The sequence below is a fragment of the Desulfosporosinus sp. Sb-LF genome (assembly GCF_004766055.1).
GTDB lineage: Bacteria > Bacillota > Desulfitobacteriia > Desulfitobacteriales > Desulfitobacteriaceae > Desulfosporosinus.
In genome coordinates this window covers 57672-115342 of the sequence record NZ_SPQR01000004.1, presented here as the reverse complement: position 1 = coordinate 115342, position 57671 = coordinate 57672, and the positions used below count along the sequence as shown (strand labels likewise).

Sequence of the window (57671 nt, the reverse complement as noted above, 5' to 3'; positions counted from 1 at the left end):
CGTAAAATCCCCCGCCCAAGAAAAAATACTAAGAGAAGCCCTTAGTGATCTTCAGATCCCCGTCCTTGGAGTTCTTCCGAAAGAAGGGGCCCTCCATCTTCCGGAACGGCATTTGGGATTGGTTCCTGTGGGAGAGGGTGGACTATTGGAAGGCTTTATCGACACACTTTCGGAACTGATAACCAAACACGTCGATTTAGAGCAAGTTGAAACCATTATGCGTAACGCACCTAATCTTCTTGAATCTCTTTTTGAAGAAACAAAAACTAACTTGCATTCAATGACCGCTCAAACGTTAGCTCAAAGTGGTAAATTTCGCCTAGGCTTAGCGCACGATGAGGCCTTCCTTTTTTACTACCAAGATGCTTTAGACTTAGCAGAGCGCTTGAATTGTATAATTGTTCCGTTTAGCCCTTTGCACGACCGATTTCTACCCCAAAACCTTGACGGCATTTTTATAGGTGGTGGTTTTCCAGAGCTTCATTTAAACCATTTGAGTAACAACATTTCCTTTCTAGAATCACTTCGAGACTATGCGAAAAGTGGAAAGCCGATCTATGCAGAATGTGGAGGGTATATGTACCTTGGACAGTCTATAACGGACTTTGAGGGAAACGAAGTCCCCTTGGCAGGTCTCATTCCCATGAAAGCGGAAATGACAAAACGCTTACAAGGGATTGGGTATCGTGAAGGAGTCTTTTGCCAGGATAATTTCCTGGGTCCCCGTGGGACAACAGTTCAAGGGCATGAGTTTCACTATTCGCGTGTGACTTATAAAAAAGACTTTCCATCCGCTTATGAATTGTTCAAAGGAGGCAAAGCCGATCGTATGGAGGGTTATGCGCGAGAGAACATTGTCGCTTCGTACTTACACCTTCATTTTTCAGGACAGCCTGGACTACTTGAACATTGGTTTGCGTCACGTTCTCGGAGAAGCGAGGTATGATCACTGTTTATACTGGCCAAGGTAAAGGGAAAACGACGTCAGCCATCGGAGAAGCCCTTTTGGCTTATACTGAAGGGAAACGCGTTCTGATGGTACAATTTCTAAAAGGGAGCACCTACAGTGGTGAACTAACAGGTCTTTACCGTTTAGGGGTACCTCTCATTCAATTTGGCGTGGGTTGTCGTTGGGCGGGTATGATTAGAACGGGTCTGAAACACTGTACGGGCTGTGGGGAGTGTTTTCGGCAAAACCGGGATCCGGAGATCGCTTTGGACTTGGTTAACCAAGCGTATAATTTTGTGCTAGGTGAAGTCAGGGCGAAATCTTATGATGTTATAATTTTAGACGAAGTAAGTCATGCCCTGAATCGCGGTTTTTTAAGTTTGGATCTTGTACAAGAACTCTTGTCGACAAATACTTCTCTAGAATGGATTCTGACAGGGCGAGGGATGCCTGAATTTTTAGAATCTCTAGTAGACAATTGGTGGGACCTAAACTTGCTAAAGCATCCTTTTGCTAAGGGCGTTAGCAGTCGTAGGGGGATTGAATATTAATGGATTTCGCTGTCGGATTGGCCCGGTGTCCGGGGACGTGCGGAGAATGGGTGCAGGGAGCACGAAAAGGAGTTCCATTTCTTGTGGATTGTCCCATTGACCGTTTTTCGGAAGCAAGGGTGGCATTGAACGTGCATACACCAGGTTGGGATCTTCCGCTGCGTAAAACTAAAGCTCTCCAAGTATTAGAATTACTTAAAGAAGATCTGGATCTTCCCAGGTTGGGCGGTAAGGTGGAATTTTTACAGCAACTTCCTGAGGGAAAAGGAATGGCAAGCTCTACTGCTGACATTACTGCCGTAGCGGCAGCCACACTAACGGCCCTTGGAGAAGACCCTGCTCCCGAGCGATTGGCTCAGCTTGCTTTACAGATTGAACCGAGCGATAGCGTCATGTTTCCGGGTATCACCGAGATAGAACATGTTCAACGACATAACCATTTTGTACTCGGGCCTTCGCTCCCCGCCTTATTTCTTGCCCTAGATTGGGGTGGAACAATTGATACAAGAGTTTTCAATGCTCGGCCGGGGTTAGCTGAACACTACCGGCACTTTGAAATTGAAATTGAGAGGGCCTATTGTTTGGCCCGTGAAGGAATAGAACAAATCGATTTGGAAAAATTAGCGACGGCTGGAACAATCAGTGCTCGGTGTAATCTGGAAATAAATCCGAAATCCTCGTTTGAACTCTTCTTGGCATGGGTTCGTCAAAATGGGGGGCTAGGTGTTATTACTGCTCACAGCGGTACATTGCTTGCCGGGGTATTTCCGCAAGAAGGCTTTTTAAGTCGGGATTCACAGCTACATTTACGCCTTGAAGCAGAGCAACGGTTTAGCCCTACGTTCCTCGATCTCTTCAATAGTCACGGTGGCGGAGTTGTGGCAATAAAATCCAATTTTACAGAAAATGCGGGGTGAGACTATGCATGGTGGAAATTTGCGCAGAGCCCAAGAATTATATGGCTCCAGTTCGTTGATTGATCTTTCTGCAAATATCAATCCTTTTGGACCGCCACCGAAGGTTTGGGCTTCCTTGCAACAAGGCATGAAGGATATTGTAAATTATCCGGATCCCGAGAGTATGGACTTGAGGAAAGCGCTTTCTAATCATCTGGGGCTTCCTGCCGACTCAATTATGGTTGGTAACGGCGCTGGTGAATTAATATTCACAATCGTGCAAGCGTTAAAACCTAAAAAAGTAGCAATTCCTATTCCGACATTTAGTGAATACGAACGGGCTGCGCGTTCAACCGGTTCGGAAGTGAGCTATATTCCACTAGGACCTGAGGGCTGGGCCAAGTTTAATCGAAGGAATGGAGACCACGAAAACACCCGTGGTGAGGGTGGAGTGGACCGAGAGTGGAGGAGATACCTAGAAGGCTGTGACTTACTCTTTCTTTGCTCTCCCCATAATCCGACAGGCAGTGTCCTCCAAAAAGACACGTTTGAATACATTCTAACGCTTACCAAAGAATTAGGATGTCGCATCTTGTTTGATGAGTCCTTCGTTGACTTTCTTCCTGACGAGTCACGCGAATCTACTCGCGTATATCTTAAAAATAACGAACACCTCATCGTACTTTACTCGTTGACAAAGTTCTACAGTTTGCCAGGATTACGCTTAGGCACACTCTTTGCGCATCCGTCTCTACTTACTCTTTTTGAGCAATACAGAGATCCTTGGTCCGTAAATGTGCTTGCTCAACAAGCCGGAATCACATCCCTAGAAGATTTAAACTACCCGGATAGCGTTCGAGAAAAGCTGAGAGAGAGTCGCTCCTATTTCTACCGAGAATTTGAACTTGCTAATTTATTAGAGTTACGACTTTGGCCAAGTTCAGTTAATTTTGCCTTAATTGAGGTTTTGAACCCCACAACGGGTGCCTTGATCCAACATTTGGGTAAACAAGGGGTTCTAGTGCGGGATTGTGCCAGCTTTGCAGGTCTGTCAGGGAATTTCATCCGAGTTGCGATTAAAGATACTCCAGCCATGCAACGGCTCATTGATGGGCTAAAGGGATTCTACTCTAAGGTTGAAAGGGGGCGTGATTGATGCATATCGCTGAGGGAATGCTACCAGCTCCCTACGCCATTGCGTATTGGGTTGGCGCAAGTGCTTTTGTGGCCGCCGGAGCTAGAAGCCTTGCTAAAAAAAGCCGAGAACTCCCGATGATGAAGCAATTAACAGGGGTCATGACAGCAGGGATTTTCCTTGTCTCGCTTCTTCCGATTCCAGTCCCAATGACTGGTACCTGTTCCCATCCAGGTGGGACACCTTTGGGAGCCATTCTATTGGGGCCTGCTATCGCAACGTTAATGAGTCTTATCGCCCTTCTTTTTCAAGCCCTTTTCTTTTCTCATGGCGGATTGACAACGCTTGGAGCCAACACCCTCACCATGGGCGTTTTCGGGGGTTGGGTAGGGTGGGGACTCTTTTGGGGATTGCGTCGGATTAGGCTCAATCTCTTTTGGTCAGGATTTGTTGCTGGATTAATTGGGGATATAGCAATTTACGTTGGAACATCCACGCAATTGGCTTTGGCTATTCATGGGACTCATCCCTTTAGCGAAGTTTTCTTAGCTATTTTTACTGTGTTCATTCCCACCCAATGGCCCTTGGCTATTCTGGAAGGGATTTTTACAGGCTTGGTTCTGAAATATATCGCCGAACATCGACCAGACATTTTAATGTTGCTTCACGTCTTACCAGCATCCGACAACTATCAAAGGGCGAATTCAGAAACAGCTGCGAGCTCAGTTCTCTCTGAAAGGGGAGAAAAAGAGTGAAACAACAAGTATGGAAATCTGGGTTTTTGGTTTTGTTCCTTGGAATCATTATTTATCTCGGGGTACATGCTCCAGCTATGCCTGGAGCAGATACACATGTCAATGCAGTCGCAGAGAAATATGCGTCAGAAGTGGGTGCAGGAGAACGTCCGCCTCTCATAAATACTAATAAAGGAGATCTTTTACTTTTTATGTTTGCTATCGGGGGCGCGGTTGCGGGATTTGTGATTGGATATACTTGGCGAGACCTTTTCGGACGAACTGAAAGCCATAGTAATATTCAGAAACAATAATCAATATAACCAGGTAAGCCGCCGCGAGAACTTTATAATAACTAATGTCCACGGTAATAAGATATTCTAAGAAATTTCTATGTTAGTCACAGATACCTTGATAGATGAGGAGGGGAGATCCATGCTAGCGACGGGAATAAGAGATCCAAATCCGGTGACGAAATTATCTCACGTGGACGGACGTATCAAATTGTTTCTGACTGTCGCTGGTTTGCTTGCTGCTACAAGTACACGTTCTTGGCTTTTGCCATTTTGTTTTGGCATCTTAAGCATTCTGCTCTTGAACTTAGTCGGGGTAAGTGGGCATTTGTTATGGCGGCGATTACGCCCGATCCTCTTCCTCGCAATTTTTGTAGGGGCAACCCAAATCTTCATCAATGGGCACACCCCTTGGTTTGAATGGAATATCTTCTCTTTTCACTTAATTGGATATCATGAAGGATTAATGCGAGGGTCATTATTTGCAGCTCGAATTTTCGGCGGAATTAGTGTGATGTCTGTGTTAACATTTACAACAACCGTTCAGGAGTGGATTCAAGCCCTTGCTTGGTTTAGGGTGCCGCAATTAGTCATTGAAATCATGACCTTAGCCTATTCGTCATTGTTCACATTATTAGACGAATTGGAACGCCTGCAAAAGGCCCAACATATGCGGCTAGGATATGGTACATGGTGGCGAACCATCCAATCAATCGGTGCAATCGGTGGGATTTTGTTTATCCGAGTCTTTGATAAAAGTGTTCGGTTATGGCAAGCCATGAGATGCCGAGGATATAATGGAGAAATTTCCGTTCATCATGATCTTGTTCTAAGAAAACAAGACCTCTTGGTATCGGGTTTAGGATTAATAATTATCCTAGGGAGCTGGGTCATTGGAAGATAATGCACGAAAATAACCAATAGGAATTTGAGGGTGACATTGTGGTGATATTGGAGACACAAAATTTAGCATTTGCCTATCCGAACGGAACGGAAATTTTACATGGTGTGGATTTTTCCGTAAATTCAGGAGAATGTGTCGCGCTATTAGGAGCCAATGGCTGCGGTAAAACTACCCTTTTTCAGCATTTTAACGGGCTATTAAAACCACGTTCCGGAAGTGTTCTTTTAAAAGGAAAAAATTTATCCCAGTGGCATCAAAATGAGGTATTTACTCAGGTTGGTATGGTTTTTCAGGATCCCCATGACCAGCTATTTGCGGCTAGTGTCTATGAGGACGTTTCCTATGGCCCCAAAAATTTAGGATTGTCCGCCTCAGAGATTCAGGAACGGGTTGAATCTGCTTTGAAACAATGTAAAATGTGGGAACAACGGAATCATAGCATTCATCAGCTCAGTTATGGCCAGAAGAAGAGAGTCGCCATCGCGGGTGTGTTAGCCATGCACTGCGACATCATCGTACTTGACGAACCAACGGCCGGTCTTGATCCTCGAACTGCAGCAGACTTGATGCTTACGTTAAAAGGATTGCAAGTTAACAAGGGATTAACCACCATTATCTCTACTCACGAAGTCGATATTGTCCCGATTTATTGTGACCGCGCTTATGTTATGCAAGAAGGTCGAATAGTAATTGAAGGGACACCCGAACATATCTTTTCTGATCCAGTACTCATTCGCGGTGCATTTTTGCGCTTACCTCGCATTGCCCATCTATGGGAGATCCTAAAACATAAAGAGGGGGTCATTTCTTCTGCCAATCCCTTAACCATCAAAGAAGCGAGAGAAGCCTTTAGAAAGCTGTAATTACCCGATACCATATATCGGATCACTTTTCAGAGAGTTTTAAGCAGTCAAAATGTTAAGATAAATCAATATAAAGCAAAAAAATCCATATGAAACGATACAATATAAGACTAAAATGATAATATCGAAGAAATAAAATTCAAAAATGGATGGGTCAATGTAAATTTTTAGTTAAATAGAGGGAGGAAAAGACATGTTAGTTGTTGGAGAATTAATTAATGCAAGTCGTAAAGCCATTGGGGAAGCTATCAAAGCGCAAGATGTCGAATATATCCAAAAGGTGGCTAAGGATGAACTTGAAGCTGGCGCAGATTATATTGATGTTAACGCTGGTATCTTTGTTGGTAAGGAGCCAGAATATCTGCAATGGCTTGTGAAAACGGTTCAAGAGGTAGTTGATGCACCCTGCTGCATAGATAGCCCCGACCCAAAAGCAATCGAGGCTGCCCTGTCTGTACACAAAGGGATTGCAATGATTAACTCAATCTCACTGGAAAAAGAACGTTACGATGCGTTGATCCCTGTCGTTGCAGGAACTGACTTAAAAGTTGTAGCACTTTGTATGAGTGACGAGGGTATGCCTGAAACCATGGACGCTCGCCTAAAAATTGCCGAAAAACTCATTGAGGGGCTCGTCAAAAACAATGTACCGCTCAATAACATTTATGTAGATCCCTTGGTTCAACCAGTCTCTACAAACAACACCTTTGCTGTGGAATTTATAAATTCCGTTGAAGCTATCATGACGCGGTTTAAAGGGGTTCATACAATTTGCGGACTATCAAACGTGTCATATGGACTACCAGTACGGAAGTTCATGAACCATGCCTTTGCTATTATGGCTATTGGCAAAGGGTTGGATGCTCTCATCATTAACCCCTTGGACAAAATGATGATGGCAAGCTTGATTACGGCTGAGACATTAGCTGGCAGAGACGATTATTGTGTAAAATATCTCAAGGCATTTCGTAACAAGCAATTCGAGTTCTTAGGCTAGAGGCTAGACATGAATAATGATCCCCTTCTCAATTTAGGGAAGGGGATAATACTCTTTTAGGAGGTAATTATGGAAATAACGATACTCCCCAACCGTTCCATGACAATGGAAGAAAATGAAACTTTAATGCAAGCGCTTGTTCGACATCGATTACCCGTCCAAAATATTTGCAATGGCAAAGGAACTTGCGGCAAATGTAAAGTACGGATAAAAGGAAACCTCGTCTCTCTGCCAAGCGACCTCGATTTAAAGCATCTCAATGAAACTGAAATAATAGCTGGTGTACGTCTCGCTTGTTCAGTGATACCTGAAGAGGGCATGGTTATTGAACTTGATTTTTTAGAAAGTCAGGATCGCAAAGAAGGTGTCCTTCAGGATATGAAAGCGAATAGCTTAGATCCGGGTTTCGAAAAGGTGCATGTAAAAATCAGCGAGCCCACTCTAAACGATGAACGCGGAGACTGGGACCGTTTTGTAGATGCTCTTGACTCTGCCACAAATAGGAGCTATAACAAAACAAGTCTATATGCTCTTAATGCGATTTCAGACGTTCTAAGAGCAGATGCATTCGCCCTAACCGCAACCGTTACAAAAGATGAAGTAATAGATATTGAAGCAGGGGATACGACAAATAGGTTATACGGTGTCGCAGTCGATATTGGGACTACTAGTGTGGCGGTGGCCTTGATCGATCTGAACCAGGGAACAGTAATGAAAGTTGTTTCTGCTGAAAATGGACAAACCGTTTATGGTGCAGATGTAATTTCTCGTATTACCTTTGCTCGAGAAAGTCAAGAGAATACTTTGTCTCTAGGCAGCGCCATTAGGAGAACTATAAATCACTTGCTGGAAGAGCTTTTTGCCAAAACAGATGTGCGTAATAATGAGATCTTTAAGATGACGATTGTTGGCAACACGACAATGCATCATCTCTTTATTGGTTTAGAAGTCGCTCATCTAGCGGTATCACCGTTTGTTTCCGTTACTAACAAACCACTGGAATTTACAGCGAAAGAATTAGGAATTGAAATTAATTCGCAAGGGAAAGTATTCCTCTTACCGAATATAGGAGGTTTTGTTGGTGCAGACACTGTTGGGGCCATAGTCGGAGCCCCCTCGGTTCTTGGATCAGGTAATCATTTGCTAATTGACATCGGAACCAACTGCGAACTATTTTTAAAAACTAAACATAAGATGATGGCTTGTTCTACTGCGGCTGGACCAGCTTTTGAAGGTGCAGGCATTATCCATGGAATGAGAGCAAAACAGGGAGCCATTGAAGGGATTACCATCACCGAAAATGGAGTGAATTGTAAAGTAATCGGAGGTCAAGAACCAATCGGAATTTGTGGATCGGGTCTTATTGAGGGGATCGATGAAATGAGAAAGGCTGGGATCATTAACAAACAAGGGAAAATCGTTGACCCTGAGAGAGCGCAAGATCTTTCACCAGAGCTTGTTAAGCGAATTCGAATGGGTGAAAGAGGGCGTGAATTTGTCTTAACGTATGGCATTGACCAAGGATTTGATGTGACCTTAAATCAAAAAGACATCGGAGAATTACAGTTGGCTAAAGGTGCTGTCTGTGCAGGGATCAAAACCCTTGTTGAAATGGCAGGCATAACCGTCCCAGAGTTAGATTCGGTGACGTTATCCGGAACCTTTGCTACGTATCTCAAACCCCACAACATTTTGAATATTGGTCTTGTCCCAGATATCCCTTCTGAAAGAATAAAAATGGTTGGCAATGCCGCTCATGTAGGCGCAATACGGGCTTTACTAGATCACCATGAGCTGACTATGGCTGAAGAATTATATAGAAAGATTAGCCATGTTGAATTGGGCGGTAGTTCTACTTTCTCCAACTATTTCATGGACAGTATGTACTTAGAACGATTGAGTTAATGGACTCGCCAATTATATTGGCGCATTTTATATAGAAAAAGCCCACCCTAGGAAAACAGATTTCCGATGGGTGGGCTTAATGACGTGTTATTGTCCTTATATTCTTGCTCACTTATTGCTTCCTTACTGAAAGGCTGCAATAAGTGTTTCTTTTTCTAGATTCTTTCCTATAAAACTGACCATTTCTGAGATACCGGTTGATTCGGATATAGCATAATGTCCGTCTACATAATTAAACTCAAGGAAATTTTGCTCCGATTTAATGATTCCTTTGCCCCGAACTACATTGCCGTAAAAGCCATCTTTACACTTTTTAAGGATATTCTCCAATTCCTTAAAATACAGGTCTCTAGGTTTTTTAAGTCCCACTGACTCAAAACCATGCTTGGACACGTGTGCATCTTTATATTGAACATAGTCAAGATTATCAGTTACAATACTCGTAATTTCCTGATTAGATAAATTCACCCAGTTTTTTGAGATTATCTTCGCAGTCCCATTTAACCAGCGCAACTCCGCTTCAAGCTTGGAAAGTTCTTCAGCCTCAAAGGACTGTGATTTACTAACAACTAAAGTAGATGCACACGAAATTTGACTTTTAAAGAACCCAGTGTAGCTTTGTATATGCTTAGAAAAGTTTTGGGCATCCACAACAGTTGTCACAGAGTTGATAACACATTTGTTTGAAATCTCTGGATCCTTAAAAAGGTCCAATATCTCGCCTAATATGAATATTCCGGACGGTTCAAAGATTATTCTATCTACTTTTTGATTTAAGATTTGCTTCAGGGTAAGAAGAAAATCTCCCTTGAGTTTGCAACAGACACACCCATTGGATAATTCGTAAACCTCAAAGCCTTCTACATCTAGGACCTCACGATCGACATTGACATCACCAAACTCATTTTCTATTAATACAATCTTTTCATCACTATCAAGGGATTTAAGGATTTTTTTAATTAAGCTTGTTTTACCGGCACCTAAAAATCCCGAGACTATATCGAATTTTACCAAAAGCCCCATCCTCCCATGATCATGTACTCTAATTATCCTGCTTCCACCTTTTTAACTAAGCTTAATGATAATTGATTTAGATTACCATGGATTATCCTATGTTTATCGGGATTTTCGATCACTTATCACTAAACCGGCCAGTTACATAAAAGGTTGCCTAAGATTGAAATAGTTATTGAAAGCCTATAATTTATAATATTTTTACTTATCTTTACTCTCTACTATTAACCTTTTTTTATTTAGTGGAATGCAACAGGTTAAGATTTATCAAGATAAAACAAGAAATTCCATAGAGAATAAGGCTTTAAAAGACTAAACTATGATTAGTAAAACAAATCCAAACTTTTAGAACATTCAACTTAAAACAAGAAAATCACGAGAATTAGATCTAAACGAACAAAGTAAAGAAACAGGGGGGAAGTGATCTCTAAACAAAGTGTAATGATCCAAGGAATTTTGTGCAGGATACATTTTGATAAATGTAAATCTAAAAATAATTTTTAGGAGGATATATATGTTTGATTTAACATCATTGGGCAATTCTGTAATTGAGGGCGATGACGAACAAGTTCGAGTTCTGACAAATCAAGCGATTAGTGCAAATATCGAACCACTTGTGATTATCAATGAAGGACTTATTGGTGGAATGAATGTTGTCGGTCAACGTTTTAAGGTCAATGATATGTTTGTTCCGGAAGTGCTAATGTCCGCTCGTGCAATGAATGCAGGCATCGAGCTGGTTAAACCACTGCTAGCAGGCGGTGAGATGACCAATAAGGGTACGGTTGTTATTGGAACAGTTAAAGGTGACTTGCATGATATCGGAAAAAGCTTAGTTGGTATGATGCTTGAATGTTCAGGATATAAGGTCATTGACTTAGGTGTGGATATCTCTCCAGAAGAGTTTATTGCAGCAATCAAGGAAAACGATGGCAAAATATTAGCCCTATCAGCCTTGCTTACGACAACAATGCTAGCCATGAAATCAACTATTGATGAGTGTTTAGAACAAGGCATACGTGACAAAGTAAAGGTCGTTATTGGTGGTGCTCCAATATCTCAAGAATTCTCGGATCAAATTGGTGCTGATGGTTATGCAGGGGATGCTGCTGCAGCGGTAGAATTGGTTGCCAAGTTGTTACTAGATGCTACGATGGTGGCACGTTAAATTATAAATTGTTAGGAGGGACTATTGTGGCAAATCTTCAATTCAATGAACTCACTTACACTAATTTAGATGAATTCGTTTACGGCCAGGCTAAGAAACCTGTCGTATGTAAAAACGGAATGGTCATTGGTGGTGGAACTGTTTATCCGGAAATTAACCTTACTCTTCCTACTATGTTAATAAATGAAGAAACCATGCCGAAAGTTTTGTCCCAGTATGAAGAGATGATACACGGTATTTGTTCCAAAGCACATGAGCTTCTCTCACCAGGAATTATAATCGAAATTGAGCTTCTGCCTCCATGCACCTTTAATCCTCAATGGGGCATAGATGTTACCAAAGTTGTAAAAGGGGTCATGAACGAATACGAAACCAAGTTTGGCTTAAAAAGTCTATTAAGAATGACAGTTGTCGATGTTCGAGAAGGTAAGACTCTTAAACATATGTACCATGGTGAACATTGGGACAATGTGATTAACACGTTCAGAGGCTGCGCTAATGCAGGAGCAGACTTCTTGGCGATTGAATCAATTGGAGGAAAACATCTGCACGATGAGGCCGTTATGAATTGCGACTTACCTAAAGCTTTATTTTCCTTAGGAGTTGTAGGCTGTCGAGATATGGCTATTTTATGGGATGAAATTGTAAAAATTTCGACCGAAACAAATTGTATAGCTTCCGGAGACACAGCCTGTGGATTTGCCAACACCTCTATGGTAATGGCCCACAAGAATTTTATTCCGAAAGTTTTTGCTGCGATTGATAGAGTCATGTGTGCGGTTAGAACATTAGTGGCCGTGGAACGCGGTGCTGTTGGACCAGACAAAGATTGTGGTTACGAAGGAGTTTATCTTAAAGCGATCACAGGAACACCTATCTCCATGGAAGGAAGAACAGCTGCTTGTGCCCACTCCAGTTCCGTTGGAAATATCGCTGGCTGCTTGGCGGACTGCTGGAGTAACGAGTCCGTAGAAAACGTAAGATTGCTGGGTGGAATGGCACCTACCGTATACCTCGAGCAACTGGTCTATGATTGTAGAATGATGAACGTTGCTTCATCACGTGGATCGGCGCTTGAAATGCGAGATATTCTTTGCGAATCAGACAGCAAATATGATCCCCAGGCCTATGTCTTAGACCCTAGGGTCGTCCTAAAATTGAGTGCAGAGATTCTGAAGGGGAAAACTCACTTTGAACGCACAAAAATTGCCGCATCTGCAACGATTAAAGAATTGAGATCTGCTTTTCAAGATGGTTTAGTAGTGCTTGATGCTAAGGAGCTCAAATATCTTGACATTCTAGAAAAACAATTAAGATCAGTCCCTGATGACGAAGCTGAATTTATTCAAACTATGATAAGAAATAGTACAAAGGATAAGTTTGACCCGGAAAAATATGACATATCTATTGAATCTGCTGCTAAATAAGAACTTTCTTAATAAATAACTCCTGTAAAAACACCTATGACGCTCAAGTCTCCCTAGGCTTATTTTATAAAACCTGGCAGAGATTTGAGCGCTTTTTCCTTATTATAAGTTTTCTATACAGAACAAAAACAATCTATCCCTATGATATAATATAGAAAGTATGAATTTAATTACAATCGAAGTTTGTTTCTAACTCCGCATTTGCTCTTATAATCAGTGTCTGGAGTTTTATTCGTATATGCGCACTTGGCAAAGTGTGGCGCTAGCTTCGGAGGTGGTAAAATGCATGAAGGAAACGTTCCTCAAGAAACGGAATCCCAATGGCTCGAGAAACTAGTTGGTCGGAATCTCCTAGATAAAATGTTATGTTCGTTTTCGAAGTCAACTGGATTGAAAGCAATTCTCGTTGACAATAAGGGAAATACACTTATATCCACCGATCATGCGATTAAGGACTGTCGCTTTTGCGAAATGATAAGATCTGACATCAATGGGACAAAAAAATGTCAACGTTCATATGCACGTGCCTGCAACGAAGCTGCTAAATATGGTGAACCTTATATTTTCAGGTGTCATGCTGGCTTAATAATGTGGGCTGCACCAATTTTAATAGATCATCACATAGGCTCTATTATTTGTGGGCAGGTACTAATGTGGGAGCCAGAAGATTACTTTCTCGAAGAAATCGAGGAAATGGTAAAGGGACTTGATGTAGACGTTTCTGCAGTCAAATGGTCTGCCGCCCAATTAGAAGTAATGTCAAGCGATAAAGTCCAAGCAGCAGCTGATTTGTTGTTTATGGTCGCTAATCAAATCATGCAAAGTGGCCTGACTGTATTGGATCAAAGAAGACAAATTTCTGCCCAACAAGCCAGACTAGCTGAAGAAATACAGGCTCGCAAACGTGCTGAAATTGCCGTGAGCACGATTGAATCACGAGCAATAAGTATGAATTCCTTGGACAAGGAACATGAACTAAAGTCGATGGTGCGTAATGGGCAAAAACGAGAGGCCCAACGACTTCTTGAAAACTTATTGGTTGATATTATGGAGGTAAATTCGGATCATGTCGATACTGTAAAGACTAGAATAGTGGAACTAGTGGTCATCATCTCGAGGGCTGCCGTGGATGGAGGCGCTGAATTAAGTTCTATCCTACAGTTAAATGCTTCATTTTATCAAGACCTGCTTGAGATGTCGACTTCCGATGAACTATGTCTCTGGTCCAAAAATATGTTGGAAACATTTATGAACCATTTAGAAAATAATAAAGACCAAAAAAATCTGCAAGCAGTTCAAAGAGCAGCTGAATTCATTCGCCGAAATTACCGACATAAGCTAACCATTGACGATATCGCACAGGAAGTTTATCTCAGCCCTTGCTATGTAAGTCGAATTTTCAAACAGGGTCTGGGGTGCACTCTGATGGAATACCTCACTCAAGTAAGGGTGGAAGAAGCCAAGATAATGTTAAAGAACCCGAAGTATAACGTTATGCAGGTTGCTGAAGAGAGCGGTTTCGAGGATCCGGGCTACTTTACTAGGGTCTTCAAGAAACATGAGGGAATAACACCAAGTAGGTTCAAACAACATGCTCTATAAAGTATGCTTTTACTAAGGAGTGGGTTCTGTGTTAAGTTCAGAGTTGGAATTAATAACTAGGGCTCTATTAAAAGGGCAGGCAAACAGGGTTAAGACACTTACTTCACTGGCCATCGAGAACGGTATAAGTCCTCGAATGATCTTTGAAAAGGCACTATTGCCTGGCATGCAGGTTATTGGTGGGCAATTTCGTGATAATATTATTTATATTTCTGATGTATTAATTGCATCACGAGCCATGCATGCGGGATTGCACGTGTTAAAACCTCTTTTGTCAAATCCACAACAAGCTTCACTCGGTAAAGTGGTTGTTGGGACTGTGGCCGGTGATTTACATGATATTGGGAAAAATCTAATTGTCATGATGTTTCGCGGCGCAGGGTTAGAAGTCATCGATCTTGGAATTGATGTCCAAACTGAGGACTTCGTAGAAGCAATTATTGACCATCAACCAGATATTCTGGCCATGTCTGCCATGCTCACTACCACTTTAGTAATGATGTCTGAGACAATAAGAGAACTGGAACGTAGAGAACTACGAAATAATGTTAAGATAATTATTGGTGGAAATCCAGCCACCCAGGATTTTGCGCAAGCAATTAAGGCCGACGGATATGCGGTTGATGTATTTAATGCTGTCGATTTGGCGCTAAAACTTGTTAAGACTAATCAAGAATCTACTCACAGAAAGACAAATGGTTTATTTAAATTAAGTAGTTAATGCTTTTATAATGTAAATCCTCTGGGATGACATTTTGTCCTTATCGGCATAATGGCATCCTTTTTAATTATCTTAAAAATTTTTAATATTTTACAATTTAGAGGTTGGTAGCATCAGAAAACGCTTCTGAAATACGTCTATAGAAATAAATAGACATCTTTAATAACCAGAATGATTATTAAGTTGAGAAAGTAGGAGGCTGACGACTGAGTGGAGGCCGATTCATCCTTTGATGAAATCTATGAACGATTGTTTCCCTTAATCTTCCGTTATGTATCGATCCGCATACCTAAACCAGATGTAGAAGATGTTACCGCCGAAATCATCGTGAAAGTATGGCGAGGGTTAAAGGATATGGAAAAGGAAACTGCGCTAAAGTCATGGGCACTAACAATTGCTACTCATCAAATCGCTGATTATTATCGGACCCATAAACGTACTCCCGTAATGGCCTTAGACGAAATACCTAACCCCCTGCCTCAGGAATGCGATCAGAGTGAGACATGGGCTACTCTTCTAAGTGTAGGGGAAGCCTTGACAAAGCTCTCTCCACAACAGGTCAATGTTATACAACTCCGTCTGATAGAGGGGTTTAGCGCCGGAGAAGTTGCAGAGATCCTAGGGACAACTCATCAGGCAGTAGACAGCCTTTTATACCGGGCGAAGAAAGGGTTTCGTAAAATCTACCAGGGGAGCCCGGACAGAGGAGGTGTGGGCTGATGAAAAGGTTTATAAAGAGAACGGATTTGACGTCCCTCTGGGAAGAGGATGGTGATATCGAACGGATGAAGGCGTTCTTCCATACAATTAAAGTAGATTCAGAGTCGAACAAACAAGTTAAAGAAAGCATCAAGCAAAAGGCGCTAGAAAAAATCGCTTGTGACAAAGAATTGAATAGGGCGCCTGTAATGGGTAATGTAAGTATCACCCATCATATTTGCAGAAAGTTAGGTGCCCTAAGTGGAATTAGACACTTGAAACTTGGTTTTTTAGTCATTGGGTTAGTCATCTTGGTAACCATCGGCCAAGGTGCCATGAACGCTTCATGGCACCTTCCCCAGCAGGTGGGTAATTCTAACGAATCAACCCAATCTATAGAGATGACCCAACCTGTACCTGGTACGATAGAGACGAGTGGAACCCAGGCCAATGATGGAGCACATAACAAAATTTTAGCTGCTAAAGATGAAGTAACTCCCAAAAAAGCCTTTTCTAACATCACGCCAGACTCCTCAACCAAGGGTCAGGTAACGGAAACCCTTCCTGTTCCACCAAATCTAGTGGTAATTCCTCCGGCTGATAACGGGATTCCCCGGAAGATCACGCAAGATTTGAATTTAACGCTTGAAGTGGGAACTGTTAATGACGCTGTTAATCTGATTATCCGCGAAGTTCAACAACAAGGAGGGTATGTGGTTTCTTCTCAGCAAAGCGGGACGGATAATCATTCATCCGCTCAAATGACGGTTAAAATTCCAGTTGCCAAGTTTGACGAGTTACGTAATTCGCTTTCTACTTGGGGCAAAGTCCTCAATCAGCAACTGCTTGCCAATGACATTACCAACCAATACTACGATTCCCGCATCCGGCAGCAAACTCTAGAGGCCCAAGAGAAACGTCTTGTTGAAATCTTAAATCAAGCTAAGACCGTAGATGACGTTCTTAAAGTGGAAAACTCTCTAGGCAATATTCGTCAGCAAATTGAACAACTGAAAGGTCAGCTCAAACTTTGGAATAATCAAGTTGATTACTCAACTGTGAGCCTTCAACTTGTCACCCTCCAAAGTGCAAATGTCGATGTGAAGAACGCTTGGAAGCCTATCTCATGGATTAAAACTTGGAAAGCAACCGAGAATGCCGTGCTGAAAACAATTAGTAGCACTTGGAATGTTCTAAATTATTTAGTGGTTGGTATAGGGTATGCATTCCCCTACCTGATCATTGGTGTCCTAGGGTGGGGCGTTTACCGAGTGTGGAAGAAAAGGAAATCCAATTGAATAATCTGCAATAATAGTCAACTGGAATAAATGGAAGTAGGTAATAGGGTTTATAGAAAAACTTCAAAAGTAAAAACCAGGGATGCTTATCATATTGATAAGCATCCCTGGTTTTTGCAAATTGTTTTAGACAACACGGTTTCGACCTTCGTTTTTTGCCGTATAAAGCGCTCTATCAGCGTCTTGTATCCATTCCTCGGATGTTCGATAGTTTGGCTCCTCAGCTATAAACGTTGAAATACCTATGCTGATGGTGATAGATTCTCTTTTTCCATCAATCCACAATCTCTCATTTTCTATAGTAAGTCTTATACGTTCCGCCACAGAATGCGCTGTTATTCTAGTAGCCCCTGGCATAACCACAATAAATTCCTCTCCACCAAACCGACCAACAAAGTCGGAGTCTCTAACCGACTGTTTAATAAGCCTGGCAACACTTTTTAAGACAAAATCCCCCTGATCATGACCATAGGTGTCATTGATCCTTTTGAAATGATCCAAATCAAGCATTAACAATGACGATGTCGTTCGATTATCAATGTTGAATTCGTTTTTAAGTCGTTCATCTATATACCTGCGGTTATATAAACCAGTCAGGAAGTCAGTGTTAGCCCTCTGCTTGAAATTCATACTATCTTCTAGAATACGATTCTTTTCTTCGTTTTTATCAAGGTGAATTTGAATTCTGGCTAATAACTCCCGAAAGTCGAAAGGTTTGGTGATATAATCCACTGCCCCTAATGAAAGGCCTTCTAACTTGCTTTCAATTGAAGTCCTAGCTGATAAAAACACGATGGGGGTACCTACATATTGAGAATTACTCACTATTTTTTCAGCAACTTCAAATCCATCAATTTATGGCATCATTACATCAAGGAGAATTAGGTCGAATTTCTCTCTATCGACTAGATCTATGGCATCTAAGCCGTTTCTAGCCTGAAAAACTTCATAGCCTAACTTGGTTAATTTTCTGACTAGAAAATTAACATTGTTTTCTTCATCATCAACAACTAAAATCTTCAAACTATCCCCCCTCCTGTAATATATTCTATCTGCCTTCAAGATGTTCAAGCCCTTATGAATTCACCTTAATCGTAGAAAATCATACAATAACATTGGCGGGAGGTAGATAAATGAGGTTGCTTAAACGTCTTGGATTTCCTTTGATAATTTTATATACTTTAGTATATTATGGTTGGATTTACCACTGGCAACAGGATTCATGGCTTCTTACTCTAGGTGGAGATATAATTTGCTTAATTGGAGTTATAACTGCTACACTATTTACGATAGTTACGACCCTTAGGTCCAAAGATACACAAAAAGTCTTTTGGTCGTTATTATCTTTAGCTAATTTATGTTATTTAATATCGGAAATAATCTGGGATTACTATGAGTTGTTCTTAAAAGTGGACGTACCCTTTCCTGGCTGGGTAGATATCTTCTGCTACATGCAAGTTATATTGTTTATTGCCGCCATAACTTATTCCTACAAAAAAAGGCATGCTTTTCAGGTGGCAAAGTTTATTTTTGATACGGTTATTATAATGTCTGTTGTGACAACTCTGATTTGGCATTATATCGTTGGCCCACTTTTCAGCCAATCACAATCGACTTTATATATCATTGCTTCAGTAGGGTATCCAATTGGGGATTTAGGCCTTTTATTTGGTGCGATTAGTTTATTCATGAGTTCCACCTATATGTTTCCTAAAAGAGTGGCAATATTTATGAGCGTAGGTTTTGTAATACAGGCGATAGGGGATTTATGTTACGCGTATACGTTATTGACAAGCTCCTATGTATCATCTGGGAGCTATTTTGATCCACTTTGGACGTTGAGTATTTTGATAATAGCTTTCTCGGGCTTTATTTATGCGATTGAAGATCAAGAGACAATTAATTCCGAAGATACATTAGGTTACCAGAAAACAGATAAAATACGACTGGTACTCCCTTATTTTAGTTTAGTTTTTTTACTGACCATCATTCTAGGATCGAATGAAAAAATTGATATTCTATTAATAGGCTTCGCTATAACGATTTTCCTGACCGCCATACGTCAAGTATTTACATTATTAGAAAACATCACCTTAATAAGACGATTTCATGATTTGAATACTGATCTAGAGAATAAAGTAACTGAAAGAACCAAAGAACTTAGTGTCATGAATACAAAACTTATTCAAGCCAGCGAGTTTAAAGATGATATTATTACTTCAATGAGTCACGAGCTAAGAACACCTATGCACGCAATATTAAGTTATATCCAATTAATTGAAGACGGGGACGATGGCCCTGTTAATCAAGAGATTCTTGCCGATCTGGGAGTAATAAAAAGAAGTACTATGAGGTTACTGTGTCTCATAGACAATCTTATGAAACTATCAAAAATACACAGTGGCAAAGATAATTTAGAACTACAAGAAATATCCTTGGTTGAGATAGTTAATCAGACGTACGAAGAGCTGCGTCATCTAGCTCGCGAAAAAGGTGTCGAGCTTATTGTAGAACCCGATACTAAGGATGTTACAATAACTTCGGACTTAATGAAGATCCAACAGATCCTTATTAATCTTGTGATGAATTCCATAAAATTCACCACAAAAGGATACGTTAAGATATCGACTAAGATAAATGAAAAACAGTTTGAAATTTGCGTCGAAGATACAGGGGCTGGGATTGCGAAGGAATACCACAATTATATTTTCGATAGGTTTACGCAAATTGATCACGGAGTTAGAAGGAAATATGGAGGCGTAGGTATTGGCTTAGCAATTGTGAAAGAACTTGTAATGTTACTACAAGGAAATATTCTATTAGAATCAGAACCCGGGCATGGAAGTAAATTCACGTTAACGTTCCCTCGTCGCTTATTACAAGGGTCTAATATCTAGCCTTTGGATCTCCGAAGAGCGGGCTTTACGGAGATGGTAAATGTCTGTATAATGAATATATAGTTTGCATTGAAGCCATGAAATCTCCCGACACTCCATGTGAGGTGGGGGGCTTTTGTTGTGAGTAATTGGAGGGTATAACTTGAAACTTTCAAAGCGGTCAAGATTTATCGGAGGAATCCTCGGAATTGCTTTCGGCGCGATCATAGCCGCCTTTGGTGTTCAGGGATTTATAGTCCAGTCGGGGTTAAGCGGGGGAGGAATTGGCGGGATAACCTTACTCCTTTACTATACGTTGAAGTTGCCGATTGGACTTATGACATTTTTGCTAAATATCCCGTTATTTGTTTTGGGCTGGCGTGAGGTGAACAAACATTTTGTCTTTAAGACCATATGGGGATTGGCGATCTTTTCGTTATTTTTAGATCTTTTAAGTGGGGTACGGCCTTTGGAGAATATTGACATTTTCTTAGGGGCTCTTTATGGAGGGGTGATCTCAGGAATTTCCTCTGCGATTGTATTTCACTTTGGTGGAAGCCTAGGCGGTACTGACATCATCGCTAAAGTTATTCAACGCAAATATGGTGTTCCCATGGGAACATCATCCCTTGCTATTAACGGAGTCATTATTATGATTTCGGGAGCCATACTCGGTTCAAAAGTGGCGCTTTATACCCTAGTTACGATATTCGTCTATGGTCGCGTGCTAGACCTTATACAGAGCGGGGTTCCATCAAAATCGATCACAATTATTTCAGACCAATCAGAAGCTCTAGTTGACCGTATTATGATTGATTTGGGACGGGGTGCAACTTTTTTACATGGAAGAGGTGCTTATTCAAATGAGAAGAAGAATGTCATAATATGCGTCGTCAGTCTTCCTGAAATGGGCCGCTTAAAACAGGCCGTGCGTGAGGTAGACCCTTTTGCTTTTATGATTGTCCAAAATGCTGGTGAAGTACTAGGAAGGGGATTCATTTCAAACGAATAAATCAAACCCTCTACTTAGTTTCTGAATCCATGGTTTTAAGTTCGCTTAGTGTGGCCAAGCGATAACCACGATCTTTAAGGGCATCGATAATTGGACCCAACGCTTTAACAGTTTGAATACGATGGTAACCCCCATCATGCAGTAGGATAATGGAACCAGGAAAAACGTTCTTCATAACATTATCCACAATTTGTTTTACGCCTGGATTACGCCAGTCTTTGCTATCTACACTCCAAAGGGCTACAACACGGCCATTATTCTTAATGGTTTCCAGTTGGTATTTGGATAAAAAACCGCCTGGAGGGCGGTAGTAATGGGTATGCGTACCAGTTGCAGCGAAGACTTCCTTGTCTGTTTGATTGATTTGTTCTACAAGACGGCGCTGCTGATAATCATGGTCGAAACTATGATTGCCAATTTCATGTCCTTCCTTAACCAAACGCTTTAACAAATTAGGGTTCGATTGGGCTGCCTGCCCCAAAACAAAGAAGGTGGCTTTTACTTCCCTTTCTTTGAGGATATCTAGAACATCAGGAGTATCGATCGGATCAGGTCCATCATCAAAGGTCAGGGCAACGACTTTTTCCTGAGTATGAGCCATATAATAAGTTCCAGGTGCCCGAACCAAAGATGGGGTTATAAGTAAGCGCTCAGAAACGGTGAGAAGTCCTCCCACAATGATTACAACTAAAAACGCAAAGACCATCTTACTACGAGATAACACATAAATGCGCACTAATTCACCCCCAAATCGCTTCTATAATACCTATGGGTGAATGTTGGATTCCATGCATTATAATCCTTATTTAATCGCAAGATTTGGGGGGAGTTTCTTCATTATGCCATAGACGTAAAGAGGTTAATAAACGTTTAGACTACTTATAAATTATAACTATAGTTGGAATTGACTAACTGAATCATGAAGTTTTTGGGACATCAGGTGCAATTCATAAATCGATGCATTGACTTGTTCCATGGCAGTCGATTGTTCTTCTGCTGAAGAAGAAATGGTTTGCGTAGAATTCTCTTGACAATCTCCTCACTCCCTATTACCATTTCTTCGACCGAGGAGGCAACAGTTCCAACTTCTTTTGCAACTGTAACAATTTCGCGAAGAATTTCTTCGAATGCGGAACCCGCTTTACTCACAATCTGAGTGCCAGATTCCACTTTTTGTGTACTATGAGACATGGCCTCAACGGCTTCGGTTATTGTCGCGCGAATCCCAAAGATGAGCGTTTCAATCTCTTGCGTGGCCTGTCTTGATTGTTCAGCTAATTTACGAACTTCATCCGCTACCACTGCAAATCCTCGACCCTATTCACCTGCACGAGCTGCTTAGCGGCGTTGAGTGCTAATAAATTTGTTTGCTCCGCAATACTAGAAATAGTTTGTACAATTTGTCCTACTGCACTAGAACTTTCCTCTAGGCTGAATATTTTTTGGGACGTCAAGTACGTAGCCTGAGAGATCTCCGTCATCTGATGATAACAATGCCAAAAATGCGCAAAAGCTTTCCTTTGAGTCCCATTGTATCCCCTCTTTCTCCCAGAATATATATGTCCGTTCTCTAATAATCAGTGAAACCTGATATTTTGACATCCAAAGCTATTCGACAAATAAAGATAATTCCTACTGGGTCAGTCAATATAATTTGTTTCTTTTAGTATTTGTCAAGAGAATCTATTCCTCCTATCTAGTTAGCTTATGCTATACTTTAATAAGCAGTTTCAAATCAACGACATTGTTGCGAACAATACGACGCCAATTAGAATAAGCCTTTGTAAATTGTGAGTTTATCTTAATGGGCACTTAGAATATTAGGAGGATTTCTTCATGAAACCGGATCGGATTCTAGATTTTCATGCTCACTTTCCTGCAAAAACCAGCATGGCCAGGCGGGAACTTCACCCTTTAGTTAAAGCTTATGCTAAGGATTTAAAAGAACATTGGCGAGAAGTGTTCGACTTTCCTCAACCTGAGAAAAAGCAGCGTGGTATTCAAATACAAGGGGAGCGCTGGGCTGCGGAAGTTCACAATAATCGTTTGGAAAAGGTCGTTTTCATGACTGGTGGAGGGAACAAAGTTCTCTCTGATGTTGTGCGCCAATATCCGCAAGAATTTTTGGGCTTTGCTCATCACGACCTCTGTGCCCCAAATGCTGTTGAAGAGATGCGGTATGCGCTTGATGATCTCAGGTTGAGCGGGTATAAATGGTTCGGACCAATGACCACGCTTCCGTTTGAATCACCAGAGTTGAAGCCTTTTTGGCGCTTATTGGCTGACCGAAAAGTGCCTGTATTAATTCATTTTGGTGTGTTGGGTGGCCCTGGTGGAATCATCCGCCATCCGCGAATCAGCCCCATCACGTTGGCGGAGGTAGCACAGGAGTATACAGATATTCCGTTCGTCATCCCGCATTTCGGGGCAGGGTATTATCAAGATCTTCTGCACTTAGCCTGGTCGAGCCCGAATGTCTACATCGACACTTCAGGTTCAAACGATTGGATCCGCTGGATGCCCAATCCGCTATCCTTAAAAGACCTCTTTGCTAGGGCTTTGGACACGGTCGGATCAAAACGGATTATTTTCGGCACAGATTCAAGCTGGTTTCCCCGCGGTTGGGCGAAGAAATACTTTGATCTCCAAACTCAGGTGTGTACCGAACTGGGTGTGGTCAAAGAAGAGATGAATGCCATTTTCTATCGTAATGGAGCAACATTGTTGGGGCTTGAAAAATGAAACTAGTACTAACTAATGTAAGCTTAAGTGTCCGTCAAGACTCTCAAGATAAAGAGATTCTACAGGGTGTTTCCTTTGGAGTTCGCCTTGGTGTGATTCATACCCTACTTGGTCCTTCTGGCAGCGGAAAAAGCACGTTGCTATATGCTATCAATCGATTACGTGAGTTTCAACGGGGAGGAATCACCCTGGATGGGGAAGATATCCGTGGAATCAACGTTTATGAACTTCGTCGCCGAATTGGATTGGTGATGCAAAAACCCATATTTTTCCCCGGAACAGTTGGAGATAATATTTTGTATGGTCCTCATTTGTGGGGTAAGGATAACAGCTTAACCTTAGCTGACCCAAAACATTATCTAGAGATGGTTCAGCTGGATCCAGCTTGGGTATCACGCGACCCTAATACGCTATCTGGTGGGCAGCAACAGCGAGTATCTCTTGCCCGGACCTTGGCTAATAATTCAGAAGTTCTGTTGCTTGACGAACCAACATCTGCGCTGGACTCTCAGGCCTGTGTACACCTAGAAACTCTTATAACGAGCCTTTGCCAGGAACGTAAGCTAACAGTCATTTGGGTGACCCATGACGTTCATCAAGCTGAGCGCATTGCCCAAGACGTGACACTCCTATATCATGGGAAAGCTGTAGAACACGGAGAATCAAAGCATTTCTTCGCTGGGCCAACGACAGTTGAAGGAAAAGCCTATCTTGCTGGAAAATTAGGAGGAGAGTCATGAGTTGGCTGGCATTAAGTTTTTCTCTAGGATTTGTGGGATTGGCGGCGATAGTATCGCGTTATCAACAACTCGGCTTAGAAAAAGAGTTAGCCATTGCTGTTATTCGCACACTCATCCAACTAACAATCGCTGGCTATGTCTTATCCTATGTTTTTGCCTCCCAACACCTCATTTTCATGGGGCTAATGCTGGCACTTATGATGGGAATTGCCGCTCAAAATGCTGCGAAGCGAGGCAAAGGAATTCCAGGTGCTCTTCGCATCGTTCTCATAGGAATCGTGATCAGTGAAGCACTTACTCTCGCAATTTTGCTTCTCTTGGAAATTATTCCAGGGACACCCCAGTACGTTATTCCCATAAGCGGAATGATTATTGGAAACAGTATGGTCGCGAGTGGGGTAACTTTAAACCGTTTAAGTTCCGAGTTTACACTCAGAAGAGGGGAAGTAGAGTTAGCTCTTTCACTAGGTGCTACCCCAAAGAGGGCATCTCTATCTGTCGTCAAAGCTTCAGTTAAGGCTGGGATGATTCCTACCATTGATTCGATGAAGACAGTTGGCTTAGTCCAACTACCCGGTATGATGACAGGCCAGATTCTTGCTGGCGCGGATCCCGTTCAAGCTGTTCGTTATCAGATTTTAGTCATGTTCATGATTTCTGGTGCCACAGCCATTGCCAGCTTCATCGTAGTAGTACAAGGTTATCGCACCTATTTCACTTCAGCTGCCCAGCTTAAAAGTTCCTAGCCTTTATAGCTAGGAACTTTATCTTTTTTCCATGCTATAATAAACCAACATGTCCTTTGAATGGAGTGATTTATTTTGGGTTTCCGTTTCGTATTTGGCCGAGCCGGAAGTGGCAAAAGCACCCTATGTCTTGAAGAAATCCGTGCTGAATTGCGGATTGAGCCTTGGGGAGAGCCTCTAATCCTCCTCGTCCCTGAGCAATCAACTTACCAGATGGAAGTGGCCCTGGCCAACACACCCGATTTAGGTGGAAGTTTACGAGCCCAGGTTTTGAGCTTTCGGCGGCTAGGGTGGCGTATTTTTTCTGAAACCGGGGGAGGGCAAAAAGTTCTGATTGGTGTAACAGGCAAACGGATGCTCCTTCATCGAATTCTTTTGAAGCATCGTCTTCAATTTAAAGCATTTGCACGCTCTGCCACCCGGCCAGGCATGGCAGAGCTCCTTACTCAAGCGATTGGAGAATTCAAAACATACAGGATTACTTCGAACGATTTACGACACGTTAAAAATACGACTGAAATTTTAACCGATAAACTCCAAGACTTGGCTCTCATATATGAAGAATTCCAAGCAGCATTAGGTCAGGGAGTCCGTGACCCTGATGATGAATTGGCAGTTTTAGCAGAAAAGATTCCCTTTGCACCCCTTCTTAAGGAGGCACATGTGTGGGTTGATGGGTTTACAGGATTTACTCCTCAGGAATTAGAGGTTTTAAGAACCATTATGCTCACTGCCAAAGAAGTGGTTATGACATCCCCACTAGATCCTTCTTTGTTTGCCAAGGAACGTCAAATAGAAGCGGGAATCTTTAACGCGGGCGAGGAATTATTCACGGGACCTTGGCAAACTTATCAAGATCTACTTCGAATGGCATCGGAAGCTGATACCCTTTTACATTCTCCCACCGTTCTTCAAAGTTCGAAACGATATAAGCATCCCTGGCTTTGGCATTTGGAAAAGTACTTCTCTGTGTTTCCAACCGTTGCTTACGAAGAGGCTCTAACTCCGACCCCCTTTGGTACAGGTACAAGCCTTACTATAGATGAATCCGCTAATGCTGCTGGAAGTTCACTTGGCGTAGGAATCCAAATCTTGTCAGCCGTCAACCGGCGTGCAGAAGTGGAAGGAGTTGCGCGGGAACTACGGTCTTTGGCCAGGGACGAAGGATTAAGCTGGAATGAAATGGCGGTCATGACTCGCGACATCTCAGGTTATCATGAGCTGATATCCCAGATATTTACGTCCTATGAGATTCCGCATTTTTTAGATCATAAACGTTCTGTTCTTCATCATCCGTTGATTGAGTTGGTGCAATCCATCTCTGAAGTGGTGGAAAGCCATTGGGCTTATGAACCCCTTTTTCGGTGTTTGAAGACCGATTTTTTCCCACTTTCAAGGGATGCCATCGATCGTCTAGAAAACTACGTACTCGAACACGGGATACATGGAGAGGGCTGGAACAATAACATTGCCTGGCGATACCATCGTCAATGGTCTCTAGGACAAAGCGAGGATCAAAGGGCCTCTGAGCTCAAATTCCAATCTGAGCTGAATATCACTCGACAAATTGTTTATGACCTTATGGCCGAATTTGTTCAAGGGGTCTCACCACGCGGCAAAGCTGGGGTATTAACGGTACGGGAGATTACTGAAAATTTGTATGCTTTCTTAGAAAGGCTTGCTGTTCCAGCAACTTTGAAAAAGTGGTCGCAAAACGCCCAAGAGGAAGGAGTACTCAACGAAAGCAAACTACACGAACAAATTTGGGAAGCCGTGATCCAGGTTTTGGATGAAATTGTCTCAGGATTAGGAGACGAATGTTTGGAGCTTGAAGAGTATGCCTTAATTCTTGCATCTGGGCTTGAAGGGATCGAACTCGGGCTGATTCCCCCCGGGCTTGATCAAGTTTTGGTGGGCTCGTTGGAGCGTTCGCGAAACCCAGAAGTCCGGGTCCTCTATCTCCTTGGAGCTAATGAAGGAGTTCTTCCTGCCCGTCCTACCGTCGATGGCGTCCTCGACGCAGAAGAAAGGGAGCAATTAGAAAAGGGCGGAGTCGCACTTGCACCCAAAGGAAAAGCCCAAATGTACGAAGAACAATTCTTTATCTATACAGCTCTCACTCGGGCTACAGAAAAGCTTGTGGTTTGTTATCCACTAACCGATGAAGAAGGAAAAGGATTGACGGTTTCGCCTGTTGTTACACGACTTACCCACCTTTTCCCAACAATTTCTGAGTGTTTTCTGGGGAACCAAGAGGAGATCAATCGCATCAGTCAGCCGGATTACGCCCTTCAGATCTATGCCGAACAACTTTGCGCTCTGCGTCAAGGAGAACCTCTTTCCCCTCTTTGGGAAGCCACAGAAACGTGGCTTACCAAAGACCCCATACGACAAAATCAAACAAAGCAGTTGCGAGCCAGTCTTTTGACCCAAAATCAAGAAGACAGAATTCAACGCCCCCTGGCACGCCGTTTATACGGTAAACGCTTGAAGGCAAGTATTTCCCGTTTAGAACAATTTGCTAAGTGTCCTTTTGGACATTATGCTCGTTACGGTCTGAAGTTGCGCGAAAGACCAACCTACAAGCTATCAAGCCCAGATATGGGGGAATTCTTTCACGCCCTCTTGCATGATTTCGCCATTCAATTACAGGAACGGGGCTTGGCTTGGGGAAAATTGACGAAGGAAGAATCTTGGGCGCTCGTCGGTGAACTGGCGGATAAGTTAGCCCCAGGTCTTCAGCATGAAATCCTCCAGAGTAGCGCCCGCTATCGTTATTTAACTCATAAACTTAAACGAACCGTTCATCACGCTGTGCGAGTGCTTGCAGAGCATGCCCGCCAAGGGGTATTTATTCCGATTCAGCTGGAAGTGAGTTTTGGCCCAAATGAGACGCTCCCTGGAGTCGAGATTCCGTTAACAGAGGATGATTCCCTTCTTTTATGCGGTCAAATTGACCGTGTAGATGCTGCGTTCTTGGATGGTCAAGTGTATTTGCGCATTATCGACTACAAATCCCGCGAACTATCCTTAGCCTTAGATACAATTTATTATGGGCTAAATCTTCAATTGCTTACTTACCTAAATGTCGCATTACAGGGAGCAGAGGTCTTGATAAATACGACTTCGGCTATGCCTTCACTAGGCGAAACAAGTCCACCTACCCCTCATTACGAGGTTGCTACAGGAATAGACAATCCCTCACTTAAAAAAAATCCTGCGGGTTTTCTGTATTTTCCTGTACTAGAACCTCAGCTAGAAGAAAAAATACCTCTTAGTTCAGAAGAGCTGGAACAACGCCGCGTCAAAGCTGTCAAGGTCAGCGGATATTTTTTAGCTAATCCTAGGGTATTGGAAGCCATGGATTCTTCCTTTTCAACAGGGCAATCTGATTTACTTGGGCTCAAATTGAAAAAGGACGGTAATTTCAAAAAAGGATCAAATGTTCTGACCGAAGATCAATTTTCTCAGCTTAGTAACTATCTTCATCAGTGGTTTCGACGGACGGGCGAAGAAATATTAGACGGTGATATCTCCCTTTCTCCATACAGACAAGGGAAGAGAACAGGATGCCAGTATTGTTCGTATAAACCCGTATGCCACTTTGATCCCTTCTTACCAGAAAACCAATACCGAGACCTACCAGCGATAAAACAAGAGGAGGTGTGGAGACGCCTAGAAGGTATGGAGTTAAACGATTCATTGCCCACGCCAAATGCCGCCTCCTTAACTAAAACAAACGCATCCAACTTAAACTGGCTAGGGGAAGAGCAAGAGGAGTTCGCAGAAGAGAAGGAACCAACGTTGAAAGGAGATCTAGCGTGAGTAAACCGCAATGGACGCCTGGGCAACTCGCTGCCATGACGTTGCGAGGTAAACTCTTAGTAGCTGCTGCAGCTGGTTCGGGTAAGACGGCTGTACTTGTAGAACGGTTAATCCGTCGCATCACAGACCCTGATGAACCCATAGATGTCGATCGTTTTCTTGTGGTTACCTTCACTAAAGCAGCTGCGAATGAAATGAGGGAGAGAATCGGTAAAGCCTTAGACAATGCATTATTTTCCGAGCATGAAACTTGTGAAATCGAGCGTCTCCTTCACCAGCGCACCCTTCTTCAGAGGGCAAATATTACGACCTTGCATTCGTTCTGTTTAGAGCAAATCAGGAAGTATTTTTACCAGCTTGAACTTGATCCAGCGTTCCGGGTTGCGGATCAAGCAGAGGCAGATATTTTGCGCCAAGACGTGGTTGAAGAGCTCTTTGAAACCCTATATGAACAAGAAGAGCCCTCATTTTTGAAACTCGTCGATGCTTTCGGCTCGGATCGTGATGACCAACCATTGATGGAACATGTTATGCGCCTTTATACGTTTGCGTATAGTCAACCCCAGCCGGAAGTGTGGTTGAGTGAACTTGATAAGGCCTATGTTTGGAATGATATTGAATCTATGATGCAAAGCGAATGGGGCCAAGCCGTTCGTCAAGGACTAGTGGACCTTGTGTCAGAAAGTATAAGCTTACTCGAACGAGCTGAACAAATCGCTCAGCGTCCAGACGGACCAGCCCTCTACGCTGGAACATTACAAGACGATTTAGCTCGAGTCCGGTTGCTGAACCGCGCATTATTAGAAGGGAATTGGGCTCAAGTCGAGGCACAGTTTCAATCCGCAATTAATTACCCCAAACTCCCGTCTGCACGCTCCAAGGCAAAGAAGAATTCCATTGCTTTACCAGACTCATGTACCAACCATCAATCAGGTGCTGCCATTGAGCTACGGAAAATGGATGAGGTCTCGCAAAATGCGCTGCGAGAAGAGAGCAAAAAATTAAGAGATGAGGCTAAAAAGAAGCTCAATTCTTTGAAAGATGAAGTTTTTGCTTATCCCCTTGAACACCAGCTTCCTGCCTTACGAGACATAGGGACTATGGCACAGACACTCGGTCTTTTAGTTATTAAGTTTTCTCAGCTCTATGCGAAGGCAAAGGGACATCGAAACATCTTAGACTTTACGGATTTAGAGCATTTTGCACTTAGATTACTATTAGAAGAGAACGAAGCTTCTTTAATTGCTCAAGGGTTAAAAGAGTATTTTGAGGAAGTCCTTGTGGACGAATATCAGGACATCAACCCTGTACAGGAACGCATCTTGCAACTGGTATCGAGACAAGAAGAGTCCCCCAATCTCTTTATGGTTGGAGATGTAAAGCAGAGCATTTATCGTTTTCGAATGGCCGACCCCAGCTTATTTCTCGCCAAATACAGTACATTACCACATTGGTCCCCTGGTTCGCATGATGCTAAGTCTCATGCGGAAAGCGTGATTGATTTGAATCGAAACTTTCGAAGTCGTCTTGAAGTAGTGGAAGGAGTCAATTTTCTATTCCGTCAGATTATGACCAAAGGTGCAGGCGAAATTCTGTATGACGATCAAGCGGCTCTACAACACGGCGCATCCTTTGTTTCCAGACAGGATCAAATTCACACGGCGGAAGGCCCGATTGAAGTCCACCTTATTGACGCCAAAGGCATAAAAAGCTCGGTAAACGTGTTTTCCTCAGATATGAAAATGCAAGATTCGGCGACTTTGTATGAGACACATGACATGGAGGAAGAAGGACAAAGCGGTAACGACAGAACAGGTAGTGGAAAGCACGCTAGAAACATTGAGGAGGACTTAGAGTCCACCTCTTTGGAAGGTGCCTCAGGGAATGATGCGGAATTTTCCTCCGGAACTGAAGAAACCATATCTTCTGAAGATCTAGATAAGGCCCGAATCGAAGCGCGTCTGGTCAGTGAACGGATCCAACGCATGGTACAAGGGGCAGAATTTCAGATTTATAATGCAAAACTTAAGGACTTTCGCCAAATCCACTATTCAGATATCGTAATTTTGATGCGTTCCTACTCAGCAGTGGCACCAGTATATGTCGAAGAATTCCAACGAGCGGGTATTCCTGTTTATGCCGAAACGACAACTGGATATTTTGGAGCCAGTGAAGTAGAAACGATGTTGTCCCTCCTCAAAACCATTGATAACCCGCGTCTAGACATTCCTTTAGCAGCGGTCCTACGATCTCCGCTCGTCGGCCTAAACGGGAGTGAATTAGGTAAACTTCGAATGATGCTCCCCGAAGGAGACTTCTATGAAGCGTTAACCTTAGTGGCCTGGGCCGGTATGGTCGATGGGACTTTGACGCCGGAAAGAGTCAGCGAGTTTAAACAAATCTTAAATTTATACGAAGAATCCTTGCCACGACGATTTGAAAAAGCACAAGAGCTATTGGTCTCTGCCGAAGGGCTGAAGGATAAAGTTACGGAATTTTGGCTTAGACTTCAAACATGGCGAACGAGATCTCGTCGCACATCATTAGCTGATTTACTCTGGTCACTTTATGAAGAGACAGGGTACTTGGCTTATGTTGGAACCTTGCCGTCGGGGATTCAACGACAGGCCAACCTACGGGTACTCTATGACCGTGCTAGTCGCTTTGAAGCAACAAGATACCGCGGCTTGTTTCGTTTTCTCCGCTTTCTAGATCGTTACCGAGGACAAGGTAAAGATATGGGAAATGCCCGCGCTCTAGGAGAAAATGAGAATGTCGTTCGTTTGATTACGGTTCACGCCAGCAAAGGATTGGAATTTCCAGTTGTGTTTGTTGTCGGACTGGGACGTACGTTTAATACTCAAAGCCTCAAAGGTAAAATGCTTCTCCACTCCAAATTAGGTCTAGGTATGCCAATCATTGATGTGGACAACAATGTTCGTTATCCCTCTTTGATTCAATACGCGGTTAAGCAACGTTTAGCTCAAGAGTCTTTAGCTGAAGAGCTACGTATTCTTTATGTTGCCCTTACGCGTGCCAAAGAACGACTATTTCTCTATGGAAACATAGAGAACTTCGATAATACTCTTCATAAATGGCATCGCACGTCTGAATGGGGCGAGATCACCCTACCTGAAGTTCAACTTCGTAGCGCAAAATGCTTCTTGGATTGGATTGGTCCGGCTCTTGCCCGCCATCCCGAACATCTCTTCGGCGAGACTGAGAGACAGTCGGCATTATCCATACCAGAAGTCAATTCGCGCTGGGATATATATCTTCATCGAAGCTTGGCCTCAAACAATGAAAAGGGCCGAGAAGCAAATTCGGAAATGGTTATCGACAAAAGCATTAATAATTACCAGGTAGAAAATTCCTTCGAAGAAAGAAATGCAGAATCTTGGTTTTCTGAAATCAATCGTCGGTTGAGTTGGCAGTATCCACATCTTAGTTCTGTTCGGCAGGTGGCGAAAACCAGTGTCAGTGAGCTAAAACGTCAAAACAACTGGCACGCAGACGAAGAAGCAGCCTCACTTTCATCGCATATTAAACGCACTGATTTAATGAAAAGACCAAAATTTCTTCAAGCAACACAATCATTAACTGCAGCAGAGCGAGGAATAGCCTTGCACACAACTATGCAACATCTCCCTTTTAGAGAGTGGTCATCCTACTGGACAACTTTGTCTCAAACGGAACGACTCAATCATGTTAGTCAATACTTAACAATGCTTGAACAACGTGAAATTCTTAGTACAGAGCAAAAAAGCATTGTCCAACCAATACAGATTGTTCAGTCTCTAAACACCCCACTCGGAATGCGACTCTTTGGCGCCGAACAACTGCTCCGAGAAGTACCCTTTACGCTAACCTTTCCTTCTGATAATGATAGGAATATTTTGGTTCAAGGCGTCATAGATGTTGTTATTATCAGTAAGGACAAACACGATGGCAGGTACGCAGAAATTCTTGACTACAAAACAGATTCTTTTCGCACAGAAAGTGATATTGATCCAGTACAGATCTTGAGAAAGCGATACGCGTTCCAACTTTCGCTTTATGCTTTAGCAATTGAGCGCTTACTTAAAATAAGCGCAACGCATTGTACCCTGTATTCCTTTTCCTTGGGGAGCGAAATTGACATTTCGGATGAGCTTCGCAGACATATCCAAGTGCCTATGTTTACTTCACATCCTTAAGATACAACTATTCATTAGAAGGTACACTAAAACTTAATTATCATTAAAATAGAGAGGTTTTAAAAAAGTTATAAAGAAAGAAGATTCTACTGATTAAATTGGTTCAGAGTGGTATCGAGTATAAATCGTGCAACATATTTCCGTTCATGGTCATATATTTTTAAATATGCCATGAACAGAAATCCATATTGAATAATTACATGTATTTATAATATTTTGTCATTTTCGCGAAAGGAATTATTACTTATGTGTCGAATTAATACTTTGTGATCACGGTAACTATCTTTTTAATAAGGAGTAAAGTGAAGAGGTGTTGTAATGAGTCAAGATAAAATCGGTGCTGTTTTGGTAGTAGGCGCAGGGATAGCTGGTATTCAGGCTGCACTTGATTTAGCAGAGTCGGGATACTTAGTTCATTTGGTAGAAGAGTCGTCAGCAATCGGCGGAACTATGCCTATGTTGGACAAGACCTTCCCGACTAATGATTGCTCTATGTGTATTTTATCTCCTAAATTGGTTGAATGCGGACGTCATCTCAATATTCGTATTTACACTAATTCGCAAGTTATTAAGTCTGAGGGTGAAGCAGGAAACTTTAAAGTAACCATTAAACAGAAGGCCCGGTATATTGATACGGACAAATGTACAGGTTGTGGAGCATGCGCTGAATCTTGCCCAGTAAAAGTCGATGATGAATTTAATCAGAGTTTAGGAAAACGCAAGGCTGCTTACAAACAGTATTCTCAAGCTTTCCCTAATGCCTATGCAATTGATGAAAAGGTTTGTTTATATCAGACACGTGGCAGAGCACAAGGTAAAGAAATTTGCAAAAAATGTGTTAAGGCGTGCCAAGCCGGTGCAATAGACCACCTCATGGAAGACAAAGAGATTAGTGTAGAAGTGGGTTCCATGATTCTCAACCCCGGCTTTAAAGTATTTGATGCGTCAAGACTGGATTATTATGGATATGGAAAGATCAAAAGTGTTGTTACCAGCTTGGAATTTGAGCGTCTTCTAAGTGCCTCTGGACCCTTTGATGGACATTTGGTAAGACCTTTCGACCAAAAAGAACCCCAGAGAATTGCCTGGATTCAGTGTGTTGGATCGAGAAATGCCAAAATTGATAATAATTATTGTTCTGGTGTTTGCTGTATGTACGCTATCAAAGAAGCGGTTATTGCCAAAGAACATAGCCATATTCCCGTGGATACTACGATCTTCTATATGGATATGAGAACGCCCGGCAAAGATTTTGAAAAATATTATGAGAATGCTAAGAATCAGCATCATGTTAATTTCATTCGTTCTCGTATATATGAAGTAACCGAGGCTACCGATGGCTCAGGTGATGCAGTCATAAGATATTCTACTGAAGATGGGCAAATAGCTACTGAACAATACGATCTAGTTGTCCTTTCAGTTGGTATAGAGCCCGGAGATAGTTCTAAAGAATTAGCTAAATTATTAGATCTTCAGGTTAATAAATATGGATTTGCTGTGCTAGAACCGCTAACTGGTGTGAATACTTCCAAAGAAGGTGTTTTCGCAGCTGGAGCCTTTAGCGGACCTAGAGATATTCCGGAAACAGTCATGCAAGCCAGTGCCGCTGCTGGAGCAGCTTCCGCTCTGTTAGCTGAAGAACGTGGAAGCCTTGTCAGTGAAAAGCAATATCCACCTGAACTACAAGTTGCAGGAGATATTATTCGGACTGGGGTATTTATTTGTCACTGTGGTGTGAATATCGGTAGTGTTGTGGATGTACCTGCAGTCGTTGAATTTGCAAAGACCCAACCTACAGTAGTATACGCCAGTGATAAAATCTATGCTTGTTCCCAGGATGCCCAAAACTCCATGAGAGCTTTGATTAGTGAACATAAATTAAACAGAGTTGTTGTATCTTCTTGTAGTCCACGAACACATGAGCCTTTATTCCAAGAGACACTTAAAGAAGCCGGATTAAATGCACACTTGTTTGATATGGCCAATATTCGTGACCAATGCTCCTGGGTTCACATGAATGATCATGAACAAGCTACTGAAAAGGCTAAAGATCTAACTAAGTTAGCGATTATTCGCGCTTCAATGCAGCAGCCAGTTCAACCAATATTCATGAATATGAATCACGCCGCCTTAGTAATCGGGGGTGGGGTAGCGGGAATGACGAGTGCCCTGTCTTTGGCTGATCAAGGGTATGAAGTTCATCTGGTAGAGAAAGAGAATGCTTTGGGCGGTGTTGCCAGAAGATTCTCAACCGGTTTCAGAGGGGAAGATATGAAAGCCTTTGTTGCCGAACAAATAGAAAAATTAAGCAAACATCCGAAAGTTAAACTCCATATCGGTGTGGGAGTTAAAGATGTTGGAGGCTTCTTAGGTAGCTTTACAACAACGTTGAATGATGGAGAAAAAATTGAACACGGCGTAGCTATTCTAGCTATTGGTGGTCAAGAATATAAGCCAAAGGAATATCTTTACGGCCAAGATGCTCGTGTAATGACACAAATTGAGTTGGATGAAGCTTTAGTTAGTCATGATTCTAAAGTGGAAAATGCTCAGAACTATGTCTTTATCCAGTGCGTTGGCTCACGTTGTGAAGAAAATCCCTATTGCAGTCGTACTTGCTGTACTAAATCCGTCAAATTAGCTCTAAAGGTTAAAACTAAGAATCCTGCGGCTAATGTATTCATCCTATATCGTGATATGCGCACCTATGGCTACTTTGAAGAGGATTATGAACTTGCAAGACGAATTGGGGTAATCTTCGTTCGCTATAGTGAGAATGAAAAGCCTGTCATTAACAAAGAAGGGGACACCTTAGTTGTAACAGTAAGGGATCATGTTTTAGATCGACCCCTTGAAATTGAAGCAGATGTTGTTTGTTTAGCTGCAGCAATTAAAGCTCCTGAAGACGGCAAGAAGCTCTCCAAATGGTTCAAAATCCCCCTAAATAGTGATGGCTTCTTCTTAGAAGCGCATATGAAATTAAGACCTGTCGATTTCAGTACCGATGGTGTATTCATGGCAGGTATTGCTCATAGTCCCAAAAATATGGAAGAGGTTATTGCGCAAGCCAAAGCTGCCGCTGGACGTGCAGGTGTGGCATTGTCTAAGGAACAGGTTGAGTCGGCAGGGTTAAATGCGTTCGTTGATAAACGCAAATGTACTGCTTGTGGTACTTGTGAAGCTGTTTGTTCGGCTAAAGCCGTTTCGGTTGATCTTGTTAACCACGCTGCTGTCGTTAACGACGCACTGTGCAAAGGGTGTGGAGCTTGTGCTTCAAGCTGCCGTTGCGGTGCCATCAGTCTCAGAGGGTGTACCAATGAGCAAATTGTGCAAATGTTAAATTCCCTATAAATTGAATAATTATGGGAAGGTAGATGATTATGGCAGAAAGTCAGGTAAATGTATCCCAGCCAGAAACTAATGAGTTTAAGCCAAAAATTGCTGCTTTCTTGTGTAACTGGTGTAGTTATGCAGGAGCCGATCTCGCCGGAGTAGGCAGAATTCAATATCCAGCATCGATTCGAACAATCAGGGTCCCATGTTCAGGAAGAATCAATCCTTTATATGTCTTAAAAGCAATGGCTAACGGGGCAGATGGAGTCTTAGTCTCTGGTTGCCACCCTGGAGATTGCCATTATATAAGTGGGAATTATGTAGCTCGAAGGAAATTTGCTCTTATCCAGTCTCTATTAAAACATGTTGGTTTAGAAGAAGGCCGAGTGAATTTCTCCTGGGTATCCGCCGCAGAAGGTGGTCGATTTGCTGAAGTTGTCAAAGGGGTTACTGAACGAGTGACAGCTCTGGGACCCAATAATGGCGTATTTAAAGTCGCAGACGGGGGGGGAACGGATGAATAGCATCATTAGTGATATCCGAGAAACAGCCCGTCAATTACTGGCTGACGGGAAAGTAGACGTTGTAATAGGCTATGAAAAGGGTTCCTTGCCTTTAAAAGCAACACCTTGCTTTGTTCGTTCTCCTCAAGATGCTGATAAGTTAATCTGGGATGAAACGTGTGAGAACAACCTGGCGGCATTTGCTACGAAAACCGCCGGAAAAAAAGCTATTGTTGCAAAAGGTTGCGACAGCAGAGCTTTAGTTGTACTCATGCAAGAAAATCAGTTGGTAAAAGATGATTTGTACGTTATCGGTGTTTCTTGCCAAGGTGTCATCGATAAGAAGAAAATCGAGGCGGAAACAGGCGAAATACTTGAAGCTATCATTGCAGAAGGAAAACTATCCGTTAAAGGCATTGCATGTGATAAAGAATTTAATTTCATTGACGTAAAAGATGCTACTTGCCAAACCTGCCGATATCCAAACCCAGTCATCGAAGACATTCATATTGGTGGATCTGTAGAAGTTCCTCAACAAACCGTAGCCTTTGCTGATGTCATTGAAATGGAAAACAGAACTGATAGCGAGCGGCAAGCATATTTTCAAGAACAAATGAAAAAATGTATTCGCTGTTATGCTTGTCGTAATGCTTGTCCAATGTGCTACTGTTCGGAATGCTTTGTTGATTGTAATTCTCCTAAGTGGCTGACAGGCGGAGTTGATCGCGCAGAAAATCTCCTTTTCCAAGCTGGACGTGTCCTACATTTGGCCGGACGGTGTGTCGATTGCGGTGCGTGCAGCCGCGCCTGCCCGCAAGGTGTTGATATTAGGGCTTTGAACCGTAAGCTCACCAAAGATGTCTCAGAAATGTATCACCACGAGGCTGGCATCAGCGAAGAAGTCAAACCAGCTCTTAATGTATATAGTGCGGATGATCCAGAAGCGTTCTTGGTAAAGGAGTGAGGTGAAGAGATGAAGATAAGTAAAGAAAAATTTGGCCAATCATTCGATGCCTTAACCGCTGATTACCAAATAATTGCTCCAATCGCTGATGTAAATGGAGTTAATTACCAAGTGGTAAAGAATTTTTCCGAGGTCAAACAGGATTATCTGAATTCCAAACTCCCTCCAAAATCCTTCCTTTTTCCTCAGCACGAAAAGCTCTTGTCTTATAAAAAAGAAGGCAAAGATGTAATTGTTAAGAACGAACTTAAGGTAGGAAAAACAGTTCTATTTGGAATCAGACCGTGTGATGCAAAAGGCATGCTACTTCTAGATAAAGTATTCAAAAATGACGCGTATACGGATCCTTATTATTTTGAGCGTCGTGATAATACAGTCGTTATTGGGGTTGCCTGTAATAAAATTGCGCCTACTTGTTTTTGCTCTTCTATGGGCATTTCCCCTTCCAGCAGTGAAGGTTCAGATATCTTTCTGATAGACCTAGGGGATTCCTACCAAGTAGAAGCGGTTACTGAAAAAGGGAAAGCAATTGCTGCAAGTTTAGTTGAACTCGTTGAACTAACTACAGAAGAGCAGGCCCAAGTCGACACTATCAAGAATGCGCAAACCACGAGCAAAGTTGATGTCGCTACCATCACAAGTAAACTAGGAACTATGTTCAATCATGCCTATTGGGATACTCTCCAAGAGAAATGCATAGGCTGCAATGCTTGCTCGTTCTCTTGTCCTACCTGCCATTGTTTCGATATTTCCGAGGAAGTGCGTAAGAATGAAGGAACCCGAGTGCGAACATGGGATGGTTGCATGTCGCCCCTCTTTACTCTGCACGGTTCCGGTCATAACCCAAGAAATAAGCACGAAGCCCGTTGGCGCCAGCGAATGATGCACAAGTTCAACTATTTTGTCCAAAACAATGGGGATATTGCTTGCGTAGGCTGTGGTCGCTGCATTAAAAGTTGCCCAGTCAATTTGGATATACGCCAGGCCATTGATGGGGTCAACAAAGCAGAATTGGTGGTGGAATAATGGAACAGAATCCTTATATCCCTATTAAGATGAGACTTGCTAAAAACTTAGTAGAAACCGAAGATAGAAACATCAATACCTTCACGCTGGAGTTTTTAAATAAGGAAGATGAGGAAAACTTCAAGTATATGCCAGGCCAGTTCGCTGAACTGAGTGCCTTTGGTTACGGAGAAGCTCCTTTTGGAATCGCAACATCACCAACTGAGCCCGGAGTTCTAAAGTTTTCTGTTGCTAAAGTTGGGTGCGTATCTAATGCCTTACACCTTATGGAAGAAGGAACTATGGTCGGTGTAAGAGGACCAATGGGTAATTACTATCCTCTTGAAGAGTTTAAAGGAAAAAATCTCGTCATTATCGGTGGAGGTTTTGCTTTTACCACTCTCCGTTCGTTAGCCGTCTATATGTTAGATGAAAAACATCGTGGGGACTATGGCGATATAACAGTAATTTACGGTGCCAGAAATCCAGGATTGTTGCTCTACAAAGATGAATTAGCCGAGTGGGAGAACAATCCTAATATTAACCTTGTAACCACGATTGACCGACCTGCAGAAGGATGGACAAAACACGTAGGTTTTATTCCATCCATCACCGAGCAAATAGCTCCTTCTTCAGTAGACACCTATGCAGTTGTGTGCGGACCACCTGCCATGATTAAATTTACTTTACCTGTTTTAGAAAAATTAAATTTCCCTCCAGAGCGGATCTACACTTCTTTAGAAATGCGGATGAAGTGTGGACTAGGAATCTGTGGTCGTTGCAATATTGGTACTGAATATGTATGTAAGGATGGCCCAGTATTTTCCATGGCCCAATTAAAAGAATTACCTAACGAATATTAATTTGAAGGTCGGAGGTGATAGTAAGATGGCAGAACCCATAAGAGTAAAAAGTTTAGATCCAACCCTGCGTGACGAAGTAGCTGGATTGTTAAAAGGCTATGACTTTTCGAATTGTCTCACGTGTGGAATGTGTACTGCTGGTTGTAAGTATAGTGATTTAATTGAAGATCAGGATCCTCGTAAATTCATTCGTAAAGTAGCACTTGGAATGCGGGAAGAATTAGCTAGTGATCCTTTCACCTGGAACTGCAATATGTGTGAACGGTGTACTGTAGAATGCCCAATGGGTGTGAATATTGCTGCAATAACAAGAGCCTTCCGAGGGAAAACGCCTGTTCCTCCCGGTCATTTACAGATTATTGCCGATGATCATATACGTACGGGTAACCAAATGGCTGTAGAACAAATTGATTATGATGAGACTCTAGAATGGCTCGAGGAAGAACTTCAGAAAGAACTTAACGATCCTACTTATAAGATTCCCATCGACGTACCTGATGCAGATTTTATGTTTGGTTTTAATGCCAGAGAAGTTAAGCATTATCCGAATGAACTTCAGACAATTTTACATGTATTCGCTGCCGCCAAAGCAAATTATACATTAAGCAGTAAGCGCTGGGATGCTACCAATATTTGTTTGTTCACAGGAAAAAATGATGAATTCCAGGAAATCACACGCCCTCTCTTCGAAGAAGTAGAGCGATTAAATGCTAAAGAACTAATCGTCACAGAATGTGGTCATGCTTTCCGCTCTTGTAAAATGTTTCAGCGTAGCTTCTGGAAAGGGAAGCAATTTCCTGTACGCCACATTGTCGAGAAGTATGCAGAGTGGATTAAAGAAGACAGACTAAAGCTAGATAAAACTAAAAATCCTCTCCCTGTGACCCTTCACGATCCCTGTAATACTGTTCGTAAAGAAGGCGTCTATGAACCACAACGCTACGTTATTAAAAATGTCGTGATGGATTATCGCGAGATGAATCCTGAAGGAAAGTATAATATTTGTTGTGGAGCTGGTGGAGGAGCTTTAGCAGTCGCAGCAACCAGAGCGCAGCGTATGGCTAAAGCAAAACCTAAAGTTGATCAATTAGTGGCTACTGGTGCAAAAATAGGTTGCATTCCCTGTCATAACTGCATTGACCAGTTTAATGACATGAATAAATTCTATAAACTTGGTATGAAAATGCATCATCTGAGTACTCTAATTGAAAATGCCCTAGTTTCGGAACCTAGCGAGCCTACTACCGAATCTTAAAAATTTGTAATGCATGCGGAAGCCCCGACTGCGATAATACGCGGTACGGGGCTTTCTTTTGTTCATATTACTGATCTTCATAAACAAAAGCCTTCGACCAACAATACATGCACCCCTCGACAAAGATTTAGGCAATAAAGAATGTGCTTTGTTTATTCTATATCTATATTCGTATAATCCTTATCATAAAATATTTAAATATTAAACTCGTAAAATTACCATTAGTTTAATTAATTGAAGCTGAAAATGATGACTCTTTAAAAACAGTTTGGACATCGAAGAGAGTCATCTACAAGAATTGAAATCAAGGTAACAATTATAGCGCTAGCCATATTGCATGCTCGGTTTCATTCAATCCAAGCGTGGTTAGCAAATATTCGTAGCTTATTTTAATTATAAGTTGAAGGTTATTATCAGTTTAACGGAGTTCATGAGTTATCCAGTTGAAAACCTTGGTGATAAAATATCTAACTGTAGTTGATCCAATCATGGTAGATAAAATAGGGAAAGCCTCAAAAAAAATTGCGATCCTTTTATAGACTTTGAAAGCATCCAGATAAAATCTTTCTGTTCATTTGAACATATATAGACTTAAGAAGGAGTAACAGGGTCTTGTACGATTGAAAATATGCATTATATGACAAACTTGCTTGGTCATAACAATGTAACCATAATATATAATGATTGCATTGTTATTGACTGTTTATTGACACAATGGTAATCTTCATTTGTTAGGAAACTATATACTGTTTCCGCAATATGAATATAACAAAGCCAAAAAGTATAGGTAATTTGTATATCAGTTTGTGCCTTAAGGGACAAGAGAGAGCAGTTTTGCAGTTATATCGAAAGGCGGGATTCGCATTGTACAACTCAACACTCAATAATAATTCGTTTGTTGTCAAGATGGCAAAGGAGACTGGAGAAAGAACTTATCCGATTTGGCTATTAGTTAATCCAAAACATCCTGCTGTTCGCCATTTCGTTTGGACACCTGTATTATCTGAGATACAGGACAAGGTATATAGAAAACTAAATAAGAGAATTGATACTACTAATATTTTTATTAGAAATGCTGTAAGTGACAGTAGCATAGTTCCCAATACACAAAACTGGTGGGGAGCTGAAGTTACCAAGGAAATCCAATTATTCAGAGAAATAGCTCTTGAACATAAGCCAAAGATACTCATTTCTTTCGGTGCATTTCCATATGAATTTGTGAGAAGAGTCTATGAGATCAAACCCGAGAAAGGGCCTAAAGCTTGGGGTAATTCTAATTTAGGAGATGAATTTGGAAGATCAATAGAAAACTTTGATATTAATAAAACTAATAGAATCCCCTTACTTCGCCGAGTGATAGAGAGTGGTAAGTTCATAGATGATCACGACAATAACTACCAGACAAATGGAGAAAATGAAAATTACTTTCATTACGTTGGGTCAAAAATTGCAGATAAAATTATTGAGAACAAAGATAGCCTTAATATATGGATTAGATAACCTAGACCCAGTCCATTTAGTTACAGACGCATTCCTGTATACAGAGATGATTCATCCTCGGCGCATTCGACACTCGGTACGTCTTGTGACGTCGCAGGTGCGATGCTCTTTGCCATTCATGTCACTGAGGCAATGCCATCCATGGACAATCCTTCGGCGTGATTTAACACTTTATTTTCTACATCATAGTACGCAAATTCCTCTAACAGGCTCTTTGTATTCGTTTGCCTTTTGCAGTGAACATAGCAAGTTGGTCTAGCCCTAAAGAAAGAAGTGAAAACATTATGCATATTACTGATTATGAGCTTGCATTGAGATTATTATTATCGTGTGTTTTTGGTGGAATAATTGGATACGAAAGAGAACGTAATGGAAGCACAGCAGGCTTTAGAACCCATAGTTTAGTTTCTTTGGGTTCAACTCTAATTATGGTTTTATCAATTTACGGATTCTCAGATTTCACTTCAGTAAATAAAGATCCTGCTCGTTTAGCTGCCCAAGTTGTTTCAGGTATAGGATTTTTAGGAGCAGGGACTATTTTAAGAGACGGTACATCCATTAAAGGATTAACTACAGCTGCTTCTTTATGGGTTGTCTCAGCTATTGGTTTAGCAGTAGGTGCAGGATTTTACTTTTCATCTTTCCTAGCTACTTTTTTAGTTTTTATTACATTAGAGCGATTTGTTGAAAATTATTTCTTTAATAATAAGCAAATATTAAAGGTAATTACAGTAAATGGGACTTGCAAACTGAATTCAATACATAAGATTTTTGAGTCGCATAACATAATTGATCAAAACATTTCTATGACATTATTACAAGAAGAAAATGATAAAACAATGATTGAGTACACGTTGAGAACTCCATTTACACCTTTAAATATTGAGAAAATTATTGATGATATAAATGAACTTGACGGGATATATTCCGCTGAAAAACAATGACTCTCGTCAAGAGGAAACTTAAAATTGCATAGAGCTAGACAAGATTGTTCGCTGGACGGCTGAGCTTCTGGAAGAACTACGTACTAAAAGTGCCAGTAACAGGCAGTACAAACCAAGTGACATTGGCATAAATTTCCGCTTCTTTTAAGATGAAAATTCATTGATACTCTGAGTGTAATATGGTACTATACAGGTATACAAAGGTATAAAGAATAAGTGGTATTACCCCATTTTCTACACTTATTACAACGTTTTATTTTTTATTATTAAAAATGACATTTTTTTGCAAAAGTAATTAGTATTCAGTATTTGAAACGATGTTTTATTAAGTGAAACAATTATTTTCATGTCAAATGATCAATCCAATTATGAAACAAATGCAATTAAGGGAGGATATCAGTATGGCAATTTGCAGTGAAAAAAAACAAGAGGATCTCGCATGGGAAGAGTCACAACGTTCAGTTTTAAACGAGGGTCGGAGAAATAAAGAGGGTAGGTTAGCAATTAATCCAAATCCAAATCCAAACAACACATTTCGATCGAAAATAGCGCAGGCTATTGAGGCTAATGAACTTTGCTATAATTGTGAAACAGGGTTTCATTATATGAAGCAAGACAATGATTGAAGGATTGATTAACAATCAAATCCATTAATAAATAGGAATAGACTGATTGCGATAAATAATTGGAAGCCTTCCTAAAATGACAACATATAAGATACTAGAGGATTCGGTCAACTATCAAATTTCACAGTATCTTATATGTACTTCATTTAATATCGTTGAATCAGTCACGTAAGAAGAGATCCTTCAAGCTATAATAAATAAAACTAATACTATATTAATAATAGCCCAATAGATTGATGCCTGCCTAAATCAATCTATTGGGCTATTATGGTATCAACCTAAATAAAACACTATTTGTTACAAAATTTTACAATATATCTGAAGGTAATTCCTGGAGATTCATCGAAAATATATTTTAGATATGTAAAGGTATGATGTTGATATTCTTAATACTGTTACAAAAGAACATCTGCATGCCATCAACAAATTCCTGATATGATTGAACTTCAAAAATTAGAATGGAGGTAACTTGCCCGATGATTACTAGTATTTTTGATATTTGTCAAAGGGTCAATTTCGAACTAAATCTGTTTGAATTACTTAAGGGTATGTCCGTTTTGGTAATAATTACAGCGGTTGTTCTAACACTAAAAAAGATCGTTTTTACTCTTAGAAAAGAAAGTATAATAGATGAGCGTGTAAGAGAGACTAGCGCTAGAATCGCTCGAGTTGTTGCTGAAATAGAAGAAAGTAATGAATTTTTAACAGAAACAGAAGTATCGAAAACAATAATAATACAAACTTCAGGAGAACATTCAACCGAATTTGTTAAAGAAGCGATTGCAATTCAACCTAAAATGGATGATACCAAACAGACAAATACAAATACTGAAATGTTTGCGTATGCAATACAAAATATCGAGGAAGAACAAGTTCGAAGTATTCAGAAGGCTTCGGAAGGAATTCCAAAGGCAAAGAAGACCAGGGCAATGTCAATGGAGGAACGTTGGGCTGAATTCGATAAAAAGAGAGCAATGCGAAATACTGCTTAAGCAAAATTACTTTATAAGACGATTCATGCTCTATTAACATCATCAAAATAGTTAATGGAGTGATGATAGTTGATTGACGACTGCAAAATTCCACTTTCTATTTGAACTTAATCAAAGCGGCTGAACGTTTAAGTTGCTCATCTAGAACCTTAGCATAAATTCTTGTTGTTCTAGGGTCAGAATGTCCTAAGGCGTCTTGTACAATAGCAAGGTTGTCCGTTTCGCGAAGTAGTAATGTGGCAAACGTTGAACGCATTTTGTGAGCGCTAAAACCGTCTGTATTATGGCCCATTGTTTTAAGAATTGTCATATATTTTGCTATGAGATTTTGTACTGCTCTTGTGCTTATACGTTTTCCTTGCATAGAGAGAAATAATGCTTCTGATTTTCCCTGAGCATAACGTTTTCTTTCATTTTGAAGATAATCGATTAAAGCATCAGTTATTTCAGTATTAAAGTATACGACTGTTTCTTTATTTCCTTTGCGTATAAGTTCGAAGCAGCCTTTATTAAGATATGTTGTCTTGAGATTGAGATTACAAAGCTCAGATAAGCGTAAACCAGTACCAATGAAGGTTAGGAATATTGCGTAATTCCGTTTTTCTGTATAAGCATAATATTTAAGCTGTTCCTTAGACAACCCAGTTCCGTTCTGTAAAACTTCAGTAAGATCAGCAATTTGATTTGGCTCAAGAGCTTTAGGCAATTTTTGATTCGTATTTATGGGGTCTAACTTGACCGTGACATCTTTAGATATCATATCTTCACGTAGTAAATATCGATAAAGAGATTTTATTACTGCTTGTTTGCGAGCAAGTGCGCGCACTCCATTATTTCGCTCAATGCTGGCCCAGCTCAAATAAGCTTCGATATCACGATGTCCTATAGTTTCCATAAGTAATAAACTTATGGAAACAGGAACAGAGGGAAAGACAGGAATTGAATTACATAAGAACTGAAAAAACAAACGCAGTTCATTGGTATATGCATATTGTGTATTCCGGGACTTATTAATGACAGCAAGGTGATTAATATAATCTTTGGCGAAGTAGGGAAGGGTAGTAGAACTTAATGCATTAATATCTTCCATAATTACCTCCGTATTTATAAACACGAGTAAGTGGCTACTGCCATTATATATAAATAAAGTGGAATTTGAAACTATGCATTAAACACTCATCATCTAAGTGGTGCCTTTTACAGTGATCGGCTTTAGATTATGTAATAATCGGTTTATAAGCACCGCCGCGTTTTTTTATTAAGTAAAATCTCCAAAATGCTTCTATTTCCCAATTTTATGTAGATGATATATCCTTAAAGGGCAATATAAAAATGGATAAAACAATGAGCGGTTATATAGAGTATATTTAGCAATATTTTCGGAAACGACGATGACATTAGAAAAGAAACTGGAGATGGGGACGCAAAGCTTCTACTCCGGAAAGAAGAGCTTGATATCAACTAAAGCAGTGTGCCAAAAGGTGAAGTAGAGCTTGGTAAGGAAATTATATGTTCTAACGGAGCCCAGCCACAGCGAATAGATTTGTCGGAGGAACTGATTGGCGTCAGCGTAGTGACAAGGCAAAGCTATGAGCGACAATTGATAAGACAGGTGCGGAAGCACGATGACGTGTAGAGCTGACAGGTCCTAATCGGTCGACTGCTTGAGCTAACATGAGCTTCTAGGGAAGTGGCTCAAGTTCTAACGACATTTACCGCAACCGAGGTATTGATTGTTCCGGACTTACGATGAATGCATAAAAATTTTCTCAGGATATTATTATCATTAAAGACCTTAAATTCGAAAGGGGAAACATGAAGAAGAAATCAAACCTAGTTCGTAAGCCAAGAACAAGATCTCTCTTCAATTCTGGCACACGCCCCCATAAATCAAATAAAGACTACAAACGAAAAGCCAAGCATAAGCAAAACTCTTCAGAAGATGGAGAGTAGTAAAAGGAATATATTGAATTCTTGGTTATAAAGAGGCGAAAAAGTAATCATAGTCGGTTTTTACTGCGTCGGAGCGCGCTTCAGAATATGCGACGTAGCAGCAGGTAGCATTTTGAGAGCCGCTGAGGGGTTGAACGATTCCATATATATTCTTTCAAGATCCTAAAATAGACTGTTTGCTGGAACCACACATTCAGGTCATCATTGCGTGGAGTATTCACCAGCGGCGACATCGTAAGTAACCATCCATTCCGCTGGAAAAGGTGTCAACAAAAGCTTGAGGAAATTAAGAAGTTATTGCTGACTATTTGACTTTTATCACAACGAACGGATTCAGAGAACTGACACCTCTGGAGTCGAGGTATCAGTTTCTGTTGATAACCCATTGAACATGAGGCTGTCCGCAATACAGGTCTCAGTTCAAAAGAGGAGAGGAGCTTTGAAAATTTTCTTAAGTTGACCCCTTATGTCAATAAAGACTAAATTTTTAATCAACTCGCAGTACTCATCATTCTTAATTTATCCGACAGAAGTGCTATGAATTCGGAGTTCGTGGGTTTTTGGCGCTCAATATTCATGGAATATCCGAAGATTCGTTTAAGTGTATCTGTATGTCCACGTTCCCATGCTAATTCTATAGCATGACGAATCCCTCGTTCTACTCTGGTAGATGCAGTATCATATCTTTTCGCGATACCAGGATAGAGTTCTTTTGTGACTGCCCCTAGTAGGGAGACATCTTCAACCACCATTAAAATTGCATCTCTAATATATTGATACCCTTTAACATGGGCAGGAATTCCGATTTGATGCATTATTGTCGTGATTTCAGCATTAAGGTTGAGCCCACTTCTCACTGTTGATGCGATTGGAGCGGTAGATGAAAACTGAGCGTTTCCTGACACTGGAGGCGTATTCTGAGTCAAAGAGTGGATACGCTTGCTAAGAATATCCAGATCAAATGGTTTTAAAATAAAATAGTCCACTCCGAGTGTCATTGCTTGGTGTGTGAGAGATTCCTGGCCGAATGCGGTTAACATAATAACTTTGGGGCGGGTCGCCGATGTCCGAGCAATGATTCGTTCTAAAACACCTAGACCGTCTAAGTGCGGCATAATCAAGTCAAGAATTATTAGGTCCGGCTCCTGGGATAGAATGAGTTCCAAGGCTTCTATTCCATTATTCGCAACGCCGACGATACTTAAACCTTCTTGATTTTGGAGATGGTTCTGCAATGTTTTACAAATATTAAGGTTATCATCTGCGATAATTAGTTTTATTGGATTTCCCATTTCGTCAAATCCCCTTTAATATATTCCGGTTCTTAATTTAAACGATTAACCTGTCCGGTGCATTAATTATACGATACTGCGCATGTCGAAATCCTAATTAATATAGCAACTCAGAAGCGTTGGGAATGCACTGTTGAAAGCCTATCCATCATACGTTTTAGAATATCATTAAGAATAGTTCTAATCGCAAATTCTTCGTTATTTTTTTAAAATTGAATGCGAGCAACAATTTGAGTGAGTTTTTGAAAAGCCATAATTTCAATTTAGGCCTAGGCTCGATGCAATTGCTGTAACCTTTTTTGATATAACTTTCCAGTGTTAAACAACGATATATGGACAAGATATGCTCAGACACATAAACCACTAGAGATAAATCTTAATAATAAAAATATAAGGAGGACAACATCATGGCAGGAGAAAGAAATACTAATACGCCAGCAGTTCAAGGGGCTTCACAACAATTGGATCAGTTTAAGTATGAGGTAGCTAATGAAATGGGCCTTCAACTTGGTGGCGACCGTACAAGTCGTGAAAATGGTTCTGTAGGTGGCCAAATGACCAAACGCATGATTCAATTTGCAGAGGAACACCTTAAAGGCGGAAGCAAAATCTAACTTAATTTGAATTCAATTAAATATTTTCACCGAGAGTTAATAGTTATTATACTTGGTTCACAACTATATTAGCCAAATTAAAACAACTCCAACCAACGGAGAAGGGGTAATGATGTCTCTGTCAAGTAAACACATTTGAAAAAGAAACCTTAAGTGGCATGGGTTCGGTATTCAACCGGGCTCATGCCGCTTTTTAAGTGTATACGTTCATTGTTGCAGAGTCGAATATTGATGGATTAGCTCAGTCAGTTCGCAATATCTGTGTTTTTAACGAGATAGATTAACTCCAATTTAAAATAGCGAAGAAGTTCTCTATTGGTGCATTATTCATGGGCACATCACCTCCCAGTGAGCCATGTGGACGATACGTGTTGTACATGTCCATATTCGTTGATGCCCTTACGTAGCTCTCTAAGGGTGTCATTAATTGTTGATATAGATATCATCATACTTAATGCTCCTGAATGATTTCCGGTTTGTAGCGAATAAAGGCTCGCTTCAGACATGTCATAACAAAATCTTTTTGATGTGCTCGACAGCTCGCAATCCACAATGCACTGGCTATACTAGTCAATAATAATAAAGAGATACATAAATCCTTTCTCCATCTTAATACAGGTTAAATCCACACCCCACACCTGGTTTGGTCGCACTATCTTTAGATTTCTCAGCAGATAGGGTTTGACGTATTGGGCGTGGTGACGCTTGCTCAGATTAGGTTTCGGGTAGATTGTAATAATATCCATCGTTCTCATCAAACGATGTACTGGCTTATGTTTGATTAAGCCATCCCTGCAAAGTATGTCTGTAATTTTGCGATAACCGAACGTGGGATGGGCTATGTGTGGAAGGGGTATAATAAATTGGCAGAAGTACACCCTAAAAGAGGTTGCCTTGTGCTGGATGGTAAGGAAATAACTAGAAATATCATAGAATGCCTATGATTTTCGTTTTATGCAAAAGAGAAATCTACGATACAAAACGACAAAAGTGAAAAAGGAGATACTATGACAAAGGGAAAAGCAATAATAGAAACAGGATGGAACTTAGACAGCAGTTACGCCCGTCTGCCGAAATTATTTTTTACCAGACTCAACCCAATCCCTGTACGCTCACCAAAGTTGATTATTCTTAATTATCCGTTGGCAGCATCCCTGGGATTGAACGTCCAGGCGCTGCAAAGCAAAGATGGCGTAGCGGCGCTTGCTGGCAACCGGATTAACGAAGGCGCTTTGCCTCTTGCGCAAGCTTACGCTGGGCATCAATTCGGGCATTTTGCCTTGTTAGGTGACGGCCGGGCTCTGCTGCTTGGCGAGCAGATCACCCCCCTAGGTAAGCGGGTTGATATTCAGCTCAAGGGTTCAGGTCAAACGCCATACTCCCGCCAGGGCGATGGTCGAGCGGCACTTGGACCGATGCTGCGCGAATACATCATCAGCGAAGCAATGCATGCACTTGGTATTGCTACCACCCGCAGCCTAGCGGTGGTGACAACCGGTGAGTCTGTAATCCGCGAAACCGAGCTGCCTGGTGCTATTTTGACCCGCGTGGCTGCCAGTCATCTGCGCGTCGGAACCTTTCAATACGTTTCAGAGTGGGGAACAGTTGAGGATCTAAGGGTTCTGGCTGACTATACATTGCAACGACATTTTCCAGACGTTTTCGATGCCGAGAACCGCTACCTTTTGCTACTTCAGGAAGTAATCAAGCGTCAAGCCGAGCTGATTGCCAAATGGCAAATGGTTGGCTTTATTCACGGGGTGATGAACACCGACAATATGGCACTCAGTGGAGAAACCATTGATTATGGACCTTGCGCCTTTATGGATGTCTATGACCCGGCAACTGTATTCAGTTCCATTGACGTTCAAGGCCGCTATGCCTATGGCAATCAGCCACCCATTGCCGGGTGGAATCTCGCGAGATTTGCTGAAACCCTATTGCCGCTACTGCATGTCAATGAGGAGCAGGCTGTCATAATGGCCCAGGATGCAATTTCACATTTTACTGAGTTGTATTACTGTAATTGGCTCGCGGGAATGAGAGGAAAACTGGGAATATTTAACGAAGAGATACAGGATGAATCCCTTATTGAAAGCCTGCTCAGTATGATGCAGAAGTATCGTGCGGACTATACCAATACCTTCCGCGCATTAACTTTTGATACGCTGGAGGATACGGTCCTTTTTGGAATCACAGAATTTGCTCAGTGGCATGAGCAGTGGCAGGCCAGACTTGGCAGGCAGCAGGAACCGAAAGCCTCCTCTCATCAGTTGATGCGGAACTGCAATCCTGCGCTAATCCCTCGCAACAACCAGGTAGAAGCCGCACTAGAAGCCGCAGTGAAACAAGGAGACTACAGCGTGATGGAGCGGCTTCTTGATGTTCTTTCAAGCCCCTACGCGCACTCCCCCGAACAGGCTGATTATTTCACACTGCCTGCGCTATCAACCCCTCCTTACCGAACCTTTTGCGGTACCTGATATGGAAACATCAGGGACAGTTCTTTCTGCTTTTCTCAATCAAGTTGACGCCTTGTCATTTACTATCACTACAAAGATAATGCTACCCCTGTACTTGGGGTAGCATTATCACTCAAATGGCTTCTTTATCAAGCTCCAACGGTTCAGATTATTTTGATGGAAATACATTGAGAGGATTTAAGTTAGAGCCAATGCAAAAGAAGCAAAGTATAGTTTATTTAGATCTACCAAATGGACTATCAATAACGTCGATGGAATTACCCCTGGATTATATATATTTTTGGCACTGGAACACAGCTTAATTAGCGTTTCGTTAGTAAATATATCGCATACAAGATTACCAAGGCATGTTTATATCAGACCTTTATTTGGATTGCGGTACCATACAGGATGAATTGGAGATAGGAGAAAGAGGTTAAAGATACTTGTATCTAAATGCTGGACATGTTTGCCAAAACTTATACATAAGTGCTGAGTCAATTAATCTTGGAACCTGTGCAATAGCCGCTTATTCGGACGACGAGTTGAATCAAATCTAGGACTTGATGGATAGGAACAGTTTGCAATATATTTGGGACGGTCGGTATGAAAGGAGAAACAATATGAGAAAAGTAATTGTATCAATGTACCTTACACTTAATGGCGTTATGGAGGATCCAGCTTGGACAACGCCATACTGGAACGATGAAATTGCGAAGTTTAAATTCGATGAACTATTTTCAAGCGATGCTCTTTTACTCGGACGAGTGACATATCAAGGTTTTGCAGCTGCCTGGCCATCCATGACTGACGAAGAAGGTTTTGCAGACAGAATGAACAGCCTCCCAAAGTTCGTTGTCTCAAAGACATTGGCTGAGGTTATGTGGAATGCATGCCTGATCAAAGAGAATGTCTCGGAAGAAGTATCCAAGCTGAAGCAGCAGCCTGGTCAGGATATCTTGATCTACGGCAGTGGCGATCTTGTTGACACGCTGATACAACATGACCTCATCGATGAATATCGGTTATTGGTCTATCCAATTATCCTTGGGATGGGAAAGCGTCTCTTTAGAGAAGGGAGAGAGATGACCCTGAGACTTTTAGATACGAAGACCTTTAGTTCAGGCGTTGTTGCTCTCATCTACCGAACGAAGAAAAATGAATGACTGAAGGGTCGAAGACATGAAGGCGTTTTCGACCCTTTCCTATATGGGTGGAAAAAAGGCTCATAGAAGAGTTGTTGGATTAATGTTACAGATTATGATCATTACGACTTGTAAAGAATGTAAAATGGCCTCCCACGTTGTGATATGCTCCCATTAAGGTAGACAGATTAAATAATAAAAATCTTGGAACTGGTATGATAAACTGGACACAAAGATAAGAGAAAAAGGTGACAGTTTATGAGTAGGAGAAGTTACGATCGTCAATTTAAGATTGCTGCAGTAAAACTAGTTTTGGAAGACAATATGTCTGTTGCAGAAACAGCAAAGGAACTATCCATTCACTACAACAGCCTGTACCCTTGGATAAGCGAATATCAAGAATATGGGGAGGTGCGTTTCCGGGTCACGGAAGCGCACTTTACAATACTCAATATGAAATAAAAGCTTAAACGTGAAAATGAAGAACTTAGGGCAGAATTAGAACTACTAAAAAAATTCCGGGCCTTCTTGAAGAAAAAGAATATATAAGATTTCAGTTTCTCAAGAATAACCAGAACAAGTACAATATCAAGAAGGCCTGTAAAATATTAAACATTCACGTTCTGGTCTTTATGAATACTTAAATCGAAAACCGTCCAAGAGAATGCTTGAAAATGAGGTTTTAAGCACCGAAATTAGAAAGATATTCGATGATCATAAGGGTAGAATAGCACTATAAGGATATCCAAAGCACTTGCACAAAAGGGTATCATTGTAAATCGAAAACGTGTTGCTAAACTAATGAGAAATATGAAGCTGGTTCCTAGAGGAACAAGATATACTTATAAGCGTTACAACCAGAAATCTCCTTCAATAGAAAGGCCTAATTTACTAAATCAATTATTTCAAACCGATGCCAAAAACAAGATTTTGGTTGGCGACATTACATATGTACCGACAAAGAAGGGCGTACTGTATTTAGCTGTATTCCTTGATATTTATTCCCGTAAAGTAGCTAGATGGTCCATGGGTCGACAGATGAAAGACACTCTTGTAACTGATGCATTTACGCAAGCCTACGGTAGAGAGCACCCTAAAAAAGGCCTTATTGTTCATACGGATCAAGGCTCTCAGTTTACCAGTGGAAACTTTCAAACTCTGCTACGAGCTGATGGAGCAGTGTCCAGTGTTGGCAGAAAAGGTAACCCTTACGATAACGCCTTAATGGAATCTTTTTATAGGACGATAAAAAGAGAGCTTATTCATGATGCACATTTCGAAACACCTGAACAAGCTCACAAAGAAATATTCAAGTATATTGAGCTATATTACAACACTAAGAGAATGCGTTCTTCTCTTGGGTATCTTTTCCCTATCCAATTTGAAGAATTAAGTTCATAAAATTCACTTAACTTTGTGTCCGGTTTTATTGACAGTTCAACCATTATATTTTTTATACTGTCTACTTGACAGGGTGCAGTCCACTCTTTTTATTACGGGCTAGTTGGCCGATTGTTGTGAATATTACTAAATTAAAGCAAAGTGTAGAGCTTATTATTCTTGTTTATGAGATGAGACTAGAGATGGTGTTATAATGTAGAATATCCGTTATAAACTAGGGGGGATTTATAATGAATAAAAAGTTATTGAAAAGGTCTTTTTTTATCAATGCACTTGTAGGTTTAGGCGTTATCGTATCTTTGATCTATGATTTAAAAATACGGGGCGTTAACATAAGTGTCATTCAACTTCATGTTTTTTTCGGCATTGTTCAACTTATCATTTTTGGATTGACGTTGTTCTTTTTTAATAATCATCTTGGTTTGGTCAATGAAGATTGTGATAGTATTACCGTTGAATATAAAGAGCTCAGTAAATTGAATAGGTTAATTATTGATACGACGCCTACTGGCTTAGTTTTATTAAATAGAAAGGGAATTATTGAATATGTTAATCAATCGACTGGTAATATATTAGGTTCTACTAAAACGGTAGGCTTAAATATATTAGAATTTGATACTATTAAACAATCGAAATTGCACAATGGAATTGTGAAAGCATCAACAGGAATTTACACTGAAATTCTCGGTGAACATTATACTTCCTTCACTAGCCGTCTTGAAAAAATACTAAATATTTACATTTCACCCGTCATTGATGAGAAAGATGGAAATGTGGCTAACATTATTTTGTTTATACATGATATTACGAAGGAACATGATTTAAAGGTAGAAATCGAAAAGACATATTTATCTACAATAGAGGCTTTTGCAGAAATGGTTGATGCCAGAGATAAATATACTGGTAAACATTCTAAAAATGTTTACCAGTATGTTTCTATGATTTGTGAAGAACTAGATTTAGATGAAAAGATAAAAACTCAAATACAAGTTGCTGCCAATATCCACGATTTGGGAAAAATAGGAATATCGGACAGTTTATTGAATAAACCAGGGCGGCTTACTAACGCGGAATATGATAGCATAAAGAAACATGCTGCTTTGGGTGCAGAAATAATAAGTAAGATTATAGGTTTTGAGGATATTAGTTTAATAATAAGGCATCATCATGAAAGATGGGATGGAACAGGGTATCTCGAAGGATTAAAGGATTCAGAAATTCCATTAGGATCACAAATAATTGCCATTGCTGATACCTATGATGCAATTACTACAGATCGAGTATATAGGAAAAAATTAGGTAGAGAAATGGCGATAAAGATACTGCAAGACGAAAAGGGAAAGCAGTTTAATCCTGATTTAGTTGATATATTTATTGAAAAGATCACCCAATAGGACGAGGTTGTCCTCGATATAGCTCGATGTAGAATGAATTGGTTTACTACTGTTAACAGTAACTTAACGCAAAAATTATGATTAAACTTCGTATTAAGAAAGGATGGAGAGTAAAACAGATCAATCAGACATCGTCAAAAGGCAAAGTGTCGAGCAGAATTGGTTTTTAGCAGCTCATAGAAATTGAATAATTGAATAGGAATCTAGAATCACGATAGAGAAAGTCTATCTATTTTATCAAGAATCAGACAATTATGGTGAACAATTCGAAAACTCATTGAAATATACAATCAGTGGCAGCAAATACATGCATAGGCTAAATTGCTGGTTAAGACTATAAACATAACAACGACTTGGAGGCAATATGAGAACAAAGTCTTCACAAAAGGTCAATTTAAGGCAATTTGTTATAAAATTAAACTAGTTTTTGCAATTTATCATCATTCGACCATTTATATTCAGGAACACGGGCAGAACTGTATAATATTTTGGACATATTGCACCTCGTTGTATCTAATAGAATGGCCAACCATAATATGGCTTAATTGCTTATAAACAATCTGACTCAGTCAAGGGTACGACATACGTTTGCCCTTTGGAACAAAACACAGAGGAGGAACTGTATGAGGGGTCGGCGTCTTTGCGGTACCCCCTTTGCTGGATGATCTCGTCTTCGTTATGGCAGCGTTCATAGCCGCCAAAGCTAAGACTGATCATACCTCTGCCTTGGGTAAAGGAGGCTAGTTCAGCACTATAGTTCATAAAGCTGGCCACAGGGACTCTCCCTGTGACAATGGATTTATTCCCCATTACCTCGTGAGGAGAAAAGCGATCGTGGGATTTTTGAATATCCGAGAGGACCCGACCGATATGTTCGAGATCTACTTTAAGTTTGACGTCGTAATAGGGCCCTAGTAAGACGTTATGGGCTTGTTCCAAACTTTGCCTTAATGCTCGGAAGGTCGCTTCTCTGATATCCCCGCCACTCGTGTGCTTTACATGGGCCCGGCCATTAGTTAAGGTGATTTTGATATCTGTTATCGGGGAACCAGTTATTATACCATTGTGCTCTTTTTCAAAGAGATGATACTTAATCAGGTTCTGGTAATTTACAGCTAACTCATCGGGGTGGCATGTGCTCGCAAAGGTTATTCCGCTGTCTCTTGCTTCAGGTTCAAGTTTCAGATGAACTTCAGCATAAGCCTTAAAGGTTCAAAATGTCCGTAACCCATGACGTCGTCGATAATCGTTTCTTTGTAAAGAATTAGTCATGGATCTAGACGGACTAATACAAATCAATCAACGCATTGTAAAAAAGGCAGTTAAGAATAAGGTTTTTGAAAACGGAACCATTGACGGATATGAGTAACCGTTGCGAATTTAACAATAAGGGCTGTAAGATTCATACAGAGGCTAAATGTGGATGAGGAAGGGTGTAACTTCATTGAGAGGATACCCCAGTCATTATCCCTCGTATCTATTGGGAATGTACAACAAATTTTTATATTTAAGGTTACAGTTCAGGCAAGTTATCAAGCCGTGACAACGCCATTAACTCAAAGTGGATCTTGACCAAGTCTCCGAATTCTCCCATTGTTCATAAGATATATTGGCTTGAGTTTCTCGAAGAGCCGTGAAAGGAGGAGACAAATGAACAAGCTAAATATCATACGAAAGGTCTTGGAAGTAATCCAAGGATCTCTGCCTGTTACTGATGGGACCCTAAATAACAACTTCGGTCCAGTTAACAGCGGGGCAGCGACTTTAACGGAGGATACAGCGGATGAACAAGTAATAAAGGAGTTGTGCAGGAATTTTGCAAAAGTTTTAAATGACCGCGATTTTGAGCGATTAGACGGTAGGGCGGAGTATCATCTTTATACAGTGGACCACCTAATAGAGCTCATAAAGAACAATGATGAGCAAAGTACCATAAACCTATTTAACGAAAACAAGATTAAATCCAAGTATGAAGATTGTGAGTTTCTTTCGATTACTTTTAGTGCGGACCGGGAGCAAGCTAAGGTGGTTTATAACGTAAGGACTTGCGTGGTAAGTGCTGACAACAAATACTTTAAAGAGCTAAACAAAAAGAACAATAAGAAAAATACAATTAGCGTAGGAACTCCATT

47 protein-coding genes and 4 pseudogenes (2 of these 51 cut by a window edge) are annotated in these 57671 nt (G+C 41.1%); 40 read left to right on the top strand and 11 right to left on the bottom strand.

Going from position 1 to position 57671, the window contains the following annotated elements; translation table 11 throughout:
• The 10 genes from E4K68_RS07030 to E4K68_RS06985 all read left to right on the top strand — a co-directional run.
• Positions 1–946 carry the 3' portion of a cobyrinate a,c-diamide synthase gene (locus tag E4K68_RS07030; RefSeq protein WP_135378230.1) on the top strand. The gene continues 452 nt to the left of window position 1, outside the view, so only the last 946 of its 1398 coding nucleotides appear in the window; its start codon lies beyond the left edge, outside the window; it ends in the stop codon at positions 944–946.
• Positions 943–1500, top strand: a complete 558-nt coding sequence (locus tag E4K68_RS07025) for a cob(I)yrinic acid a,c-diamide adenosyltransferase (RefSeq protein WP_135378229.1) — start codon at positions 943–945, stop codon at positions 1498–1500. The genes E4K68_RS07030 and E4K68_RS07025 overlap by 4 nt, the downstream gene beginning before the upstream one ends.
• Complete coding sequence (locus E4K68_RS07020) at positions 1500–2417, top strand: GHMP kinase (RefSeq protein ID WP_135378228.1); 918 nt, start codon at positions 1500–1502, stop codon at positions 2415–2417. The genes E4K68_RS07025 and E4K68_RS07020 overlap by 1 nt, the downstream gene beginning before the upstream one ends.
• Before the next feature lie 4 nt (positions 2418–2421).
• Positions 2422–3552 (top strand): threonine-phosphate decarboxylase, encoded by a 1131-nt coding sequence (locus E4K68_RS07015; RefSeq protein WP_135378438.1) that lies wholly within the window; start codon positions 2422–2424, stop codon positions 3550–3552.
• Positions 3552–4286: an energy-coupling factor ABC transporter permease gene (locus E4K68_RS07010; RefSeq protein ID WP_135378227.1), complete on the top strand. Its 735-nt coding sequence runs from the start codon at positions 3552–3554 to the stop codon at positions 4284–4286. Before E4K68_RS07015 ends, E4K68_RS07010 begins: the two co-directional genes overlap by 1 nt.
• Entirely contained in the window at positions 4283–4579 is a 297-nt protein-coding gene (locus E4K68_RS07005; protein WP_135378226.1) for a cobalt transporter, read from the top strand. The genes E4K68_RS07010 and E4K68_RS07005 overlap by 4 nt, the downstream gene beginning before the upstream one ends.
• Before the next feature lie 121 nt (positions 4580–4700).
• Positions 4701–5462, top strand: coding sequence for a cobalt ECF transporter T component CbiQ (cbiQ, locus tag E4K68_RS07000; protein WP_158291382.1), 762 nt, complete (start codon positions 4701–4703; stop codon positions 5460–5462).
• Between the two features lie 41 nt (positions 5463–5503).
• Positions 5504–6325, top strand: a complete 822-nt coding sequence (locus E4K68_RS06995; RefSeq protein ID WP_348982847.1) for an ATP-binding cassette domain-containing protein — start codon at positions 5504–5506, stop codon at positions 6323–6325.
• A gap of 193 nt (positions 6326–6518) precedes the next feature.
• Positions 6519–7322, top strand: a complete 804-nt coding sequence (locus E4K68_RS06990) for a methyltetrahydrofolate cobalamin methyltransferase (RefSeq protein ID WP_135378223.1) — start codon at positions 6519–6521, stop codon at positions 7320–7322.
• 69 nt (positions 7323–7391) lie between these two features.
• On the top strand, positions 7392–9227 hold the full coding sequence (locus E4K68_RS06985) for an ASKHA domain-containing protein (RefSeq protein ID WP_135378222.1): 1836 nt from the start codon (positions 7392–7394) through the stop codon (positions 9225–9227).
• A 123-nt stretch (positions 9228–9350) separates the two neighbouring features.
• Here the strand turns inward: E4K68_RS06985 and E4K68_RS06980 are convergent, their stop codons facing one another.
• Positions 9351–10250, bottom strand: coding sequence for a GTP-binding protein (locus E4K68_RS06980; RefSeq protein WP_243450289.1), 900 nt, complete (start codon positions 10248–10250; stop codon positions 9351–9353).
• Between the two features lie 505 nt (positions 10251–10755).
• On the opposite strand from E4K68_RS06980, the gene E4K68_RS06975 reads away from it, so the two are divergent.
• The 6 genes from E4K68_RS06975 (at position 10756) to E4K68_RS06950 (ending at position 17156) form a co-directional block, all read left to right on the top strand.
• On the top strand, positions 10756–11409 hold the full coding sequence (locus E4K68_RS06975; RefSeq protein ID WP_135378220.1) for a corrinoid protein: 654 nt from the start codon (positions 10756–10758) through the stop codon (positions 11407–11409).
• A gap of 26 nt (positions 11410–11435) precedes the next feature.
• Entirely contained in the window at positions 11436–12836 is a 1401-nt protein-coding gene (locus E4K68_RS06970; protein ID WP_135378219.1) for a methyltransferase MtaB domain-containing protein, read from the top strand.
• 282 nt (positions 12837–13118) lie between these two features.
• Positions 13119–14438: a PocR ligand-binding domain-containing protein gene (locus tag E4K68_RS06965; RefSeq protein ID WP_135378218.1), complete on the top strand. Its 1320-nt coding sequence runs from the start codon at positions 13119–13121 to the stop codon at positions 14436–14438.
• Between the two features lie 28 nt (positions 14439–14466).
• Positions 14467–15159 carry a corrinoid protein gene (locus E4K68_RS06960; protein WP_135378217.1) on the top strand — a complete coding sequence of 231 codons (693 nt, stop codon included), beginning with the start codon at positions 14467–14469 and terminating at the stop codon, positions 15157–15159.
• Positions 15160–15369: 210 nt separating this feature from the next.
• The gene (locus tag E4K68_RS06955; RefSeq protein WP_135378216.1) at positions 15370–15879 is read left to right on the top strand and encodes a sigma-70 family RNA polymerase sigma factor; all 510 of its coding nucleotides are present in this window, start codon (positions 15370–15372) and stop codon (positions 15877–15879) included.
• On the top strand, positions 15879–17156 hold the full coding sequence (locus E4K68_RS06950) for a DUF4349 domain-containing protein (RefSeq protein ID WP_135378215.1): 1278 nt from the start codon (positions 15879–15881) through the stop codon (positions 17154–17156). Before E4K68_RS06955 ends, E4K68_RS06950 begins: the two co-directional genes overlap by 1 nt.
• Positions 17157–17282: 126 nt before the next feature.
• Here the strand turns inward: E4K68_RS06950 and E4K68_RS06945 are convergent, their stop codons facing one another.
• Both E4K68_RS06945 and E4K68_RS21020 read right to left on the bottom strand, forming a co-directional pair.
• A complete protein-coding gene (locus E4K68_RS06945) occupies positions 17283–17786 on the bottom strand; it encodes a GGDEF domain-containing protein (RefSeq protein ID WP_243450305.1) in 504 nt (167 codons plus the stop codon).
• 60 nt (positions 17787–17846) lie between these two features.
• A pseudogene (locus tag E4K68_RS21020) lies at positions 17847–18179 on the bottom strand (response regulator); the annotation flags it as partial.
• Between the two features lie 110 nt (positions 18180–18289).
• Between E4K68_RS21020 and E4K68_RS06935 the strand changes: the two are divergent.
• Together E4K68_RS06935 and E4K68_RS06930 are read left to right on the top strand one after the other, a co-directional pair.
• Positions 18290–20053 (top strand): DUF4084 domain-containing protein, encoded by a 1764-nt coding sequence (locus E4K68_RS06935; protein ID WP_135378212.1) that lies wholly within the window; start codon positions 18290–18292, stop codon positions 20051–20053.
• A gap of 142 nt (positions 20054–20195) precedes the next feature.
• Positions 20196–21044 carry a YitT family protein gene (locus tag E4K68_RS06930; protein WP_135378211.1) on the top strand — a complete coding sequence of 283 codons (849 nt, stop codon included), beginning with the start codon at positions 20196–20198 and terminating at the stop codon, positions 21042–21044.
• A gap of 10 nt (positions 21045–21054) precedes the next feature.
• On the opposite strand, the gene E4K68_RS06925 is transcribed toward E4K68_RS06930, so the two are convergent.
• The 3 genes from E4K68_RS06925 to E4K68_RS21390 all read right to left on the bottom strand — a co-directional run bounded on the left by E4K68_RS06925 (position 21055) and on the right by E4K68_RS21390 (position 22525).
• The gene (locus tag E4K68_RS06925) at positions 21055–21780 is read right to left on the bottom strand and encodes a polysaccharide deacetylase family protein (RefSeq protein ID WP_199241712.1); all 726 of its coding nucleotides are present in this window, start codon (positions 21778–21780) and stop codon (positions 21055–21057) included.
• A gap of 200 nt (positions 21781–21980) precedes the next feature.
• Positions 21981–22346: a methyl-accepting chemotaxis protein gene (locus E4K68_RS06920; RefSeq protein ID WP_135378210.1), complete on the bottom strand. Its 366-nt coding sequence runs from the start codon at positions 22344–22346 to the stop codon at positions 21981–21983.
• On the bottom strand, positions 22340–22525 hold the full coding sequence (locus tag E4K68_RS21390) for a methyl-accepting chemotaxis protein (protein ID WP_135378209.1): 186 nt from the start codon (positions 22523–22525) through the stop codon (positions 22340–22342). The genes E4K68_RS06920 and E4K68_RS21390 overlap by 7 nt, the downstream gene beginning before the upstream one ends.
• A gap of 355 nt (positions 22526–22880) precedes the next feature.
• Between E4K68_RS21390 and E4K68_RS06910 the strand changes: the two genes are divergently transcribed.
• From E4K68_RS06910 to E4K68_RS06840, 15 genes are all read left to right on the top strand, one after another.
• Complete coding sequence (locus tag E4K68_RS06910) at positions 22881–23786, top strand: amidohydrolase family protein (RefSeq protein ID WP_135378208.1); 906 nt, start codon at positions 22881–22883, stop codon at positions 23784–23786.
• A complete protein-coding gene (locus E4K68_RS06905; protein WP_135378207.1) occupies positions 23783–24526 on the top strand; it encodes a phosphate ABC transporter ATP-binding protein in 744 nt (247 codons plus the stop codon). Before E4K68_RS06910 ends, E4K68_RS06905 begins: the two co-directional genes overlap by 4 nt.
• Positions 24523–25272 carry an iron export ABC transporter permease subunit FetB gene (gene fetB, locus E4K68_RS06900; RefSeq protein ID WP_135378206.1) on the top strand — a complete coding sequence of 250 codons (750 nt, stop codon included), beginning with the start codon at positions 24523–24525 and terminating at the stop codon, positions 25270–25272. The genes E4K68_RS06905 and fetB overlap by 4 nt, the downstream gene beginning before the upstream one ends.
• Before the next feature lie 75 nt (positions 25273–25347).
• Complete coding sequence (locus E4K68_RS06895; protein ID WP_135378205.1) at positions 25348–29097, top strand: PD-(D/E)XK nuclease family protein; 3750 nt, start codon at positions 25348–25350, stop codon at positions 29095–29097.
• Entirely contained in the window at positions 29094–33293 is a 4200-nt protein-coding gene (locus tag E4K68_RS06890) for a UvrD-helicase domain-containing protein (protein WP_135378204.1), read from the top strand. Before E4K68_RS06895 ends, E4K68_RS06890 begins: the two co-directional genes overlap by 4 nt.
• Before the next feature lie 318 nt (positions 33294–33611).
• A complete protein-coding gene (locus E4K68_RS06885) occupies positions 33612–36644 on the top strand; it encodes an FAD-dependent oxidoreductase (RefSeq protein ID WP_135378203.1) in 3033 nt (1010 codons plus the stop codon).
• 23 nt (positions 36645–36667) lie between these two features.
• A complete protein-coding gene (locus tag E4K68_RS06880; RefSeq protein ID WP_135378202.1) occupies positions 36668–37150 on the top strand; it encodes a hydrogenase iron-sulfur subunit in 483 nt (160 codons plus the stop codon).
• Positions 37143–38093, top strand: coding sequence for a 4Fe-4S dicluster domain-containing protein (locus E4K68_RS06875; protein ID WP_135378201.1), 951 nt, complete (start codon positions 37143–37145; stop codon positions 38091–38093). The genes E4K68_RS06880 and E4K68_RS06875 overlap by 8 nt, the downstream gene beginning before the upstream one ends.
• A 9-nt stretch (positions 38094–38102) precedes the next feature.
• Positions 38103–39119: a 4Fe-4S dicluster domain-containing protein gene (locus E4K68_RS06870; protein WP_135378200.1), complete on the top strand. Its 1017-nt coding sequence runs from the start codon at positions 38103–38105 to the stop codon at positions 39117–39119.
• Entirely contained in the window at positions 39119–39961 is an 843-nt protein-coding gene (locus E4K68_RS06865; RefSeq protein WP_135378199.1) for an FAD/NAD(P)-binding protein, read from the top strand. Before E4K68_RS06870 ends, E4K68_RS06865 begins: the two co-directional genes overlap by 1 nt.
• 25 nt (positions 39962–39986) lie before the next feature.
• Positions 39987–41216 carry a (Fe-S)-binding protein gene (locus E4K68_RS06860; RefSeq protein ID WP_135378198.1) on the top strand — a complete coding sequence of 410 codons (1230 nt, stop codon included), beginning with the start codon at positions 39987–39989 and terminating at the stop codon, positions 41214–41216.
• 906 nt (positions 41217–42122) lie between these two features.
• Positions 42123–42716, top strand: coding sequence for a hypothetical protein (locus tag E4K68_RS06855; RefSeq protein ID WP_135378436.1), 594 nt, complete (start codon positions 42123–42125; stop codon positions 42714–42716).
• Positions 42717–42940: 224 nt separating this feature from the next.
• On the top strand, positions 42941–43660 hold the full coding sequence (locus E4K68_RS06850; protein ID WP_348982843.1) for an MgtC/SapB family protein: 720 nt from the start codon (positions 42941–42943) through the stop codon (positions 43658–43660).
• Positions 43661–44061: 401 nt separating this feature from the next.
• Entirely contained in the window at positions 44062–44286 is a 225-nt protein-coding gene (locus E4K68_RS06845; RefSeq protein WP_135378197.1) for a hypothetical protein, read from the top strand.
• 476 nt (positions 44287–44762) lie between these two features.
• On the top strand, positions 44763–45278 hold the full coding sequence (locus tag E4K68_RS06840; protein ID WP_135378196.1) for a hypothetical protein: 516 nt from the start codon (positions 44763–44765) through the stop codon (positions 45276–45278).
• A 97-nt stretch (positions 45279–45375) separates the two neighbouring features.
• Here the strand turns inward: E4K68_RS06840 and E4K68_RS06835 are convergent, their stop codons facing one another.
• On the bottom strand, positions 45376–46368 hold the full coding sequence (locus E4K68_RS06835) for a tyrosine-type recombinase/integrase (protein ID WP_135378195.1): 993 nt from the start codon (positions 46366–46368) through the stop codon (positions 45376–45378).
• A 381-nt stretch (positions 46369–46749) separates the two neighbouring features.
• Here E4K68_RS06835 and E4K68_RS20605 point away from each other — a divergent pair, with 381 nt between their 5' ends.
• Positions 46750–46914, top strand: a complete 165-nt coding sequence (locus E4K68_RS20605) for a hypothetical protein (RefSeq protein ID WP_199241711.1) — start codon at positions 46750–46752, stop codon at positions 46912–46914.
• An 808-nt stretch (positions 46915–47722) separates the two neighbouring features.
• Here the strand turns inward: E4K68_RS20605 and spo0A are convergent.
• Positions 47723–48523, bottom strand: coding sequence for a sporulation transcription factor Spo0A (gene spo0A, locus E4K68_RS06830; RefSeq protein WP_135378194.1), 801 nt, complete (start codon positions 48521–48523; stop codon positions 47723–47725).
• 407 nt (positions 48524–48930) lie between these two features.
• On the opposite strand from spo0A, the gene E4K68_RS06825 reads away from it, so the two are divergent.
• Entirely contained in the window at positions 48931–49137 is a 207-nt protein-coding gene (locus E4K68_RS06825) for an alpha/beta-type small acid-soluble spore protein (RefSeq protein WP_135378193.1), read from the top strand.
• A 280-nt stretch (positions 49138–49417) separates the two neighbouring features.
• Here E4K68_RS06825 and E4K68_RS21015 read toward each other — a convergent pair.
• Positions 49418–49970: pseudogene (locus E4K68_RS21015) on the bottom strand (DDE-type integrase/transposase/recombinase); the annotation flags it as partial.
• Between the two features lie 174 nt (positions 49971–50144).
• Between E4K68_RS21015 and E4K68_RS06810 the strand changes: the two are divergent.
• The 4 genes and pseudogenes from E4K68_RS06810 (at position 50145) to E4K68_RS06790 (ending at position 55539) form a co-directional block, all read left to right on the top strand.
• Entirely contained in the window at positions 50145–51620 is a 1476-nt protein-coding gene (locus tag E4K68_RS06810) for a protein adenylyltransferase SelO (protein ID WP_135378192.1), read from the top strand.
• A gap of 602 nt (positions 51621–52222) precedes the next feature.
• The gene (locus E4K68_RS06800; protein ID WP_135378191.1) at positions 52223–52765 is read left to right on the top strand and encodes a dihydrofolate reductase family protein; all 543 of its coding nucleotides are present in this window, start codon (positions 52223–52225) and stop codon (positions 52763–52765) included.
• Between the two features lie 237 nt (positions 52766–53002).
• A pseudogene (locus E4K68_RS06795) lies at positions 53003–54145 on the top strand (IS3 family transposase).
• Between the two features lie 230 nt (positions 54146–54375).
• Complete coding sequence (locus tag E4K68_RS06790; RefSeq protein ID WP_135378190.1) at positions 54376–55539, top strand: HD domain-containing phosphohydrolase; 1164 nt, start codon at positions 54376–54378, stop codon at positions 55537–55539.
• 549 nt (positions 55540–56088) lie between these two features.
• Here the strand turns inward: E4K68_RS06790 and E4K68_RS21010 are convergent.
• Both E4K68_RS21010 and E4K68_RS21005 read right to left on the bottom strand, forming a co-directional pair.
• Entirely contained in the window at positions 56089–56478 is a 390-nt protein-coding gene (locus E4K68_RS21010) for a hypothetical protein (RefSeq protein ID WP_243450288.1), read from the bottom strand.
• Positions 56479–56526: 48 nt separating this feature from the next.
• Positions 56527–56691: pseudogene (locus E4K68_RS21005) on the bottom strand (hypothetical protein); the annotation flags it as partial.
• Between the two features lie 498 nt (positions 56692–57189).
• On the opposite strand from E4K68_RS21005, the gene E4K68_RS06780 reads away from it, so the two are divergent.
• On the top strand, positions 57190–57671 hold the 5' portion of the coding sequence (locus tag E4K68_RS06780) for a hypothetical protein (RefSeq protein ID WP_135378189.1). Its footprint extends 103 nt past the window's final position; the window shows 482 of its 585 coding nt (coding positions 1–482); it begins with the start codon at positions 57190–57192; its stop codon lies off the right edge, out of view.

Bases quoted from the DNA above. Each gene is read 5' to 3' on its own strand.
- E4K68_RS07025 (WP_135378229.1), top strand. From the start codon at position 943: ATGATCACTGTTTATACTGGCCAAGGTAAAGGGAAAACGACGTCAGCC.
- E4K68_RS07020 (WP_135378228.1), top strand. From the start codon at position 1,500: ATGGATTTCGCTGTCGGATTGGCCCGGTGTCCGGGGACGTGCGGAGAA.
- E4K68_RS07015 (WP_135378438.1), top strand. From the start codon at position 2,422: ATGCATGGTGGAAATTTGCGCAGAGCCCAAGAATTATATGGCTCCAGT.
- E4K68_RS07010 (WP_135378227.1), top strand. From the start codon at position 3,552: ATGCATATCGCTGAGGGAATGCTACCAGCTCCCTACGCCATTGCGTAT.
- cbiQ (WP_158291382.1), top strand. From the start codon at position 4,701: ATGCTAGCGACGGGAATAAGAGATCCAAATCCGGTGACGAAATTATCT.
- E4K68_RS06990 (WP_135378223.1), top strand. From the start codon at position 6,519: ATGTTAGTTGTTGGAGAATTAATTAATGCAAGTCGTAAAGCCATTGGG.
- E4K68_RS06985 (WP_135378222.1), top strand. From the start codon at position 7,392: ATGGAAATAACGATACTCCCCAACCGTTCCATGACAATGGAAGAAAAT.
- E4K68_RS06980 (WP_243450289.1), bottom strand. From the start codon at position 10,250: ATGGGGCTTTTGGTAAAATTCGATATAGTCTCGGGATTTTTAGGTGCC.
- E4K68_RS06975 (WP_135378220.1), top strand. From the start codon at position 10,756: ATGTTTGATTTAACATCATTGGGCAATTCTGTAATTGAGGGCGATGAC.
- E4K68_RS06965 (WP_135378218.1), top strand. From the start codon at position 13,119: ATGCATGAAGGAAACGTTCCTCAAGAAACGGAATCCCAATGGCTCGAG.
- E4K68_RS06950 (WP_135378215.1), top strand. From the start codon at position 15,879: ATGAAAAGGTTTATAAAGAGAACGGATTTGACGTCCCTCTGGGAAGAG.
- E4K68_RS06945 (WP_243450305.1), bottom strand. From the start codon at position 17,786: ATGAATTTCAAGCAGAGGGCTAACACTGACTTCCTGACTGGTTTATAT.
- E4K68_RS06935 (WP_135378212.1), top strand. From the start codon at position 18,290: ATGAGGTTGCTTAAACGTCTTGGATTTCCTTTGATAATTTTATATACT.
- E4K68_RS21390 (WP_135378209.1), bottom strand. From the start codon at position 22,525: ATGACGGAGATCTCTCAGGCTACGTACTTGACGTCCCAAAAAATATTC.
- E4K68_RS06910 (WP_135378208.1), top strand. From the start codon at position 22,881: ATGAAACCGGATCGGATTCTAGATTTTCATGCTCACTTTCCTGCAAAA.
- E4K68_RS06905 (WP_135378207.1), top strand. From the start codon at position 23,783: ATGAAACTAGTACTAACTAATGTAAGCTTAAGTGTCCGTCAAGACTCT.
- fetB (WP_135378206.1), top strand. From the start codon at position 24,523: ATGAGTTGGCTGGCATTAAGTTTTTCTCTAGGATTTGTGGGATTGGCG.
- E4K68_RS06885 (WP_135378203.1), top strand. From the start codon at position 33,612: ATGAGTCAAGATAAAATCGGTGCTGTTTTGGTAGTAGGCGCAGGGATA.
- E4K68_RS06880 (WP_135378202.1), top strand. From the start codon at position 36,668: ATGATTATGGCAGAAAGTCAGGTAAATGTATCCCAGCCAGAAACTAAT.
- E4K68_RS06875 (WP_135378201.1), top strand. From the start codon at position 37,143: ATGAATAGCATCATTAGTGATATCCGAGAAACAGCCCGTCAATTACTG.
- E4K68_RS06870 (WP_135378200.1), top strand. From the start codon at position 38,103: ATGAAGATAAGTAAAGAAAAATTTGGCCAATCATTCGATGCCTTAACC.
- E4K68_RS06865 (WP_135378199.1), top strand. From the start codon at position 39,119: ATGGAACAGAATCCTTATATCCCTATTAAGATGAGACTTGCTAAAAAC.
- E4K68_RS06860 (WP_135378198.1), top strand. From the start codon at position 39,987: ATGGCAGAACCCATAAGAGTAAAAAGTTTAGATCCAACCCTGCGTGAC.
- E4K68_RS06855 (WP_135378436.1), top strand. From the start codon at position 42,123: ATGGCAAAGGAGACTGGAGAAAGAACTTATCCGATTTGGCTATTAGTT.
- E4K68_RS06845 (WP_135378197.1), top strand. From the start codon at position 44,062: ATGGCAATTTGCAGTGAAAAAAAACAAGAGGATCTCGCATGGGAAGAG.
- E4K68_RS06840 (WP_135378196.1), top strand. From the start codon at position 44,763: ATGATTACTAGTATTTTTGATATTTGTCAAAGGGTCAATTTCGAACTA.
- E4K68_RS06835 (WP_135378195.1), bottom strand. From the start codon at position 46,368: ATGGAAGATATTAATGCATTAAGTTCTACTACCCTTCCCTACTTCGCC.
- spo0A (WP_135378194.1), bottom strand. From the start codon at position 48,523: ATGGGAAATCCAATAAAACTAATTATCGCAGATGATAACCTTAATATT.
- E4K68_RS06825 (WP_135378193.1), top strand. From the start codon at position 48,931: ATGGCAGGAGAAAGAAATACTAATACGCCAGCAGTTCAAGGGGCTTCA.
- E4K68_RS06810 (WP_135378192.1), top strand. From the start codon at position 50,145: ATGACAAAGGGAAAAGCAATAATAGAAACAGGATGGAACTTAGACAGC.
- E4K68_RS06800 (WP_135378191.1), top strand. From the start codon at position 52,223: ATGAGAAAAGTAATTGTATCAATGTACCTTACACTTAATGGCGTTATG.
- E4K68_RS06790 (WP_135378190.1), top strand. From the start codon at position 54,376: ATGAATAAAAAGTTATTGAAAAGGTCTTTTTTTATCAATGCACTTGTA.